Source organism: Cupriavidus sp. IDO, from assembly GCF_000812465.1.
Lineage (GTDB): Bacteria > Pseudomonadota > Gammaproteobacteria > Burkholderiales > Burkholderiaceae > Cupriavidus.
Genome location: NZ_JWMA01000042.1, coordinates 57,359 through 114,429 on the forward strand (window position 1 = coordinate 57,359; position 57,071 = coordinate 114,429).

The following is a 57,071-nucleotide window of genomic DNA, read 5'->3' on the forward strand; positions in this document are numbered from 1 at the left end:
CCCATGTCGCCGGTGCACAGCACGATGGTGCGGAACGGCAGGTCCAGCTTCTTCAGGATGGCTTCGGCGTGGCCGGTCAGTTGCTCCAGCGCTTCGAACGACTGGTCGGCGGGCACCACCTGGACCAGCTCGACCTTGTCGAACTGGTGCTGGCGGATCATGCCGCGCGTGTCCTTGCCATACGAGCCGGCCTCGGAACGGAAGCACGGCGTATGCGCGACGAAGCGCAGCGGCAGCTTGTCGCCGGCCACGATGGCGTCGCGCACGATGTTGGTCAGCGGTACTTCCGCGGTCGGGATCAGGTAAAAGTTCTCGGTACGCTCGCCGTCCTCGCCGCCGACCTTGCGCGGCACCTTGAACAGGTCTTCCTCGAACTTGGGCAGCTGGCCGGTACCGCGCATGGAAGCGGCATTGACGATGTACGGCACATACATCTCGGTGTAGCCATGCTCTTGCGTATGGGTGTCCAGCATCAGCTGCACCAGCGCACGGTTCATGCGTGCGATGCCGCCGCGCAGCATGGAGAAGCGCGAACCGGTCACCTTGGCCGCAGTGTCGAAGTCCAGGCCGAGCTTTTCGCCCACATCGACGTGATCGCGGACCTCGAAGTCGAACTTGCGCGGCTCGCCGACGCGGCGCACTTCCACGTTCTGGGTTTCGTCATTGCCCACCGGCACGGATTCGTGTGGCAGGTTCGGGATGGACAGCATGGTGTCCGACAACTGCGCCTGAATCTCTTCCAGGCGTGCCGCCGATGCCTTGAGCGCGTCGCCAATGCCGCCCACTTCCGCCATCACGGCCGAGGCGTCTTCGCCCTTGCCCTTGAGCATGCCGATCTGCTTGGACAGGCTGTTGCGGCGGGCCTGCAGCTCCTCGGTCTGCGTCTGCAGTTGCTTGCGTTCGGTTTCGAGCGCCTGGAAAGCCGCTACGTCGAGTTGGAAGCCACGCGTGGCAAGGCGTTGCGCCACGGCGTCGATGTCTTTGCGGAACAGCTGGATGTCGAGCATGTTGCGGTGTGGGGAGGTGCTGAGCCGGCAACATGCCGGCGGACCCGCCATTTTACTGCACCGGCGGGCCTCCCCGCGACCAAACTGGCGCGCAACGCAGCCTTATTCCCCGCCTTTGCCCTTCGCCTTCTGCTCGCGATGCCAGGCGTCGTCCAGTTCTCGCAGGTGCCGCAGCTTGTCGCCGATCTTCCCCTCCAGCCCGCGCGGCGTGGGCTGGTACCAGCCCTGGGCCTTGAGGTCGTCGGGGAAATAGTGCTCGCCGGCGGCATAGGCTTCCGGCTCGTCATGCGCATACCGGTAGGCGTGCCCGTAGCCCAGTTCCTTCATCAGCTTGGTCGGCGCGTTGCGCAAATGGACCGGCACCGGCCGCGACTTGTCCTTGGCAACGAAGGCCCGCGCCGCGTTATACGCGTTGTAGCCGGCATTGGACTTGGGCGCGATCGCCAGGTAGATCACCGCCTGCGCCAGCGCCAGCTCGCCTTCAGGCGAACCAAGCCGCTCATAGGTTTCCGCCGCGTCCAGGGTGATGCGGGCGGCACGCGGATCGGCCAGGCCGATGTCTTCCCATGCCATGCGCACGATGCGTCGCGCGAGATAGCGCGGGTCGGCGCCGCCGTCGAGCATCCGGCAGAACCAGTACAGCGCGCCGTCCGGGTCCGAGCCGCGCACCGACTTGTGCAGCGCGCTGATCTGGTCGTAGAAAGCGTCGCCGCCCTTGTCGAAGCGGCGCAGGTTCTCCGACAAGGCGCTGCCGAGGAGCGGCGTATCGATCTCCGCCGCACCGGCATTGCGCGCCGCGCGCGCGACGATCTCGATATTGTTCAGCAGCTTGCGGCCGTCGCCATCGGCGGAGCCCACGATCAGCTTCAGCGCCTCGTCCTGCCAGGTCAGCCCGCCCAGCTCTTCGCTTGCGCGCAGCGACAGCTGCGTCAGCTCGGCGTCATCGAGGCTCTTCAGCACATACACGGCCGCGCGCGACAGCAAGGCACCGTTGACCTCGAACGAGGGGTTCTCGGTGGTGGCGCCGATGAAGGTAAACAGGCCGCTTTCCACGTGCGGCAGGAAGGCGTCCTGCTGGCTCTTGTTGAAGCGGTGCACCTCATCGACAAACACCAGCGTGCGCCGCCCATGGGCGCGGTATTGCTCGGCCCGCTCGACCGCTTCGCGAATGTCCTTGACGCCGGACAGCACAGCCGACAGCGCGATGAATTCGGCATCGAAAGCATCCGCCATCAGCCGCGCCAGCGTGGTCTTGCCCACGCCCGGCGGGCCCCACAGGATCATCGAATGCGGCTCGCCGGACTCGAACGCCACGCGCAGCGGCTTGCCCGGCCCCAGCAGGTGCTGCTGGCCGATCACCTCGTCGATATTGCGCGGACGAAGACGCTCGGCGAGCGGTTGCCTGGAACGGTCGGAAGTATCGGAAAACAGCGTGTCCGCCACGGTATTCAAGCCTCGTAATCCCAATCAGTACGGGCGGTGCCGATGTTTGCCGGTCGCGCCCGCGGAACGCCACAGTGTAGACCATCGGCCCCGAGCCTATCGGGCGACGGCCCGAAACCCACCACGTCCTCCACTTCCATCCGGATGCCGATGCGCTGCTCCCGCTCAAGTTCTGCGCCCGCCTGCCGATAGGCAGAAGTGGCCCGGCATGGTCCGGGAATATCAGGCGAGGCACCATCGCCCGCCATGCAGGCCAAAAAGGACGGGGGTCTAATGCTGCGATATCACATCCTGCTGTTCAAGATGAACCGGATGGTCAGCCGCAATAAACTGAGCGGTGTGGAAGAGGTGTCGCTGGCCGGGCAGCTCGCTGAGATGCTGGACACACAAGAGTCTGCCGAGCGCGTCGTGTCCGACCTATTTGATCACGCGAACCCGCAGGTTCGAAGGATTGCACTAAGCGCAATCCGCCGCTCGCGCCAGTTTGCCGCGCCGAGCCTGGCTGCCGCACTGGTGCGCCGCATGGCGGATGCCGAACCGCAGCTGCGACACGATGCCGTGTGGATCGTGCAGGAAAGCAAGATGGACGGGGCCGAACTGCGCGCTGCGCTGCGCCGACTCGCGGGCAAAGTGCAAATGCCCTGGGACGCGGAACGCGCGCGCGCCAACCCGTCGGACCTCACCCTGCAGGCGCAGGTGCGGGCCCGGCAAACGCTGGACAAACTGCTGGAAAAGAGCGCCGCGGAGCGCAACATGGCGCTCGCCACCACGGCGCTTGGCGTAGTGGCCGGGCAGCCTTACGCCGACGGCACCGTGGGGCACGTTCGGCTCGTGCACCGCGCACTTATTCGCCGGCAAGCCGGACGCAAGCTCGACAGCAGCGTGAAGCTCACCTTCCGCAAGGTCGAACCAACGCCCGTCACCGGCAACAAGCGCTTCCTGCTCTAAGAGCTGGCGCCGCCCGTCCGTACGGGTGGTGTCAAACAATAGTGATTCACGTTTATGGCGCGAAATCACATTTCCGTCATCTGGTGCAGCCCTAGGTGGAGGGTCGGGGCAGGCGATGTCAGCCGCGCCGCATCCAGACCACCTTGCCATCCTTGATGCCAAGCGTACGGCGCTGAGGGTTGTAGTCCATGGTGCCGGGAAACTGCTTGCCATCGCGCTCGCCCAGCCGCCAGGCGCAGCCCTGGAGGAGGCCGACGGCCTCGGCTTCGGTCTTCCCGATCAGCGTGTCATCGGCCATCTTGTCTGCCGGGCAGCCTTCCGGCGTGCCGCGGGCACCTTGCGGGCCCGGCACCGGCGCTGGCGCCGACGTCGGCGTATCGGCCGATTGTGCGGCGCAGCCCGCCAGCAGCGCGCTGCCAACCATGATGCAGGCCAGAAGGGGCCGGATACGGCGGCCAGTCCCGGTTCGGATTGCGGTCATGTTGTTCCCCTGAATTTCGTATGCGGATTCTCCGACACATGAAGCGCCGCAGCGTTCAGTTTCTTTGTGCGCCGATCTGAATTCTTTATTTACGGCCGCACGACAGGCCGCTTGCAGGCAACATGGCACGACTTTGATCCGGATGAACCGTTGCAAAAGGTGTGCGTGCTATCTAGGTTCGAGGAGCCAGGCGCACGGCCGTGCCGCCACGCCCCCGGCCGCTGTCGAGCCTGACAGCCGCGCCGAACCGGCGCCAAGCGCGCACTCCGTGGGAGAAACGTATGACCGCAATGATGAAAGCCGCCGTCTTTGTCGCGCCCGGCAGGATCGAACTGGCAGACAAGCCGATTCCTGACGTCGGCCCCAACGATGCGCTGGTGCGCATCACCACCACCACGATCTGCGGCACCGATGTCCACATCCTGAAAGGCGAATACCCGGTCGCCAGGGGGCTGACGGTCGGCCACGAGCCCGTGGGCGTTATCGAGAAGCTCGGCAGCGCCGTGGTCGGCTACCAGGAAGGCCAGCGCGTGATCGCCGGGGCCATCTGCCCCAACTTCAATTCCTATGCCGCGCAGGACGGCGTGGCCTCGCAGGACGGCAGCTACCTGGTGCCGCAAGGCCTGTGCGGTTGCCACGGCTACAAGGCCACCGCAGGCTGGCGTTTCGGCAACCTGATCGACGGCACGCAGGCGGAATACGTGCTGGTGCCCGATGCGCAGGCCAACCTCGCGCCGATTCCGGACGGCCTCACTGACGAGCAGGTACTGATGTGCCCGGACATCATGTCCACCGGCTTCAAGGGGGCGGAGAATGCCAACATCCGCATCGGCGACACGGTCGCGGTATTCGCGCAGGGGCCGATCGGGCTGTGCGCCACGGCCGGCGCGCGGCTTTGCGGCGCCACCACCATCATCGCCATTGACGGCAATGACCACCGCCTCGACATCGCCCGGAAGATGGGGGCGGACGTCACGCTGAATTTCCGTACGTGCGATGTGGTCGACGAAATCATGAAGCTGACCGGCGGGCGCGGCGTGGATGCCTCGATCGAGGCGCTGGGCACGCAATCGACCTTCGAGTCCTCGCTGCGCGTGCTCAAGCCGGGCGGCACGCTGTCCAGCCTGGGCGTCTATTCCAGTGACCTGACGATTCCGCTGTCGGCCTTTGCCGCTGGCCTGGGCGACCACAAGATCAACACCGCCCTGTGCCCGGGGGGCAAGGAACGCATGCGAAGGCTGATCAACGTGATCGAATCCGGCCGCGTCGACCTCGGACTGCTGGTCACGCACAACTACAAGCTGGATGACATCGTGGCGGCCTACGAGTTGTTCGCCAATCAGAGCGACGGCGTGCTGAAGGTGGCGGTCAAGCCGCACTGAGTACGGCCGGTTGTCGCGCGAACGCGCATCGGCCGAGAGAAGCGGGTTTCCGGCCCACCCGAAGGGCTGGCGTAAAGTGTCCGGGCTGCAGCCCTGCGGTCCGCGACTGTTTTCTCACCTGTCCAGATGGAGGCTGCCAACCATGGCCATCACCAACCGCATCCGAAAGAAGAAGCAATATCGCAAAGCCGTACTGAAGCTGCGAGCGGCCATCAAACGTGGCGACGAAGAGGCGATCCGGACCCGGCGCGAGAAACTCAAGGCGTTGCCGGTTCCGCGCCAGCGCTACGCGCACCAGGCGACCGCAGCCTGACCTTGCTCCTGCTGAGCCGGCTGGCCCGGCTCAGCCCTTGGCGCGGTCCACCAGCGTCTTCATGGCGTCCGCCGGCAGCGGACCATGGCAAGTCCGTTCCCCGCCGGCTTCGCTGACAACCAGCCAGACCTGTCCGGGCGATGCAGTGGGATGCATCAGCCAGGCCGGTCCACGCGCGCTGCCGCTGGGCGGAAGATTTTCCAGGACGCCCGTGCTGGTCGATTGCAGCATGACCGCGCAGTCCGTCGCCGGCAACCTGGTTGCCGCCAGGAAGCCCGTATTGCCCAGCACTTCGGGCAGCGCCGTGTCGGATGCGCGCAGGAAGGAATCGACATCGAATTTGCCGCCGCCAGCCGCGCCGGTGGCGCATGCAGCGATGGCCAGCGCAGCGGCGCAGGCGGCAACCGAGCCCGTGGCCCGACGGGCATGTCCGGCCAGGCCGGTTCCAGACGTATCCATGTCGACCCTCATTGCTTCATCACGTCGGCGCCCTTGGGCACCGTGAACCGGAAAGCATCGGCCGGCAGCGCCGGGTTCTTCTGCATGGCCGAAAAGGTCAGCAGCGTGGTGTTGCCGAAGGCGTCGCGCAACTCCATCGCCTCCAGGTTGCCCCCCTTGAAGCCGATGCCGATGCGCTCGAACTGCGTGTCCCTGGCTTTCGGCGTCAGTTCCAGCCACTCCACGCCGTCGCGGGTCGGGCCGTTCTTCACCACGAAGTTCTTCTCCAGGTCATTGCTGCCGAACAGGATGGCGGCCGGGCTCGAACCGAGCGCGCCGTCGAGCTTGCGCTCGGTGACCTGGTTCAGGTCCTTGTCGTAGATATACAGCGTCTGGCCGTCGGCCTGCAGGAGCTGATCGTAAGGCTTGGTGTAGCGCCACGTGAATTTGCCCGGGCGCGAGAACACGAATGTGCCGCTCGATGTGCCAGTCACCTTTAGGGTATCGCCCTGCCCCTTCACCTGCCGTTGCGTGAATTCACCCCTGGCGCTCTTGACGCCCGAGACGAAGCTCTGGAGCTGGTCGGTGGCCGCGGCCAGTGCCATGGGCGCGTGCAGCGCGAACATGGCCAGCGCGGCGCAGGCCGACACGATGAAGCGGTTTCGCATGGTTCAGGTCCTTGCTTGATGGAAGACGTGGCACGCCGCCGCTGATGCCTGTTGCGGCGTAGCGCGACCTGTCCGGTTAGAGTGCGCAGGCGCGCCGGGATTCCGCCCCGCGGCCGCCACCGGGTAACCGCATGTTACCGCTCATCTTGCCGCCGATGTTACCGATACGGCGCTCACTCTTCGTCGCGGGCAGCCCCGGGCTGCACCAGGATGTCGCGGTTGCCGTTGCCCGACATCGCAGACACCAGGCCCGCCTTCTCCATGTCTTCCAGCAGCCGCGCGGCGCGGTTGTAGCCGATACGCAGGTGCCGCTGCACCAGCGAGATCGAGGCGCGCCGGTTCTTCAGCACCACGTCGACCGCCTGGTCATACAGCGGATCGGCCTCGCCGCCTCCGCCGCCGATGCCCGCGCCGCCGCCAAAGCCATCGCCGCCGGCGGCGTCATCGGTCAGGCCGCCTTCGAGAATGCCCTCGATATAGTTGGCCTCGCCGGACTCCTTGAGCTTCTCCACCACGCGGTGCACTTCTTCGTCGGAGACAAAGGCGCCGTGCACGCGAATCGGCAGCCCGGTGCCCGGCGCCAGGTAGAGCATGTCGCCCATGCCCAGCAGCGCTTCTGCGCCCTGCTGGTCGAGGATGGTGCGCGAATCGATCTTGCTGCTGACCTGGAAGGCGATCCGGGTCGGCACGTTGGCCTTGATCAGGCCGGTAATGACATCCACCGACGGACGCTGCGTGGCCAGCACCAGGTGCAGCCCCGCCGCGCGCGCCTTCTGCGCGATCCGAGCGATCAGCTCTTCCACCTTCTTGCCCACCACCATCATCAGGTCGGCCAGCTCGTCGATGACGATCACGATCATCGGCAGTTTGTCGAGCGGCTCCGGCGCATCCGGTGTCAGGCTGAACGGATTGGGGATCTTTTCTTCCCTGGCCGCCGCCTCGTCGATCTTCTTGTTGTAGCCGGCCAGGTTGCGCACGCCCAGCTTGCTCATCAGCTTGTAGCGGCGCTCCATCTCGCCGACCGCCCAGTTGAGCGCGTTGCCGGCCTGCCGCATGTCGGTCACGACCGGGCACAGCAGGTGGGGGATGCCCTCGTAGACACTCATTTCGAGCATCTTCGGATCGATCAGGATCAGGCGGACGCTTTCCGCCTTGGCCTTATACAGCAGCGACAGGATCATGGCGTTGATCCCGACCGACTTGCCCGAGCCGGTGGTGCCGGCCACCATGCAGTGCGGCATCTTGGCGAGGTCCGCCACCATCGGCTTGCCGGCGATGTCCTTGCCCAGCGCCATGGTCAGGTTCGATGCGCTCTCGTTGTAGATCTGCGAACCGAGGATTTCCGACAGGCGCACGGTCTGGCGCTTCGGGTTGGGCAGTTCCAGCCCCATGTAGTTCTTGCCCGGGATGGTCTCCACCACGCGGATCGATACCAGCGACAGCGAACGCGCCAGGTCGCGCGCCAGGTTGACCACCTGGCTGCCCTTGACGCCGGTGGCCGGCTCGATCTCGTAGCGGGTAATGACCGGGCCCGGATAAGCCGCCACCACCTTGACCTCGACACCGAAGTCCTTGAGCTTCTTCTCGATCAGGCGCGAGGTGAATTCCAGCGTCTCGGCGCTGACGGTTTCCTGGTGCGCCGGGATCGGATCGAGCAGCGACAGCGGCGGTAGATCCGAATCCTGGATGTCGGCAAACAGCGGCTGCTGCTTCTCGCGCTCCACTCGCTCGTGCTTGGGCACGGCCTGCGGGCGCACGATCTGCACCGGCGTGGCTTCCTCGATCCGCACCCGCTGCACCTCAACCGTCTCGGTACGCTCGACCTTGGCGGCGGCGCCGATGGCCCGGTCCTGCTTGCTTTCGCGGCGCGCCTTGAAGCCAAGGAACAGCGTCTCGACAAAGCCGCCGATATGCTCGGCAACCGACAGCCACGAGAAATGGAAGAACAGCGACAGCCCGATCGCCAGCAGCAACAGCAGCAGCAGCGTGGCGCCGGTGAAGCCGAGCGCGACCTGCATCCAGCCGCCCAGCAGGTCGCCCAGCACGCCGCCCGGCGCGCGCGGCAGCGCGGCGCGCAGCGGATACATGCGGATCGCCTCCAGGCCCATGCTGGAGAACAGGGTCAGCCCAAAGCCGATCCAGCTGACGGTCACGCCGTGGCGATGCTCCTCGCGCCCGGGCAGCTCGGCCATCAGCGAGCGCCAGCCGCGCCAGCAGCGCCGGATCAGCAGCACCGCCCACCAGTAGGCCGAGAAGCCGAAGATGAAGAACAGCACATCGGCCAGCCAGGCGCCGACGCGCCCGCCGAGGTTGTGGATATCCGCCACCTGGTTGGCATGCGACCAGCCCGGATCGGCCTTGCTGTAGCTCGCGAGCACGCACAGGAAGCCGAGTGTGACCGCCAGGAGCAGGAACCAGCGCACCTCGCCAAGCAGTTTGCCAATGCGCGAAGGCAGCGCAGACGGATCGGTCCGGGTTGTCGTGGTAGCTCTGGCCATGCCTTGAAGGAGTTAGCTTGCAGGTGATCGTGGCGGCCATTTTAACTTGGCAAGGGACTATCGCCGCCATTGGAATTTGCAACAGTGGGCAAATGCGGCTCCTCTTATAATGTCGGTTTCGAGTAATGCCGGTGCGCACCAAGACGCACTGGCCACAGGAACGCATCATGGCAAAACACGCAAAAGTGCTGATTCTCGGATCCGGTCCCGCCGGTTACACCGCCGCTGTCTATGCAGCCCGCGCCAACCTGGAGCCGGTCCTGATCACCGGCCTCGCCCAGGGCGGCCAGCTGATGACCACCACGGACGTCGAGAACTGGCCTGGCGATGCCAAGGGCGTCCAGGGTCCCGAGCTGATGCAGCGCCTGCTGGCCCACGCCGAGGAATTCAAGACCGAAATCATCTTCGATCACATCCACACCGCAAAGCTGGTGGACGAGCACGGCCAGCCGGCCCGGCCCTTCCGCCTGATCGGCGATGCCGGCGAATACACCTGTGACGCCCTGGTCATCGCCACCGGCGCCTCCGCACAGTATCTCGGCCTGCCGTCGGAAGAATCGTTCATGGGCAGGGGCGTGTCGGCCTGCGCCACCTGTGACGGCTTCTTCTACAAGAACCAGGAAGTCGCCGTGGTCGGTGGCGGCAATACCGCGGTGGAAGAGGCGCTGTACCTGTCGCACATCGCCAGCAAGGTCACCGTGATCCACCGCCGCGACACCTTCCGTGCCGAGCCCATCCTGATCGACCGCCTGCTCAAGCGCCAGCAGGAAGGCCGCGTAGAGATCCGCTACAACACCGTGCTGGACGAAGTGCTCGGCGACGACTCCGGCGTGACCGGCATGCAGATCCGCAATTCGCAGACCGGCCAGACCGAGCAGGTCAAGCTGTCGGGCGTGTTCATCGCCATCGGCCACAAGCCCAATACGGACCTGTTCGAGGGCCAGCTGGACATGCACAACGGCTACCTCGTCACCAAGTCCGGACTGGCCGGCGACGCCACCGCCACCAGCATCCCGGGCGTGTTTGCAGCTGGCGACGTGCAGGACCACATTTACCGCCAGGCCATCACCAGCGCCGGCACCGGCTGCATGGCCGCGCTGGACGCCCAGCGTTTCGTCGAAGCCCTGAAGTAACACCCCTCCGGCCCGGCCGTCCTGGCCGGGCCTTGCGGCCCAGCCCTCCCGCTGTGCCCGATCCCCTCTGGATATAATCCTGCCGAGCCACCGGAGATTTCGATGACGCACGGCGCCAGCAAACCCCACCGTCCGACCAAGCGCTTTGGCCTGAACGACCTGTCCGGGCTGCGCGACACCCTCAAGGCAGACACCGAGCGCCGCGAAGCCGAGCGCCTGGCCGCCGAGCAGGCCGCCCAGCGCGCCCGCGAGGAAGCCAACGTCTTCCGCAGCACCGTGGGCCAGGTCAGCCAGTTGCGCGACCGCAACCGCGCCGCGCTACCGCCCAGCAAGCCCGCGCCCGTACCGGTGCAGTCGCAGATGAACGACAAGGCCGTGCTGCAGGCCTCGCTGTCCGACGAGTTCGATGTCGAGAGCCTGCTTGAAACGGATGAGACCCTGTCCTTCCGGCGCCCCGGCATCGGCATGGACGTGATCCGCAAGCTGCGCCGCGGCGAATGGGTGCCGCAGGACAAGGTGGACCTGCACGGCCTTCGCAGCGACGAGGCGCGCGAGGCGCTGGCCGAATTCCTGCGCCGCTCCGTGCGCAACGGCGTGCGCTGCGTGCGCGTGATCCACGGCAAGGGCCTGGGCTCGCCCGACAAGCTGCCCGTGCTCAAGGGCAAGGTGCGCAGCTGGCTGGTGCAGAAGGAGGAGGTCATCGCCTTCGTACAGGCACGCGAGGCCGAAGGCGGCGCCGGCGCCCTGATGGTCCTGCTGCGCCAGCCCCGCGCCTGATGCACCTTCCGCTCGAATTGCTGGTGGGGCGGCTGCCCCTGGTCCTCCATGCGATGGAGGTGATCGGCGTGCTTTCGTTCGCGGTCTCGGGCGTGGTAGACGCCCGCAAGCAGCGCCTGGACGTGGTCGGCACCTTCGTGGTGGCGTTTGCCACGGCATTCGGCGGCGGCACGGTGCGCGACGTGCTGCTGGACCGGCGCCCCTTTTACTGGGTCGACCACGAAGGCTATGTGCTGCTGATCTTCGTGATGTCTTTCGGCGCCTCGTTCGTCTTCCGCGTGGTGAGCCGGGCGGTCTCGGACCGCACCATGATCGTGGCCGATGCGATCGGCCTGGGACTGTTCTCGGTCACGGGCGCCTCGCTGGCCCTGGTGGCCCAGATGACGCCAACCGTAGCCGTCATGATGGGCATCATCTCCGCCGTGTTCGGCGGCGTGGTGCGGGACGTGCTGTGCAATGAAGTGCCGATGATCCTGCGCGACCGCTCGCCCTATGCCACCTGCTCCTTCGTCGGCTGCTGGGTCTACGTGGGCCTGACGTGGATGCAGGCGCAGCAGGAAGTGGCCCTGCTGGCAGGCGCGGTGATCATCGTTGCCATGCGCCTGGTGTCGGTGCAGTACGGCTGGAAGCTGCCGAGCTGAAAACAAAAACGCCGCCTCGCGGGCGGCGCTGCATCAATCTCGCTGTCGAAGCCTCAGACCGCGGCTTCGTCCTGCTCGCCGGTGCGGATGCGGATCACGCGCTCGATCTCGGTGACGAAGATCTTGCCGTCGCCGATCTTGCCGGTGTGCGCAGCCTTGACGATGGCGTCGAGCACGGTGTCCAGCTGGTTCTCCGCGACCACCACTTCGATCTTGATCTTGGGCAGGAAGTCGACCACATACTCGGCGCCACGGTAGAGCTCGGTGTGGCCCTTCTGCCGGCCAAACCCCTTGACTTCGGTCACCGTCAGACCGGTCACGCCGACGTCCGCGAGGGATTCACGCACTTCGTCGAGTTTGAACGGTTTGATGATGGCGGTAATCTGCTTCATGACTGGCCCCTGGTTATAGTCGTTGGTGACGCGCCGCTAACACCTATATCGCCTGCAGCGCGAAAAGATGACGTCTCTCGAGTTGCATTTTACCAGTCATTTGCGCGAATCCCTTGTAGCTCGGGCCGCCGCGCCGCTCGCCGTATGTACGCCAGCGCGCACCCGGGCGAGCCGTTCACACGCCGCACGGCTGTGGATAAGTCTGTGGAAACTTCAGGGAAAAGCTGTGAAGAATCCATGAGACGCCGGCATCACCAGCGCTAACTTTATCCCGGCGGTTGCCCACCTCGATCAGTCCGGCACCTTCTCCAGGTCCTTGAGCCACACCACCGATTCCGAATCACTCGGCGCACGCCAGTCGCCGCGCGGCGACAGTGACCCGCCGGAACCCACCTTGGGCGCGTTGGGGATGCACGACCGCTTGAACTGGCTCGTGCGGAAGAAGCGATCCAGGAAGATGCCGAGATAGCGCTTGATGTCCGCCAGGCCGTACTCGTTGCGCGCCACGTGTGGGCCGTTCGGCCAGTTGCCGCGCTCGCGGTCGCCCCAGGCGTGCAAGGCCAGGAAAGCCACCTTTGAAGGCGCAAAGCCAAAGCGCAGCGTGTAGTACAGGTTGAAGTCCTGCAGCTCGTAAGGGCCGATCGTGCTTTCCGTCTTCTGCTCCGGACCATGACTGGAATCGCCGGGCACCAGCTCCGGGCTGATATCGGTATCGAGCACGCTGATCAGCACATCGGAGCCGCCCTCGCCCACCTGCCCGGTTTCCGCCACCCAGCGCACCAGGTGCGAAATCAGCGTCTTCGGCACGCTCGCGTTCACGTTGTAGTGCGACATGTGGTCGCCCACGCCGTAGGTGCACCAGCCCAGCGCCAGTTCGCTCAGGTCGCCGGTGCCGATCACGATGGCATGGTTGTGATTGGCCAGCCGGAACAGGTGGTTGGTGCGCTCGCCGGCCTGGACGTTCTCGAACGTCACGTCATAGACCTTTTCGCCCGATGCATAGGGATGGCCCAGATCCTTGAGCATCGCCATGCAGCTCGGGCGGATATCGATCTCCCTGGCCGTGCATCCGACCAGCTCCATCAGCTGGCGCGCCTGCTTGAGCGTGCGGTCGCTGGTCGCGAAGCCCGGCATCGTATAGGCCAGGATATTGGCGCGCGGCAGGTTGAGCCGGTCCATGGCCTTGGCGCATACCAGCAGCGCGTGGGTGGAGTCGAGCCCGCCCGACACGCCGATCACGACCTTCCTGATATTGCTGGCCGACAGCCGCTGCACCAGCGCCTGGACCTGGATGTTGTAGACCTCGTTGCAGCGCGCGTCGCGTTGCTTCGGGTCGGCCGGCACGTACGGGAAGCGTGCCACGTTGCGCTCCAGCGGCAGCGGCTTGTCCAGCGCCATGTCAAGCGCGAAGCGGACCACGCGGAACTTGTCGACTTCCGCCTTGTGCCGGCGCACCGAGTGGCCGAAGGTCACCTGGTGCATGCGCTCGCGCGAAAGCCGCTCGACGTCGACATCGGCGCAAAGCAGGTGCGAGGTGTCGGCAAAGCGCTCGGATTCCGCCAGCAGCTCGCCGTTCTCGCAGATCAGCGCCTGCCCGTCCCACGCCAGGTCGGTGGAAGACTCCCCCTTGCCGGCGGACGTGTACAGGTAGGCGGCCAGGCATCGCGCGGACTGCTGGGAGACCAGCTGGTGCCGGTAGCCCGCCTTGCCAACCACGATGTTCGATGCGGACAGGTTGACCAGCACCGTCGCCCCGGCCAGCGCCGCGAATGACGAAGGCGGGATCGGCACCCACACGTCTTCGCAGATTTCCGCGTGGAAGCGGAAGTCCGGGATGTTCTCGATATCGAACAGCAGCCCGGCGCCGAACGGCACGTCCTGCCCGAGCAGCCGGACGGAGTCGGTCGCGGCATTGTCGGCGGCGCTGAACTGGCGTGCCTCGTAGAACTCCCAGTAGTTCGGCAGGTAGGACTTCGGCACCACGCCCTGTACGCGCCCCCGCGCGACAACCACGGCGCAGTTGAACAACTGGTGCTCCACACGCAGCGGCATGCCGACGATCAGTGCCGCCGGAATCCGGCGCGACGCCTCGACAATGGCGGCCAGCGCCTCTTCGCAGGCTTCCAGCAGCGCGCGCTGGTGGAACAGGTCGTCGCAGGTGTAGGCGGAGATCCCGAGCTCCGGGAACGCAACCAGCACGGCGCCCTTCTTCGCCGCCTGCGTCGCCAGCGCAATTGTTTCACTGGCATTGAAGGCCGGGTCGGCTACCCGGCAGACAGGCACGCCCACCGCGACACGCGCAAAGCCGTGGGAATACAGGTTGAAAAAAGGGTTCTTCATATCGGGCCTTGGTTTCCTGACCATGCAGCACGCAGGCGGGCCGCCGGAGGCATCCGCGGATGCGTCGTCGGAGGGTTCTGGTGACGAGATTGCACCATTTTACGACGACCGCAACGCCCTCGCCGGCCGCCGCAGCAATGCCGCATCGTTTCCGGTAGACTCGACCGGACTGGCCGAGGCCGGCAACCACTCAAGACGGGAACAGGTGCAATGCAGTCCGAATCATGCGTGCCCGGCGACGGCAAGCCGGCGCGACAAAGCCGCAAGGCCGCAGGCGATCCTGCACAGGAATACCGTACCGAGATCGTCGCCGACCTGGCCGAGATCGATCCGGCCGCCTGGGATGCGCTCGTGGCCCGCCACCCGGACGCCACGCCTTTCCTGAAGCACGCCTTCCTGCACGCCCTGCACGCCAGTGGCAGCGCCTGCGGCGAGACCGGCTGGAACCCGCGCTACCTGACGTTGTGGGCACCGGGCGCGGGCGGCCAGCCGGAACGGCTCGCGGCAGCCATGCCGCTTTACGCCAAGACGCACTCGTACGGCGAATACGTGTTCGACTGGGCATGGGCCGATGCCTATGCGCGCAACGGCATCGAGTACTACCCCAAATGGCTGGCAGCGATTCCCTTCACGCCGGTGCGTGGCGCACGGCTGCTGGCCGAAGGCGCCCACGTGCGCCGCCTGCTGCTGCAGGTCGCGCTCGCGCTGGCCGCCGAGAGCCAGATGTCGTCGCTGCATATCCTGTTTCCCGATGACACGGAAGCCGACCTGATGCAGCAGGCCGGCATGCTGATGCGGCACGGCGTGCAGTTCCACTGGACCAATGACGGCTACCGCAGCTTCGACGATTTCCTCGCCACGCTGTCGCAGAAGAAGCGCAAGAACATCCGCGCCGAGCGCCGGCAGGTCGCGCAGGCCGGCATCACCTTCCGCCGCCTGCGTGGCGCGGAGATCGACGACGACGCGTGGAAATTCTTCAACCGGTGCTATCGCCAGACCTACCGCGAGCACCATTCCACGCCCTACCTGAACCTGGATTTCTTCCGGCGCATCGGTGCCAGCATGCCGCAGCACCTGCTGCTGGTGATCGCCGAGCGCGCAGGCCAGCGCATCGCCAGCTCACTGGTGGTCTATGACGACGCCCCCGAAGTCAGCACGCTCTATGGCCGCTACTGGGGCGCCCTGGAATACCACGCCTGCCTGCACTTCGAGACTGCGTACTACCAGCCACTGGAGTTCTGCATCGAGCAGGGGATAGGCACCTTCGAAGGCGGCGCGCAGGGCGAGCACAAGTTGGCGCGCGGATTCCTGCCGGTGCCGACGCGCTCGGCCCACTGGCTGGCGCATCCCGCGTTTGCCGATGCTGTGGAGCGCTTCCTCGAGCGGGAACGCCAGGGCATCGACGCCTACCTGGATGAACTGGGCGAACGCAATCCGTTCGCCCGCTCCTGAGGCGGGTCCGCGACTAGCGCCAGATCCGGCGCAGCGTGTTATCGCCGAGCATGTAGTGGTGGAACAGCGCCGCCATCGCATGCAGGCCTATCACGAGATAGAACGCCGTCCCGATCGTCTCGTGGATCTCCTTCAGCAGATCCTTGAGCCCCGGGTCCGTGCCGACCACTGCGGGCAAATCAATGCCCAGCACCGGCAGCGTCAGCAGGTGTCCGCCGGCGTTGACGGTCAGCAGGCCCAATACCGGCTGCGCCAGGATGAAGGCATACAGCACCCAGTGCATCGCTTCGCCGGCCCAGTGCATCCAGCGCGGGCCGGGCTCCGGGGCCGGCGCGCCGCGCACCAGGCGCCAGAGCAGGCGCGGCGCGGCGAGCACCAGCACCAGCATGCCGGCCCATTCATGCACGGACATGGCCAGCGAGCGCGTGGGCGCGCCCTTGGGGAAAAAGCCCTTCAGCTCGATTGCGGCATACGCGGCAGCCACCAGCAGGAACACCGCCCAGTGGAAAAACCTTGCGAGCCGGTCATAGCGGCGGCTTGCCTCCAGCGGAAATGACATGGCTTGCAGAGGCTGTACTCGCTTCATGGGGAATCCTCTTGTTGGGAACGCAATCAGCGTAACGCAACGAACCTGAACGCCAGCTAACTGCGGTCAAGCAGCCGGCAATAAAAAACCCCGCCGCGGCGGGGTTCGTTCAGCGCCGGTTCAGCCGGCGCCGCATGTGCAGCCAAATTACTTCTTGTAGTTCGCCACGCCGTCCGTGATTTCCTTGTGGGCTTCCTCGATGCCGGCCCAGCCGTCCACCTTGACCCACTTTCCGGCTTCGAGTGCCTTGTAATGCTCAAAGAAGTGCTTGATCTGGTCGAGCAGGTTCTGCGGCACGTCCGACAGGCCCTTCATGAAGGCGGTGGCCGGCGACAGCTTGTCCAGCGGCACGGCGATCAGCTTGGCGTCCACGCCCGACTCATCGGTCATCTTCAGCATGCCGAGTGCGCGGCAGCGCACGACGGCGCCGGCCAGGATCGGGAACGGCGAGACCACCAGCACGTCAACCGGATCGCCGTCGCCCGACAGCGTCTGCGGGATGAAGCCATAGTTGGCCGGATAGCGCATGCCGGTACCGATGAAACGGTCCACGAACAGCAGGCCGGTTTCCTTGTCGGCCTCATACTTCACCGGATCGCTCTGGGCGGAGATCTCGATGATGACGTTGAAATCGTTGGGGATGTCCTTGCCCGGGGAGACGAGATTGAAGCTCATGCGGTTCTCCAGATGCCTGCGCTGTGTTGTTGGATGGCGGGCATTATAGCGGTTCAAGCCTGACCGGAGGCTGACAGCGCCAGTGCCTTGCACGCCGCCCGGGGTAGGCGATAATGGCGCATTCTTCAGCCGCCACTGAATTGCTCAGCCCAGTGCTGAGCCGGAGCCACTCATGCACGCCCAGCATTTTGTCGCCAACCGCCTGATCGCGCCCGACAACGGCCTGCGCATCAAGGTATTCGACCCGTCCAACGGCGAACCGTTTGCCGAGATCGCCCGCGGCAACGCCACCGATATCAACGTGGCCGTCCACGCCGCCCGCCAGGCTGCCGACGGCGCCTGGGGCGCGATGGCCCCGTCCGAGCGGGTGCGCCTGCTCAACCGCGTAGCGCTCGCGCTGATCGCCCGCGAGGAAGAACTGACCGCGCTGGAAGCGCGCGACACCGGCAAGCCGCTGCGCCAGGCCCGCGCCGACGCGCGTGCCGTGGCCCGCTACTTCGAGTTTTATGCGGGCGCGGTCGACAAGCTGCACGGCCAGACCATTCCCTACAACCCCGGCTACACCGTGCTGACGCTGCGAGAGCCGCATGGCGTCACCGGCCACATCATCCCGTGGAACTACCCGCTGCAGATCTTCGGGCGCAGCGTCGGCGCGGCGCTGGCCGCCGGCAATGCCTGTGTGGTCAAGCCAGCGGAGGATGCCTGCCTGTCGCTGCTGCGCGTGGCCGAGATCGCCGCCGAGGCCGGCCTGCCCGAAGGCGCGCTCAATATCGTCACCGGCTACGGCCACGAGGCCGGCGCCGCGCTGGCGCGCCATCCCGGCATCAACCATATTTCGTTCACCGGCTCGCCGCAGACCGGCAAGCTGGTATCGCAGCTCGCCGCCGAGAACCACGTGCCGGTCACGCTGGAGCTGGGCGGGAAGTCGCCGCAGGTGATCTTTGCCGATGCCGACCTTGATGCGCTGGTGCCGGTGGTGGTCAACGGCATCGTGCAGAACGCCGGGCAGACCTGCTCGGCCGGCAGCCGCGTGCTGGTGGAGCGCCCCATCTACGATACGCTGCTCGACCGGCTGGCGTCGGTGTTCGAATCGCTGCGCGTCGGGCCGTCGGAACTCGACCTGGAATGCGGCCCGCTGATCAGCCGCAAGCAGCAGCAGCGCGTGTGGGATTTCGTTTCCGACGCGCAGCACGCCGGCATCGCCGTGATGGCGCAAGGCCAGATCATGGCCGAGGCGCCGGAGTCCGGCTATTACCAGGTGCCGATGCTGTTCCGCGACGTGCCGCCGGCGCATCGGCTGGCGCAGGAAGAGGTGTTCGGCCCGCTGCTGGCCGCGATGCCCTTCGACACCGAGGCCGAAGCCGTGGCGCTGGCCAACGGCACGCCCTACGGACTGGTCGCCGGCCTGTGGACGCGCGACGGCGGCCGCCAGTTGCGGCTGGCGCGCAAGCTGCGCGCGGGCCAGGTCTTTATCAACAACTATGGCGCCGGCGGCGGCGTGGAGCTGCCCTTCGGCGGCACCGGCCAGTCGGGCTACGGCCGTGAGAAGGGCTTCGAGGCCCTGTACGGATTCACCACACTGAAAACCATCGCTATTCAACATGGGTAACATCAATTTCCTGTCGGTCGCCTTTGCCATCTTCTTTTTCTGGATGGCGTGGCACGTCAGAAACAAGCGCGCCACCAATCCGTCGGCCATGCCGCGCCTGCAGGTCTTCAAGCGCAAATGGGGCGACACCGTGGGCGACCGCGTGCACTGGTGCCTGTATGTGGCGCTGCCCTTCCTGCTGGCGCTGATGATGGTGGCCAACGCGCTGCGCGGACGGGGACCGTTCGCGCATTGAGTGCGGCTGCACAAATCCAAATACAACGAGGAGACAAGCGATGAGACTGGCCAACAAGGTAGCCGTGGTCACCGGCGGCGGTTCCGGCTTCGGCGAAGGCATCGCCCACACCTTCGCGCGCGAAGGCGCCAGCGTGATGGTGGCCGACCTGCGCGAAGATGCTGCCGAACGCGTGGCCGTGGCCATCCGCGATGCCGGCGGGCAGGCGCGCGCGGTGCGTGCCGATGTGGCGCGCGGCGGGGACGTCGCCGCCATGCGCGACGCCACGCTGGCCGCCTTCGGCGACGTGCACATCGTCGTCAACAATGCCGGCACCACGCACCGCAACAAGCCCATCCTTGAAGTCACGGAAGAAGAATTCGATCGCGTCTACGCGGTCAACGTCAAGAGCATCTACTGGTCGGCGCGCGAATTCATTCCGCATTTCCGCCAGCGCGGCGGCGGCGTGTTCGTCAACATCGCGTCCACCGCCGGCATCCGGCCGCGTCCGGGGCTGGTCTGGTACAACGGCAGCAAGGGCGCGGTGATCACCGCCAGCAAGGCCATGGCGGCGGAACTGGGCAAGGACAATATCCGCGTGAACTGCGTCAATCCCGTAATCGGCGCCACCGGCCTGCTTGAAGAATTCATGGGCATGCCCGACACCCCCGAGAACCGCGCAAAGTTTCTCGCCACCATTCCGATGGGCCGCATGTCGACCCCGCAGGACGTGGCCAATGCCTGCCTGTACCTGGCCTCGGACGAGGCCGCCTTTATCACCGGCACCTGCATCGAAGTCGATGGTGGCCGCTGCGTGTGAGCGGCCGTGGCAGGTCCGTTAGTACCGTAGAGCCGTAGAGCCGTAGAAGCGTCGTAGAAGCGCAAACAATCTCTGGAGACAGCATGACATCGACTGCAGTCAATCCCGGCGTCGGCGACGCCGCTTTCGAAGATGCCACTTACCGCAAGGTGAGCTGGCGGCTGGTGCCTTTCCTGCTGCTGTGCTACGTGGTCGCTTACCTGGACCGCGTCAACGTGGGCTTTGCCAAGCTGCAGATGCTCAATGACCTGAAGTTCAGCGAGACCATCTACGGGCTGGGAGCGGGGATCTTCTTCATCGGCTACTTCCTGTTCGAAGTGCCCAGCAACGTGATCCTGCACAAGGTCGGCGCGCGCATCTGGATCGCGCGCATCATGATCACCTGGGGCTTGATCTCGGCGGCGATGATGTTCGTCACCACGCCGACCATGTTCTATGTGCTGCGCTTCCTGCTGGGGATCGCCGAGGCCGGCTTCTTCCCCGGCATCATCCTGTACCTGACCTACTGGTACCCGGCCAACCGCCGCGGACGCACCACCACCTTCTTCATGACCGCCATCGCCCTGTCGGGCGTGATCGGCGGCCCGCTGTCGGGCTGGGTGATGCAGTCGTTCGACGGCCACAACGGCTGGTCTGGCTGGCAATGGATGTTCCTGCTCGAAGGCATCCCTTCGATCCTGGTCGGGCTGTGGGTGCTGGCCTACCTCGATGACCGCATCTCCCACGCCAAGTGGCTGAGCGCGGACGAGAAGGCCCTGCTCGAGCGCAATATCGCCAGGGAAGACGCGCACAAGGAAGACCCGCCGATCCGCACCGTATTCGCCAGTCCGCGCGTCTGGCTGATGAGCGCCATCTACTTCTGCTTCGTGATGGGCCTGTACGGCGTGAGCTTCTGGCTGCCGACCATCATCAAGCAGACCGGCGTCAAGGGCGCGCTCGACATCGGCTTGCTGACCGCCATTCCCTATGGCTGCGCCGTGGTCGGCATGATCCTGGTGGCTTACAGCGCCGACCGCTCGGGCGAGCGCCGCTGGCACATCGCGATCCCCGCGCTGGCAGGCAGCATCGGGCTGCTGCTGTCGGTGCACTGGCACAGCGATACCACGCTGGCGATGGTTGCGCTGACGCTCGCGACCATCGGCATCCTGACCACGCTGCCGCTGTTCTGGAGCCTGCCGACCGCGTTCCTGGCCGGCACCGGTGCCGCGGCGGGCATCGCGCTGATCAACTCGCTGGGCAATCTCGCCGGCTTTCTCAGCCCCTATGCAGTGGGTTGGCTCAAGGACCTGACGCATAGCACCGATTCTGGCATGTACCTGCTCGCCGTCTGCCTGGTGGTGGGTGCGGCGCTCACGCTGTCGGTGCCGGCTCGCCTCGTCGCCGGCAAGGCATCCTGACGTCACAGGCCATCGCTGGCCAATATTGGCCCTCTCCCGCAACGGGAGAGGGCTGACGCAGCACCTCGGTGGCCACGCGGTCACATCAGCGCCACTTTCCCCGCCACAACGCGCCGTCCTCTTACGCCGATGTAGGACCATCACCGGCATTCCCGCCGGGCGATGGGTCCTAGCATGGAAAAAAGAACCCGGAGTGCCTGCACGGCACCTCCGGACGTTGCCTTTTCCGTCATTCGTCAAGGAGGCTATATGCAGTACCTCCCAGCTTTTGCCCCGACACGTTCGCTGGAACGGATCGAAGCGCGCCTGGCCCGCCGCACACGCACCAAGCGGCTTGTCATCGCACTGAGCGCCGGCGTGGTCGCCCTGCTGGCATTGCTGCCGGCTGCCGGCCAGGCGCAGATGCAGGCTGCGCCGGCCGATTCGCTGGCCCCGGCCCCGGGCTCCGCCATGCCGCCAGCGCCTGCTGCATCGCCGGCTCCTGCACCGGGTGTGGCTCCGACTCCTGTACCTGGCACATTGCCGGCGCCACCGGCTGCCGCGCCGATGCCAATGCCGGCACCTGTGGTCACGGCTCCGGCACAGCCGTCGCCGCCGCTTACCGTGCCGCCACCTCCGCCGCCAACTGATGCCATGGTGCAGAAGACCGCTGGCCCGGTCACCTATGTCTGCGGTGGGGTCGCGGACGACGAGCAGCGTGCGCTGTCAGCGCAGTCCCGCAACTACAACATGGGGCTGCTGTTCACGCAGGGTGCGCGCGGCGAGTACCTGTCGGACGTGACCGTCAAGCTGATGCGTGGCAACCGCGAGGTGGCCAGCTTCGTGGCCGATGGTCCGCGTTGCCTGGTCAGGGCGCCGCAGGGCACCTACAACGTGCGCGCTACCTATGAGGGCCGGACCAAGACGATGGTGGTCAGCACCGGCACGCACAATGCGCAGATGCGCTGGTAGTTGCCGATTCCACTGACCAACCAGTCCGGCACGACAACCGCAGGAAAAAAGGGGCGCCTGAAAGCCGCAGTCACCGGCTTTCAGGCGCCCCTTCTCTTTCCCCTGCCGGTTGCGGCAGCCCGACCTTACTTCGCCGGATCGTCCCCCAGCATCTGCGCCACCGAGCCGGCCGTGCCCGCCGCGCGCTCGCCGATCAGCCGGTGCAGCGTGCCGAGCAGCTCGTCCTCGTTGTAAGGCTTGCCCAGGTAGACGTCGACGCCGATCTCCTGCGCATAGCGGCGATGCTTCTCGGCCGTGCGCGAGGTGATCATCACCAGCGGCATCTTCGCCGTGCGGCTGTCGGCCCTCACATTACGCGTCAGGTCGAAGCCGTCCATGTTGGGCATCTCGATGTCGACCAGCATGGCGTCGGGCATCACGTCCTGCAGCTGCTTGAGCGCATCCACGCCATCGCGTGCCAGCACGACCTGGTAGCCGGCGCGGCTGAGCAGGCGCTGCGTCGCCTTGCGCACCGTCAGCGAATCGTCCACCACCATCACGGTCGGCTGCGTGGTCAGCCCCTGGACCGGCTCGGCCGAGCCGTTGCCGGCAAATTCCGCGACGGCGCCCAGCGCTTGCTGCGGCGCCCGCTCCAGTTGCAGCTGCGCCGGCGCCAGCTCGCCGCGCTCGCGCACGAAGCGCTGCGCCAGCACGACCGGGTTGTAGATCAGCACGATCTCGCCGTCGCCCAGCGTGGTCGCACCGGCAATCCCTTCCAGGCGTGCCAGGTGCGGACCGATGTGCTTGACCACCACTTCCCGGTTGCCTACCACCTCGTCGACGTGCACCGCCACGCGCTCCGCACCGCTGCGCACGATCACCACCGGCGAATACTTGCGGCCGGAAGCCAGCGCCGCGCTTTCCTCGAGCAAGACACCAAAATAGTAGAACGGCACCTCGCCACCGGTGGCCGCCAGGCGGCCCTGGTTGTAGGCATCGAGCAGCGCCTGGCCGCGCAATTGCTGCACCTGGTCGATCATGCCGCTCGGCAAGGCGTACAGGCGGCCGCCCAGCGACACCACCAGCACCTGCGTGATTGCGGTCGTCAGCGGCAGGTGCACGGTGAACGTCGTGCCACGGCCGGTGGTGGTGGACAGCGTGATGCGTCCACCCAGCGCCACCGTCTCGGCACGCACCACGTCCATGCCGACACCGCGGCCGGCCAGCTCCGACACCGAGTCGGCCGTCGAAAAGCCCGGCGTGAAGATCATCTCGGTCAGGCGCGCTTCGCTGGCTTCGTCGTCCTGCGCAAGCAGGTGACGCTCCACCGCGCGCGCGCGGATGCGGGCGAGATCGAGGCCGCCGCCGTCATCGATGAAATGCAGCACGACTTCGTTGCCTTCCTGCTGCACTTCCAGCGTCAGCGAGCCCGCTGCCGCCTTGCCGGCTGCCCGGCGCGCATCGGCCGGCTCGATGCCATGCACTACCGCATTACGGATCAGGTGCTCGATCGGTCCGGCCATGCGGTCCAGCACCGAGCGGTCGACTTCCACCGTGCCGCCCTTGATCAGCAGGCGCACTTCCTTGCCGGTCTCGGCAGCCGACTGGCGCGCCACGCGGTAGAGCCGCTCGGCCAGCGCGTCGAACTGCACCATGCGCGCCTGCATCAGCCCGCGCTGCAATCCGCGCGTGAGCCGTGCCTGCGCGGCAAGGTCGCCGGCGGCGCGGTCAAAGCCGCGGTGCAGGTTCTGCTCGACGGTGGCCACGTCGTTGACCGACTCGGCCATCATCCGCGTCAGTTCCTGGAAGCGCGTGAAACGGTCGAACTCGAGCGGATCGAACTCCTGGTTGTGCTGCGCATCGGCAATGCGCGATGCCATCTGCGACTCGGCCTGGATCTCGATCTCGCGCAGCTGTCCGCGCAAGCGCGCCACGTTGTCGTTCAGTTCGCCCAGGTACGAGCGCATCGCCTCCAGCTCGCTGTCCAGGCGTGCACGGGTCGCGCCGACTTCGCCGGCTTCGTTGATGAGCGTATCGAGGGCACGTGCCTGCACGCGCACCAGCGCACGCTGGCGTTCGCCGGCTTCGGCCGGCGCCGGTGCCAGTTCGGTCGTGACCTGTGCCGGCGCTGCGGGCACCGACAGCGCCGTGCCCGCAGCGGGGGCTTCGGTCCCGGCTGGCTCGCCCGACATGTCCTGCGCCGCTGCATCCGGTGCGTCGGCAAAGCCGTTGACGACATCGGCATCATCGACCGGCAGCAGGCGCCCGGCCTGCAGCGCCTCGGTGTGGGCCAGGATGCGGTCGTACCAAGCGTAGAGCTGGCCGAACAGCTTCGGGCCGACGCGCTGGCCGCGCAGGCTGGCATCGAGCAGCGTTTCCATTTCATGCGCGGCCTGCCCCAGGGCCATCGCCCCGGCCATGCGCGCGCTGCCCTTGAGCGTGTGCAGCGAGCGCAGCACCAGGCCGCCCTGCTGGGCATTCTCCGGCGCGGACTCCCAGGTGCGCACCAGCCGGCCGAGCTCGGGCAGGCTGCCCTGGGCTTCTTCCAGGAAGATGTCGACCAGCGCCTGGTCCAGCGCGGCGGCTTCTTCGATCGGCGGAACCAGATGTGGCCGATGGTGCGTGGGCAGCGGAATGACGACGGCGTCGTGCGGCTCGCTCGCAGGCGTTTCCTGCGCAGCGGCCGGCTCGGCGGTGTTCGCGCCACTCTGGTCGAGGTTGCCGTCGGCAACTGCCGACGGCGCAACCGGCGCGGGCGGCAGCTGGCCAAACAGGCTTGCCACCGAGTCGTCCGGCTCCGCGGGACCCGGCGCCGGCGGCACTGCCACCCGCGGCCGTACCAGCGCGCGCTCGCCGAACTCTGTCAGGCTGCGGCGCAGGCTGGCATCCGCGTCCGGCCAGACGCCGGCGGCGAACTGGTGCAGCATGCCGCGCAGGCGCTCGACCGCCTGTTCCAGCAAGCGGAAGTCGCCGGGGTGCATCGCCACCGGATGCGAACCCAGCTGCAGCAGGAGGCGCTCCAGCGCTTCGGCAATCTCGCGCACCGGCTCCAGGCCTACCGTCGATGCACTGCCCTGCAGCGTATGGGCAACGCGCAGTGCCAGCTCGCTCGGGCAGGGATGGCCTTCGTGGCGCCACTCGGAGATATCGGTGCCGAACTGCCGCAGCAGATCGTCGGCTTCCTGCAGATAGACGTTGTACAGCGGCAGCCCGATGCGAATCGGGCCAATGACCTTGTAGTTGTCGTCGTCGCTCGACAGCCCGCCGGAGAGCCGGAACGGGAGTACGTTGCCGTCGTCCTCGGTGCCGGCGACGTCGGTGCGTGGCTCATCGCCAGGCAGGTCTGCCGCGATTTCCGGCAGCGTGTCGTCCGTCTCCGCAGGCGTCTCAATGGACAAGTCCGCAGGCTGAGGGACATCTGCGGCACCATGATCCGGCGACGCGAAGGCTTCCACCTCGTCAACCGGATCGCGCACCGCCTCGGCAGCGGCGATCAGCGGCGCAATGTCGTGCGGGGTAGCCACATCGCGATGCAGCTGGGCCGCCCATGCCGACAGCTCCGCATGTGCGCGGCGCAGCAGCGCCAGCAGCGCAGGCACCGGCTCGCGCGCCTCGGCGATCCACAGGTTCATCACCTGCTCCACCGCCCAGGCGGCCTCGCCAAAGCGATGCAGGCCGACCATGCGGCTCGATCCCTTGAGCGTATGGAAGGCGCGCCGCACGCGGCTGAGCGTGTCGGCATCGCGCAATGTGTCGAGCCCGGAATTCAGGTCGCTGGCGATGCCGCCGAGCACTTCGTCGGCTTCATCCAGGAAAATCTGCAGCAGCTCGGCATCGACCGCGACGTTGTCACCGGGTGCCGGCGCAGCTTGCGCGGTGGCGCCCGGCTCGGCGACAGCGCCGGCAAGCGGCCCGGCCAGCGCCGCCACCATCCGTTCGCCGGCAGAATCGCCGCCGGCCAGCCAGGTGTTGAACTGCGTCGTGGCTTCGGCAACTTGCCGGCGCAGGGCCGCATCATCGTCGATGGCAGCCTGCTCGGTCACTGCCTGCAAGGCGGCACGCAGGCGCTGCACCTCGGGCGAGTCGGCGGTGGCTCTGCCGCGGATCGCCTCGCTGGCAGCGGCGCGCGCGGCGTCCAGCGGAGTCTGCTCGTGCGATGCGGTGCGGCGGTCGCCGGCGTCCTCGGCGGGCTCGCCGTCGGTGCCACGTGCACGTCCCAGCTCGAGCGCATCGATAAAGGCGTGCACGCAGCCCAGTTCCGCGGCAATGGCAGCCAGTTGTTCGTTGCGCGTGGCGTCATCGGCGCCGCCAGCAAAGCTGCCGAGCCGCTGCATGACCGCCAGCACGGCTGCGCTGGCCGCCTGCTGATCGTCAGCCAGCGAAACAGGCAACGCGCCTGTCGGCTGCAGCGATTCCAGCGTAGCGTGCAGCGCGCCAAAGGCCTGCGCCGCGTCCTTCAGGCCGGAGGCCGCATCCGGACGCGCGGCATTGCGGTCATAGGTATCGAGCCAGGATTCGCCGCTATCGAGCTGGGCGCGCAGTTGCGCCACTGCCTCGGCCCGCAGCGCCTGCGCGCGGGCCTGCCGGACCATCTCGGCCAGCCATGCGGGTGCAGCCGCCGCCGGACTGGACAGGGATTGCGCCAGCTCTTCGCATTGCGTGGCGAATACCGCGGCAGAAGCGTGGCCCGACTTGCCATGAACCCGCCACGGCAATGCCAGCGCACGCGACAGGAACAATGCGATGCCCGCCGCGCCAAGCGCCTCGCCTTCCGCGCGCGCCGCGGCGGCATTGACGGCGGCCTGCGCCAGGCAACGCTGCAGTGCGGGCTGGGCCAGCGGTTGCGCGGCTTCGGCCAGGGCCGCCAGCGCGATTTCCCAGCCGGCCTGGTCGCCGGCTGCGGCGCGGTCAAGCGCGCCGGCAGCCTGCTGCAGGTTGCGGGTGTCGATCGGATCCAGCCAGCCGTAATAGCGCAGCCGGTGGTCGGCCCGCGCCACGGCATGGCCCGGGTCAAGGCGGAAAGCCTGGAGGCAGCGTGCGATCTCGGCGCGCAGTGCACCCAGGGATTCGCCCGATGCTGCGGTCTCGCTTTCATTGCCGGTACAAACCAGCAGGAAGACCGCGTCGTTGAGCAGTGCCTGCGGCACGCGCACCTGCCCTTGCAGGTACTGGCGCAGCAGCAGATGGGCCCGCGCGGCGAAGCGCTTGGCCAGCAGGTCCGACGGCAGCAGGCCATGCGCCAAAGCGCGGAACACCAGTCCCAGCACGAACCACACGCCCCGGTCCGGATGGTCGGTGGCGCGGCGCGCATCCTGCTCGTTGACGCGGACCGCGTCGAGCGCCTCCTGCAGGGGCAGGTAGGCTTCGCGCAGCAGCGATGCATCGCTGCACGGGGTGGGCAGCCGCAGCGACTTCAGCAGTGCGGCTTCGAAACGCTGGCGCGCACGCGTTACGACCGAGGCACTGCGGGCCGGCAGCAGAATGCCCGGCAGCATCTGCACCTCGTCGACCCACAGGTCGGCGGGATGCACGCGCTCTTCACCGAGCAGGGTCAGGACGTCGGCATAGGAGCGGAACAGGCGCAGCGGATCCTCGTCGTCGCCGGCCATCAGGTCATCGACGTACTCGGCAAGCGCCTGCACGCCGGCACGGAAAACCGCCAGCGTGGCAGCACTGGCGGCAACGCTGCCGGTGTCGATGCCTTCCAGCAAGCGGCGCAGTGCCTGGCTGTACGGATCGATGCCCCGCAGGCCGACGATATGCACCGCGCCTGCGGCCTGGTGCAAATGCTGGCCGGCCAGCCGCAGCGAAGTGGTGTCGCGCGCGCCGAGCGCCTCGGGCGCCTGCTGGATTTCGTCGACGTAATGGCCGAGTTCCGCCGCGGCGTCGTCCAGCGCGCTGCGCAGGCTGGGTGCAAGCCACGCCAGCACGGACAGGTCGCGCACGGCGCTGGCCGGCGTGACTGCCGCGTCAGCCGATGCGGGCAAGGCAAGCGGCGATGGCAGCGGATCGCCCGTTGCCTCCTCCGGCGACGTTGACGGGGGGGACGAATGGGCCAGGCCAGCCGTATCGCGCGAAACAGGAAAATTCAAAGACATGACGGCTTCCAGTGCTGCCCTTGCGCAGCGGCCGCCGGCGGGCCGCCACGGCGGCGGGCGCCAGGCTCGTTGAAGGTGCTGCCGATGTGCGCGGAAGCGTTCCCGGACGTCATCCGGACACTCAGCCGATCTTGAATCGCGACACGGAGTTACGCAGCTCTTCGGTCAGCAGCGTCAGCTGGCGCACCGATTGCGCGGTCTGCCGCGTGCCGGAGGTGGTCTGCTCCGTGACCTGGAGAATGCGGTCGATGTGGCGGGCCACGTTCGTGGCCAGATCGGCTTCGTGCGACGTCGACTGCGAAATCTGTTCGATCAGCTCGGCCAGCTGGCGCGACACGCGGCCGATCTCCAGCAGCGCCGAACCGGCGTTGTCCGAGAGCCGCGCGCCTTCCACCACGCCCTGCGTGCTGCGCTCCATGGCGTGCACGGCATCCTGCGTATCGGTCTGGATGGTGCGGATCAGCGCGCCGATCTGCTTGGTTGCCTCGCCGGAGCGCTCTGCCAGCCGCTGCACTTCTTCAGCCACCACCGAGAAGCCGCGCCCCGCTTCGCCGGCGGATGCCGCCTGGATGGCGGCGTTCAGTGCCAGCACGTTGGTCTGCTCGGTAATGTCCGAGATCAGCTCGACGATTTCACCGATCTCCTGCGACGACTCGCCCAGCCGCTTGATCCGCTTGGAAGTGTCCTGGATCTGCTCGCGAATGTCGTTCATGCCCGCGATGGCGTTCTGCACCGCCACCTGGCCCTGCTCCGCGGCGGTCAGCGAGGCGCGCGCCACGTTGGCGGATTCGGCCGCGCCGCGCGACACCTGCGTGATGCGGTCAGCCATGTCCACCACCGATTCGCCAGTCTGGCGGATCTGGCGCGACTGTTCTTCGGTCGTGGCGGCCAGCTGGTTGGAGGTTGCCTGCACCTGGCTCGAGGCCTGCGTCACCTCTCCGGCCGTCAGCTGCACGCGGCCGACCAGTTCGCGCAGTTCTTCCACCGTGTAGTTCACCGAGTCGGCGATGGCGCCGGTGATGTCTTCGGTCACCGTTGCCTGGCGCGTCAGGTCGCCGTCCGCGATGTCCTGCAACTCGTTCATCAGCTGCAGAATGGCCTTCTGGGTCGCGTCGTTGTTGCGCTTTTCATCCATCCGGCGCGCTTCCGCTTCATGCTCGCGCGCCTCGGCTTCCAGCGCGCGCATGCGCGAATCGCGCAGGTACAGCGCCGCCAGGCCCGCCAGGCAGAGCAGCGTCAGCAATGCCGAAACCACGGTCGCACCGAGCGTGACCGGGCGGTAGCGTGCCGACTCCGAGTACGCCTGCTGCAGGGCAGCCAGCTCGCCGCGCAAGGCCTCGTTGTCATTGAAGATCTGCTGCTGCGCGCGCTTGGCGGCAATCAGGCCGGGCAGGTTCTGCAGGATGGTCTGCGTCGTCTTCTGCACCGATTCGAAACGCTGCGAGAGCTGCTCCAGGTAGCCGCGTGTCTCGGTGTCGCTGGCTGCGTTCAGGCGCAGCGCCTCGCTGCCGTTGAGCAGGCCGTCGAGCGTTTCACGGAAGGTGTTGGTGTCCTTGCCGAGCAGGAAAGCGGTCTCGGGGTTGACGCCTTCGCCGGAGAGGAACTCGTTCAGGTTCTTGCCCAGGCGCTGCGTCAGCATCACCAGCTGCGCCGATGCCGCAACCTCACGGGAGTTGGCGCCGGCCTGCAGCTTGATCGCGGCCACCTGTTCGGCCGCTTCCAGCAGTTCCGGGTTGGAGGCGTTGAAGATCTGCAGCGTCTGGCCGACGGTGTTCAGCACCGGCTGCTGCGCCAGCACGTCGGCCGCGCTCTTCTCGGAGCGCTTCCATGAATTCATCGCGGTTTCGAGCAGCGGCGCGGCGGCGCCGGTGGTGGCACGCACATGCTTTTCGGCGCTGCCCGTCTGCAGCGCCTGCAAGTCGGCGGCCAGCGCTTCCTTGGACTGGCGCAGCTGCGTGAAGGCCTGCGCATTGCCCAGCAGCGCCACCGGCACGGCTTTACCAAGACGCTGCGAGTGCATCAGCATATCGCCGGAGATTTCGATCTGCGCCGCGGCGTTGTTGGCGATGCGGTTGTCGAGGTACACCGAACCCAGCAGCGCCACCAGCGACACCACCACCCCTGCCGTCAGCGCGCGCTGCTGCGACGAGAACGGCATGCGCCCGAGCAGGGTGGACAGTTGCTCGAAGGGCGTGCGGCCAAGGCCTTCAGCCCGCCCCGGTGCGGATGCCGCACCACCGGCATCGGCGGCGCCTCCCTCCGTCACCAGGCCCGCGGCCGCCTCGGCGGCCGGCGTCTTGCGTCCCAGGCTGAATTTCTTGAAACCCATAGCACCCTCTGTCCGTTGACTCGTTATTCTGTCCGGCCGTTGCCGGATGGCTGCCGCTGCGATGACCCGCGCGGCGCGCTGTTCTGTTGCCGGTTCGCCCGGCCCGCCCTGGTTCCAGTTGAAACTCGCCGCTGCGGCTACGCGGCCTGCTTGCCCGCCTGCAGGAAGGCCGGTGCATCCAGCAGCCCGCGCACATCCAGCACCTGCCAGTCGCGGCCATCGCGATCGGCAAAGCGCTGTCCCTCCCAATCCGGCGTATTGCCGTTGCGCGCCGGCGCGTCCTGGTGCGGCAGGCTCAGGTCGGCCGCGTGGCGCAGGCCGATCACGCGCGTGGCCATGATGCCGCAGGCGCGCTCGACCTGGCGCGACAGCACCACGATCTTGCTGCCCGGCTGCAGCGGCGTCGGCCCTTCCCCGCAAAACAGGCCGAAATCGATCACGCCCAGCAGGTTGCCGCGCGCGTTCACCAGCCCGGCGTACCAAGGCTGGGTCAGCGGCACCCGGCTGGGCTGGCGCATTTCGAGGACTTCGCCGGTCTCGCCCAATGGCAGCAGCCAGCTGCGCTGCCCGACCTGCAGCGCCAGGTAGCTATCGGCCGCCGGCAGGCTGCGCGCCTCGCGCAGGCGCCGGGCCAGCATGGCCTGGTAGTCCTGCAGGCGGGTCTGGCGGGCGCGAATATCTTGGCGTGGCGCGTTCATGTGGCGTTCCCCGGTGCCGTCGAAGCTCAGTGCCGCGTGGTGCTGCTCAATGCGACAGGGCAGCAATCTTGGTCAGCAGCTCGTCGCCGTTGACCGGCTTGACAATGTAGTCCGATGCGCCCTGGCGCATGCCCCAGATGCGATCGGTATCCAGGCCCTTGCTCGTGCACATGATCACGGGGATGTCCTTGAAGCGGTCGTCGCGCTTGATCGCGCGCGTGGCCTGGTAGCCGTTCTGGCCGGGCATCACCACGTCCATCAGGATCAGGTCGAAGGCCTCGTTCTCCAGGCGCGCAAAGGCCTGGTCGCTGTTGCCCGCCACCGAGACCTTGAAGCCCTTCTTGCCGAGCAGGTCGGACATGAACAGCGCTTCGGTCGGAGAATCGTCGACGATGAGAATCTTGCTGATAGTAGTCATGAGTAATCCTTGAATTCGATCAGGCCGGCAGGGCACCTTCGGGCGCCAGGCGCGGCAGGCACGATTCGACGGCCTGCAGCAGCGCTTCGCGCGTAAAGGGCTTGGCGAGATGGTCCTGCGCGCCCACGAGCCGGCCACGCGAGCGGTCGAACACGCCGTCGCGCGAAGAAAGCATGATCACGGGAATCGCGTGGAAACGCGGACTCTTCTTGATAAGGGAACAGGTCTGGTAGCCGTCGAGGCGCGGCATCAGGATGTCGCAGAAGATCAGGTCCGGGTGCATGTCGCCAACCTTGGCAAGCGCCTCGAAGCCGTCTTCGGCCAGCAGGACCTGGCAACCTGCCTGCGACAGGAAGATTTCCGCCGTGCGGCGGATCGTGCTGGAATCGTCGATGACCAGCACCTTGCGGCGCGCTGGCGCCGGTGCTGCTGCCGACGTGGAAGCCGGCAACACGCTGCCGCCGGCGTTGACCCGCTGAATTTCTTCTAATTGAGCGACCCGCATTTTGTTCCCGCGACCAGCTACCCCATGCGGAGCGCCGGCATGCCCTTGAGAACACCCGAGCGGCGCAGTCCGGCCAAGCCGGCTGCCCCGACGGACCCCCGATATTTCTTGTTTCCCATCAAAGGCCGGACAACTGCCCGGCTAGCGGCGGTGCGTGGTACCCGCACCTGCCTCCGTCCTGTGCCACCCCCGGATGGCAGGATGGACGGAATTCATTTTGCTGCAGAGTGTGACAAGACGCCGTGGGGCCGTCAATCCGGACCGGCCGGACCGCCCTGGCGATTTGTCGCATCGGCGCGACGCGGCCGGATCCTTCACCGCCGGCGCCGATGGCCTTGCAGGCCGCGTCAGATCGCGACCATCTCGAAATCTTCCTTGCGCGCGCCGCATTCCGGGCAGGTCCAGTTGATGGGCACGTCTTCCCATTTGGTCCCCGGGGCGATGCCGTCCTCCGGCGCGCCTGCGGCTTCGTCGTAGATCCAGCCGCAGATCAGGCACATCCAAGTCTTGTATTCCATAACAGCCCTGGTCACTCTCCATTAAAATTCAGCGCAGATGGTACCGAATCGGCGCCTCCGGCGCCAGCCGGGGTTAGCCAGAATCGTGCCAAATCCGCCGTGTTCGCGCACGTTAGCGTAGAAATGCCGTGCAAATGCCGCGAAATTCCTCTGTTTTTCCCGCATGTTTGACGCAAGTTCGCGCCCACCCGAACGCGTTTCCGCAGTTTTTTGATCCCAGGCAAAGCCATGTCTCGTAACCAGCAGCTCTTCGACCGCGCCCAGCAAACCATCCCGGGCGGCGTCAACTCGCCCGTGCGCGCCTTCCGCTCGGTGGGCGGCACGCCGCGCTTCATCACGCGCGCCGAGGGAGCCTATATGTGGGATGCCGATGGCCAGCGCTATATCGACTACATCGGCTCCTGGGGCCCGATGATCGTCGGCCACGCCCACCCGGACGTCGTGCGCGCGGTGCAGGAGACCGCCGCCCACAGCTTCTCGTTCGGCGCCCCGACCGAGGCCGAGATCGTGATGGCCGAGGAAATCTGCAAGCTGGTGCCCTCCATCGAGCAGGTCCGCCTGGTCTCGTCCGGCACCGAGGCCACCATGAGCGCGCTGCGCCTGGCGCGGGGCTTCACCGGCCGGGACCTGATCATCAAGTTCGAAGGCTGCTACCACGGCCACGCCGACAGCCTGCTGGTCAAGGCCGGCTCCGGCCTGCTGACCTTTGCCGACACCACCCAGAACGCGCCCTCCTCGGCCGGCGTGCCGGCCGACGTGACCCGCCACACCATGGTGCTGGAGTACAACAACGTAGAGCAGCTCGAACAGGCATTCGCGAAGCACGCCGGGGAAATTGCCGCCGTGATCGTCGAGCCCGTGGCCGGCAACATGAACCTGGTGCGCGCCAGCGACGCTTTCCTGCAGGCCATGCGCAAGCTGTGCACCCGCGATGGCGCCGTGCTGATCTTCGACGAGGTCATGACCGGGTTCCGCGTGGCGCTGGGCGGCGCACAGTCCCATTACGGCATCACGCCCGACATGACCTGCCTGGGCAAGGTCATCGGCGGAGGCATGCCAGCCGCGGCCTTTGGCGGCCGGCGCGACATCATGGCCAAGCTCGCCCCGCTGGGCGGCGTCTACCAGGCCGGCACGCTGTCGGGCAACCCGCTGGCCGTGGCCGCCGGCCTGGCCACCCTCAAGCTGATCCAGGCGCCGGGCTTCTACGACAAGCTGGCCGCCCAGACCCGCAAGCTCGCCGACGGCCTGTCCGAAGCCGCCCGCGCCGCCGGCGTGCCATTTGCAGCCGACGCCATCGGCGGCATGTTCGGCATCTACTTCCGCGAGGGCGTGCCGGGCAGCTTTGCCGAAGTGACCACGAGCGACACCGCGCGCTTCAATTGTTTCTTCCACGCCATGCTCGACAACGGCGTGTACCTGGCGCCTTCTGCCTTCGAAGCCGGCTTTGTCTCGGCAAAGCATGACGACGCCATCCTGCAGGCCACGCTGGACGCGGCCCGAAAGGCGTTCGCGGCGGACTGAGTGCAGCCCCGTCCGCGTGGCTGCCTCGATGCAGTCGCGCGGAGAAGCAGGGATGCGGCCCGGGGGCGACAGCTGCCGTGCGCTACACTTGAAGCTCGTCCAACCCCGGAGCCTTCGATGCGCGCTTCTCTGCCCCTGTCCTCGCCGACGTCCGTTTTCCGCTGGCTGCTGCTGGCGGTCCTCGCCAGCCTGCTGTCCGCCTGCGGCTACAACGATTTCCAGGCCAAGGACGAGGCGGTCAAGGCAGCCTGGGGCGAAGTGGTCAACCAATACCAGCGCCGCGCCGACCTGATCCCGAATCTGGTCAATACCGTCAAGGGCTACGCCACGCACGAGCGCGAGACGCTCGAAGCCGTGACCAAGGCCCGTGCCGCGGCCACTAGCATCCAGGTGTCGCCGGAGACACTGAACGACCCGGAAGCCTTCAAGCGCTTCCAGCAGGCGCAGGGCGAGCTGTCCGGCGCGCTGTCCCGCTTGCTGGCGGTATCAGAGAACTATCCGCAGCTAAAGGCCGACGCCTCCTTCCGCGATCTGCAGTCGCAGCTGGAAGGCACCGAGAACCGCATCACCGTGGCGCGCCAGCGCTACATTGCCGCGGTGCAGGAGTACAACATCCTGGCCCGCAGCTTCCCGACCAACCTGACCGCAATGGTCTTCAAGTATCCGGTCAAACCTTCGTTCGCGGTGGAGAACGAGAAAGCGATCTCCGCACCGCCAACCGTGAAGTTCTGAGGCCGCAAACATCGTGGGCACGTTCCTGTCATCGTCTGCTTTGCGCGGCTGGCGCCGGGGGCTGGCCGCATTGCTGTGGCTCGCCGCCGTGCTGGCGGCGCCCGCCTTTGCCGCTGACGGCTTCGTTGCGGTGCCGCCGCTCACCCAGCGTGTCACCGACCTGACCGGCACCCTTAACGCCCAGCAACGCAGCGCCCTCGAGAACGTACTGGCGGAATACGAGCAGCAGCGCGGCAGCCAGATCTTCGTGCTGATGCTGCCCACGACCGAGCCCGAGACCATCGACGCCTACAGTATCCGCGTGGCCGACGCCTGGCGCGCCGGGCGCAAGGGCATCGATGACGGCGTGATCGTGCTGATCGCCAAGGACAACCCGCCCGGCCTGCGCAAGATGCGGCTGGAGGTGGGCCGCGGCGTGCAGGGCTCGCTGACCGACGCCATGTCCAAGCGCATCCTGCAGGACGTGATGGCGCCGCACTTCCGGCAGAACGATTTCTACGGCGGGCTGGCGGCGGGCGTCTCGGCCATCCAGGCCACCATCGACAAGGAAGGGCTGGCCGGCCCCCAGCCGCGCAAGGCTGCGCAGTCGTCGTGGACCGACTGGCTGCCAGTATTGTTTCCGCTGGCCATCATCCTGTTCTTCTTCCTGTCTGCGGCGCTGCGCCCGCGCGGCCCGCAGATCGTCACCGGCCCGCGCGGCCGCGACGTGATCGCCGGGGGACTGGGCGGACTTGGCGGCTACGGCATGGGCCAGGACTGGGGCCGCCGCGGTGGCGGCTTCGGTGGCGGTTTCGGCGGTGGCGGCGACTCGGGCGGCGGCTTCAGCGGCGGCGGCGGGGGTGGCTTCGACGGTGGCGGTGCCTCCGGCAACTGGTGACAGCGAGACAGACATGCCATCGATCCGACGCGCCCTGCGCCACCTGGGTACCTCCACCGGCACCGCCCGCCGGTACTTCCCGCCCGCAGCCCAGAAACAACTGCATGACGCCGTCCACGCCGGCGAAGCGCGCCATCGCGGCGAGATCCGCGTGGTGATCGAAGCCAGCCTGCCGGTTGGCCATGCGTGGTCGGGCACGACGCCACGTGCACGCGCGCGTGCGCTGTTTGGCGCGCTGGAGGTCTGGAATACCGAAGACCACACCGGCGTGCTGCTCTATATCAATCTCGCCGATCACGCCGTGGAGATTCTGGCCGACCGCGGCATCGATGCCTGCGTGGGACAGAAGACCTGGCGCGCGGTGTGCGATGAGCTTGCCAGGGGGCTCGCCCGGGATCTCTCGGTCACGCCGGTGCTGGCAGCAGTCGAACGCATCCACGAACTGCTGGCCACGCATTTCCCGTCGGATGGCGGCTACAACCCCAACGAACTGGACGATCGGCCGATCGTGCTTTAGCCGGTCGTCAGCGGGGGCGGCGCGCGCCCATCAGGTACCACACGGCCGCCACCACTTGCAGCGCCACCAGCCCGGCCCATACCGTCAGGTGCGCAGCCTTCGGATAGTGTCCGGCCGTGGCAGGCCACAGATCCAGCACCAGCCCCACGCCAACCTGGCAGGCAAAGGTCGCCAGGAACACCGTCAGCGTCAGCGCCGTCGTCGCCCGGCCGATCAGTGCATCGGGGAAGCTGCGCGCCAGCACCGCGTAGGTCAGGATGCCGCTGGAACCGAACATGCCGTAAGCCGCCCACAGCAGCGCCGGCGGCAGCGGCACCTGCGCCATGATCAGGCCCTGGATCACGATGAAGCCAGTCATGCCGGCGCCGGCGAAGGCGTAGAGGCTCACGCCCATGCGCTCGAGATGTCGCGCCGCCCAACCCGAGCCCACGCAGCCGGCCATCATCGCAAACCCGATCACCGACACCAGCCGTGCAGCCTGGTCCGGCGCGAAGCCGGAAACGTCGCGCATAAAGGCACCGACCCAGAGCGTTTGCACGGCAAGGAAAATGCCCTGGTTCAGCAGCGTCAGCGGCACCACGCGCCAGAAGCGCTCGCTGCCCAGGATCTGGCGCGTGCCGCGCAACTGCTCGGCCAGGCTTTCTTTGCCGGCGCGGGCCTTGTCCGGCACGCCGAACCACAGCAGCACGGCCATGGCCAGCGACACGCCGGCCATGCCGGCGCTGAGCGTGCGCCAGTCGGTCCATGACAGCATCCAGGCCAGCGGCGAACCGACCACCACGGCGCCGAGCCCGCCGATCGCCATCACCACGCCGTTGAGTAAGGGCATACGCGACAACGGGAACCACATCGACAGCGCCTGGATGGCGGCGCCCAGGCAAACCGAAACGCCCACGCCGATCAGCAGCCGCCCGGTCGCCAGCCCGACCATGCCGGGCGCCCATGCAAAGACCAGCGCGCCGGCCACGGCGGCCAGCAGCATGACAGCCTCGGTCCGGCGCGGGCCGTAGCGGTCCAGCAGAATGCCCGCCGGCAGCTGGGCGCAGGCGAAGCCGAGGAAATAGAAGCTGGTCAGCAGGCCGAGATCGCTGGCGCTGAGCCCGAGCTCGCGCGTGAGGTGTGGGGCAAAGCCAAGATTGACGCCCCGGAACACATAGGACACCAGGAAACCCAGCGAAAACACGGCCAGCACGCGCCAGCGCGCGGCAGATGGCGTTGACGAAACCGACGACAGGGACGAACGGGTAGCAGCAGAAGTAGTCATGCCCTAGATTGTCGTCACCAATGTGGTGCAAAGCCAGCGAAACATACCCACGGCAATTGTGAGTAGAATTTGACGACCATGGCCTCCCGCCCCGTCAACCGCCGCCCTCACCTGCCGCCCCTGCAAGCGCTGCGCGCACTCGAGGCCGCGACCCGCTATCGCAGCTTTTCACGTGCGGCCGAGGAGCTGGCGCTCACCCACAGCGCCATCAGCCACCATATCCGCGGCCTGGAAGACCATCTCGGCACCAAGCTGTTCCAGCGCACGGGCAGCCTGATGACCCCCACCAGCGCCGGCGCACGGCTGGCCGAGCAGGTGCGCGGCGCGCTCGACAGCATCGAAAGCGCCCTGCGCGAAGCCGGCAGCAGCGCCGGACCGCCCGTGATCCGGCTGCAGGTGAGCGTGATGGCGGACCTGGCCAATGCATGGCTGATCCGGCGCCTGCCCAGCCTGCATGCCCAGGCACCCGAACTGGATCTGCACCTGCGGCTGCATGCCGAAATCACGCCGCCGGACCCATATAGCGTCGACGTAGGCATCTGGCACCAGCGCATCGACCTGCCCGGTTTCGCGTGCCACAACCTGATCGAGGACCATGTCATCGCCGTGGCCAGCCCCGCCCTGCTGGCCCGCTACCCCGGCTTTACGCTGCCCGACCTGCCACGGCTGCCGATGCTGCGCTTTGCACTGCGGCCATGGCGTGACTGGCTGGAGAGCGCCGGCCTGCCGGGCGCCGAACCCGAGCGCGGCCCGATCTTCCAGGATGCCGGGCTGATGCTCCAGTCAGCCGTGGCCGGGCTGGGCGTTGCCACGGCGCGCGCCCAGCTTGCTCATGACTACCTGGCGAGCGGGCAACTGGTGCAGATTGGCGATACGAAGGTTCGGTCAAGCCTGCATTACTGGGTGACGTGGCGCGAGGGGAATCCGCGGGAGAAGGCGATTCAGCGGTTTTATGCGTGGCTGCAGGAGCAGGTCGTCGACGACGCCTCCAATTGCGCTTCGCCAGGCGAGGCACCCGGTTGACGCGAGGCGTTTCATCGCTGGAATGTTTTTGGCGCGTTTGTTGAGACTAGGAATCATTTTTCCTGCCAAGGGCCTCAAGTCGCTCTTGATTGGCATGACACTACCTGCGCCGGCACACGAAATCGCGCAAATCCCAGGCCTCGCCGCTCTCCAGGTTTCAGAAATGCAACCAATCTGCGCGTCGATGTAAAACTGCGCTGGCGCACGGCACCCTATCCAAACAGATGACTCGTGGCATCTCCCTGGTCCGGGGTTCCCCTTCCAGCAAGGCGCTGCCTACATCTATTGGCGTTCCGTCGCAGTTTGCAAGACCGAAAAGGCTGAGGCATCGGCAGGCAGAGCGCTGTCGGGCCCATGTATCTCCTACATTGCCCTGTATCGGAGATGAAACGAGTCATAAATCTCGACAGGTCGGAATTCGCTCATCCGGCGCCCTTGGGCGTTTGAAATTGCCTCCCCTCGTTGGGGGTGGGATTGACCCGAAGAAATTGCGATTTAGTCACGTCTTGCCCCGGCCCTTCGAGACCTCAAGCCAAACAGGACATCCTTTGGTGCTGCAGCGCAGCACCAACCGCAGCCGTCATGTAACAGATTGGGAACACTTTGATCACGGCCGACCCGCGCATTCACCCCTATCAAACAGCATTTCTTAATGATTTCAGATAGTTAGGCGCACTGGCACGTTCGTCGCACTTATGTCCCGGCAAACAGAAGTGAGACCAGGGGGACGACTGGAACATAAGAGGCATCGCGCAGACAAGCGTGTACCTGAACAACAACAGTTTTCAGTACGACCCCGCACTCCCAGGGCGGGATTCGGGCTGGTGCAGCAAGCGAGGGCCGCGCGGCAGGACAAGGGCCCGCATCGAAAGGACAAGCTGAGCGCGAGTCCTGCCGACAAGAACAGCAAGGTCTTTCAGGAACACGGGCCTCGAACGGGAAACCCGAAGAGGTCCGTGAAACCTGGACCAGGCGTTGCGCGAATGCGCGACGCGTAGAAAGGGATGCGCTGGCGAACGAACAGCTTGCCAGGGCAACCCAAAAAGAATGTGGGGTAAGGTCAGGTCCGCCATGCTGGCGGGGCGACGTACAAGCCGGTCGAACACCCAGGCATCAGCAACTGGCGCAAGACAAGCCAGTATTGATGGTTGCGGTCTGACCGGCCGGTACGCCCACCCCGGCCTGGCGCAGTTGAAGCAACGGCGGACCAGCAGTTTTTGATTTAGGGAGCGTGCCAGACCGGCCAGCCGGTATGGCGCAAGCCTTAGAGCCGCCGAGGAAGGGCCGGTGCAGACCGGATCCGCCCTCGTTAGAAAAATAGATCCGGGGAAATCTTATGACCGCATACGTCAATCGTCCGCTGCTATACGTTTCGCAGCACCACGACGCCATGCTATGCAGGCTCTTTTCACAGCGGGGCTGGAAACTCATCTTCGCCTCGAATGCACGCGACCTCGGAGCGCTGCCCGCGAGTTCGCAGCCACTTGCCGCGTTGCTGGACGTGCATAGCGGGTTCAGCGACGAAGACCTCGAATCGTTCGAGCCCTGGCTCGCCCAGCCCCACATCGGCTGGATCGGCGCGATCACCAGCCGCGACGCGCTGTCCGACGCAGCACGCCGGTTGCTGGGACTGTACTTCGTCGATTACTACACGACACCATTCGACCCGGGCGACCTGGCCCGCTCGCTCGGCCATGCGATGGGCATGGCTCAGCTGCGTCCTGGGGTGGCGCGAGCGACCGCCCAGGGCACTTCCCGTCCCGATGGCATGATCGGCAACTGCTCGGCGATGCAGACGCTGTTTCGGGGTATCGAGAAGGTGTCCCGCTGGGACACCCCGGTTCTGATATCCGGCGAGTCCGGCACCGGCAAAGAACTGGCCGCCCACGCCATCCACCATGCCTCCGCACGAGCACAAAAGCCATTCGTCGCCGTCAACTGCGCAGCCATCCCGCCGACGCTGCTGATGTCGGAGCTGTTCGGCTACGAGCGCGGCGCCTTCACCGGCGCAACCAAGCGAAAGCCTGGCCGCATCGAAATGGCGCAAGGCGGCACGCTGTTCCTTGACGAAATTGGCGACATGCCGCTGGAAAGCCAGACCAGCCTCCTGCGCTTCCTGGAGACCGGGCGCATCGAGCGGCTGGGCGGAACGGAATCGATCAATGTCGACGTCCGCATCATCTCCGCCACGCACGTCGACCTCGACGCCGCCATCGCCGCCGAACGCTTCCGCGGCGACCTGTACCACCGCCTCTGCGTGCTGCGCATCAAGCAGCCGCCGCTGCGGGAACGAAGCAGCGATATCCTGCTGATCGCCGAACATGTTCTCGACGGCGTGCGCAAGCAATCCCCCGACAAGATCCGCGGCTTCTCGCCGATGGCCCTTCGCGCCATCCAGCAGCACACCTGGCCGGGCAACGTGCGCGAACTGATCAACCGCATCCGCCATGCCGCAGCGATGTGCGAGGCAGGTGTCATCCAGCCTGCGGACCTGGAGCTGGCGTCCCCCGTGGAATGCGCACCATCCACCCTGGCCGCCATCCGCGAGGCGGCAGAACAGAACGCAATCATCGAAGCGCTGCAGCGGCATCATGAGCGGCTGATTGACGTGGCAGCTGAGCTCGGGATTTCGCGAGTGACGCTGTTCAGGTTGATGCGGGATTACAAGCTGCAGGTGAAGAAGGGGGATCTGGGGCTGGTTTGCGTGCAGGGCTAGGGCTTCCGCCACCGGTCACGCCGGAGTACAGCCATGCTGAATGCCGAATCCCGCGCTGACAGCGCATCAGGCGGATCCTGGCGCCAGGGCCTCCGGCAGCGCCTGCCCGGCACGCAGACGCTTGCCAGGCTGTTCCGCTTTGGCGTCTCGGGCATCGTCGCAACGGGCATCCACGTGGCCGTGGCCACGCCATTGATCTATCTGCTCCATGCATCGCAGGTGAGTGCCAATGGCGTGGCGTTCGTCATTGCGAATATCGGCTCGTACTTGCTGAATACGCTGTGGAGTTTCGGCGCAACCCCCGGGCGCGACAGCTACCTGCGCTTTCTCTTGGTATCACTGCTGGGATTGCTGCTCACGCTCGGCATTTCAAGAACTACCGACATGCTCGGAGCGGGCTACTGGGCAGGACTTGCCTGCATCCTGTCAGTGGTGCCTCCGGTCACGTTCGTGCTGCACCGGTCGTGGACGTATCGATAACTGCTGTCTGCTGGCCAGTGGGCCCGCCTTCCGGAGAAGATCACCATGTCCGTTGCAACCGAAAACGCTGCGGTGTGCGCCCGCGGCACTGGCACCGTAATCGGTTGGTTCACGGCCGAACGCGTGCAACTCTATGCGGCCGCCCTGCTCATCATCGAATGTGCACTTACGGCGGCGTGGTGGTACTGCCGTTGGATGCAACAAGACTCTACTATCCCAACGATTGGCTGGGACTTCGCCGTCTTTTGGAGTGCTTCCAGTCTCGCTCAGTTGCACGGTCCGGCTGCCGCATATGACTGGGAGCTGCTCCGTGCCGCGGAGATTCCGCTCCTCCAGAATACATTCGGGCCCTTCGCCTATCCCCCGACCTATCTTTTTGTGATCTACCCGATCGCTGCGATGTCGTTCGGGCTGGCGTTGCTACTTGTCTCGGCCATTGGTGTCGCACTCTATCTGTACATCGTAAGGGCGGCCCTTGGCGGTTTGCACAGCCGCTGGCTCATTCCGGCCCTCGCGTTTCCTGGGATTTGGGCAGCACTTCTTGCCGGACAAAACTCTTTATTCACTGCATCGGCTTGCGGTGCTGCACTACTACTGATACGCCGGAACGCCGTGGCGTCGGGCGCTTGCATTGCATTGCTGTGCGTAAAGCCGCAATTCGGTGTTCTTTTTCCGCTTTTGTTGCTTTGCGAGCGCCGCTGGGCGGCAATCGCCAGCGCTGCGGGATTCTCCACGCTCTTCGCAGCCATCGTTGGCCTGTCGTTCGGCATCGAAATATTCCCTGCCTTCGCACGCAGCATGGCCATGTTCCGCGAAGCAGTGGCAGAGCATGGCGATTACGCCTTGCGCGGCGCGCCCACTGTGTTCGCCGTGCTGCGGACCGCCGGCGTAAGCGTCGCGCACTCATATGTCATCCATGCCGTCGTCGCGGCCGCCGCCGCGGGCGTGTGCGCCTGGCTATGGTCGACCAGGCCGCGGCTCGCACTCAGTGCCTCGGCTCTTGCCGTCGGGACGCTGATCGTACAGCCTTACATGATCTACTACGACCTGGCATGGCTGGCTATTCCGATCGCGCTGTTGTCTGTCGACATGGCGCTTAACGGTAGCACACGGCTGGAGAAGCTCATCGTCGTCATTGCCTGGCTGATTCCGGCACATGGACTGCTCGTGGTACTCACGCAATCGATGATGCAGGTGGCGCCGCTGGTACTTCTCGCTCTGCTGGGCATTATCGCCCACCGCCATCTCAGAGCGCGCCGCGACGGCCGTCCAGGGAATGCCGCCGCCGCGGCCTGACGCAATCAGTTGCGCTTGCCGGCAACCAGAGAGATGATCCGGCCATTGCCAGCTGCCCGGCCCTGCGGCCGGCGCTCCTGGTAGCGTCGCTTGACGAGGTAGATCGGCCGGCCCTTCGATTCGTCATAGATACGGCCGATGTACTCGCCCACCACACCAAGCCCAATCAGCTGCACACCGCCAAAGAACAGAAGCAGCGAAAGCACCGACGCATAGCCCGGCACATCAACACCCAGGATCATCGTTCGGACGACGATATACATGCCATAGCAGAACGCCAGCATGGCGATGAACGAGCCCAGGTACGTCCAACTGCGCAGCGGCAACGTGCTGAAGCTGGTAATGCCTTCCAGCGCCAGGTTCCACAGCCGCCAGCCCGAGAATTTGGATTCGCCGGCGCAACGCGACTCGCGCTCGTACGGGACGATCACGGTACTGAAGCCCACCCAGGCGAACAGGCCCTTCATGAAGCGATGCCGCTCGGGCAATTGCTTCAGCGCATTCACCACAATGCGGTCCATTAGCCGGAAGTCACCCACGTTCTCGGGGATCTTCAAGTCCGATAGACAGTTGTGCACGCGGTAGTAGGCCGCCGCGGTCACCCGCTTCAGGAGCGAGTCGCTGGCCCGGCTGGCACGCTGCGCCAGCACCACTTCGGCACCCTCCCGCCACTTCTCGACAAGGGTGGGAATTAGCTCCGGCGGATCCTGCAGGTCAGCGTCGATCGGGATCACAGCGTCTCCGAACGCCTCGTCGATGCCGGCGGTCAGCGCGGCTTCCTTTCCGAAGTTGCGCGTCAGGTCAATCACGCGGACCCGACCGTCACTCCGCGCCACGCCGACGAGCTTGGCGAGCGTATCGTCAGCGCTGCCATCATTGACGCAAACAATTTCAAAGCGTGTGGCCGGGATCGACTCCAGGATCGGCACGACGCGTGCAAAGAACGCATGCAGTGCATCGCCTTCGTTGTAGAGCGGCACCACCAGCGACAGCAGCTGGGTTTCGTCATAGTCGGCCATGATCTGATTCCTCCCCGGCACGCGATGCCGCGCGCTCTATCATCAGGCATCGGTCGATGCCTTGCCTGTTCTTTCCATCCGGATTCGCCAGACTCCAAGTGCCAGCGCGAGCATCAGCCCGAGCGGCGTCAGCTGCAACCCCATCCCCGTGCTCATCAGCTGGCCCCACAGCGGCAGCAGCCACAGCAGTACCAGCAGTTCTCGCTCGCCCCGTAGCCAGCCCGTGCGATAGCCGTGAGCACCCAGCCAGGCAAGCGCAACCCCGAGAAACACGAGATCGTAGTCGTACAGATAGGGTGGCACCAGCAAGCCGGCTGAGGCGAGTACCGCCGCGCGCAGCGCGAAACTGCAGAGCCAGGACCAGGCATAGACCACCGAAGCCAGCGCTACCACAGCCACAATGCCGTGGATCATGTAGGGCAACACTGCGCCGCCCGATAGCATCTTTACTGCGGCGAACACTGTTGGCATGCGCGCCAGTAGCGCGGCACCCTTCTCCACCGATTCGCGTGCCAGGTCGGCATTGCGCAGAAACGCGGCAAAGGGCTCGGGGCCGAACGCAAGCAGCGATACCGCCGCCAGCGCCAGCGATGTGGCAATCATGGCGCCAAGGGTGCGCCAGGCGCGGGCACAAAGCAACGCAACCGGAATCAGCAACGCCAGGTGAGGTTTCACTGTCACCAAGCCCATCAGCACGCCCGCGAGTGCCGGACGCGTGCGCAGGCAAGTCAGAGCGAGTCCTGCGAGACCTGCCAGCCACAAGTCATTCTGGCCAGTTGCAAGCGTTACGGCGATGCCGGGGAATGCTAGCGCGGCCATCCGGGCGCTGGGCCACGGCAGCGTGCGCGACATTGCCCAGGCATACCAGCCTGCCCCGCCTACCAGGAAAACCAGTGTCGCCAGGCCGTAGGGCAGCAACCCGAGCACCAGCAAGAGCAGCAGGAATGTGGGCGGATACAGCCAAGGCAGCACACCGTCGCCGATCGCCAATCCGGGCACGGCCGCCAACTCCACCTGCCGCAACATCGCGAAGTCGTAGGGGGCCACCCCCCCATTGAAAAGTGCCAGTTTCGCCGCACTCCAAAAGACAACGAAGTCTCCGCCCGGCGCAAACACCCCTGGCACTTTGAGCACGCAGGCACGGAATGTCCAGATGCCGAAGTACAGCGCATAGCACGCCAGCGCCACGCGCGAATACAGTCGCAGCCGGCCGATGTCCAGCCAGTGCCTATCCGGCGCGTCGTACAGCGGCCGGCGTTCGGCAATCTGCACGGTGGCCATCACCTACTCACCGCGGTAGGCACCACGGACAGCACAGCCCGAGCTGCCACTCGCCGGACAGCCACGATCACGAGCAGCGCAGATACTACCGGACCGATCTGCGGCATGCCCATCAGCGGATTAGCGTTCTCGAAGAGTGGCAAAAACCAGGCCACCAGCAGCAATGTCCGTTCCCGGCCAGACAAGCCATGGCGGATACCGTCGCCGACCAGGCCAGCAATGGCTATCCCCATCCAGGTCAATTCATAGTGGCGCACATAGGGCGTGGCAAGCAGTGCCGCTGCAGTCAGCACTGCGGCGCGCAACGGCGCCTCGCGCGTGCGGGACCATACATAGGCTACCGATGCGGCCGCTACCAGCGTCGCCATGCCCTGGATAGCGTAAGCGGCCGCCGTGCCCAGCCCCGCCAGCCGTGCGGCCGCCAGGACAGACGGCATGCCATACCAACCATGCGGCGTGCCGTCCAGGAGATTCTCTCGGGCCCATGCCGTGCTGTGCAGGAATGCCGGGATCGTCTCCCAACCGCATACCGCCACACTGACGCCTGCGAATAGCACCACCGTCCACACGGCGCTGAGCAGCGTTCGCACATGTCGCCCCGCAATCAGTGCCACCGGCATCAGCAACGCGAGCTGCGGCTTGATGGCCAGCAAACCGATCAGTACGCCGGCAACGATTGGGCGCCTGCCCAGCAGGCACACTGCGCCTGCAGCCAGGGCGGCCGTCAGCATCGAATTCTGGCCCAGCACGGCCGAAATGATGACTGCCGGAGAGCCGAGGATCGGCAGCCACAGGCCGCGGCGGAACACTGTTCCCGCCCCCAGCAGATCGCCAACGGCTCGCAAATAGATATAGACGGTTCCGACCACGAACAGCAAATAGCTGAATACAACCGGCAATAGGGCGAACGGCAGTGCCATGAGCAGGAATGTCGGCGGATACAGCCACGGCAGCACGATGCCGCTGTTGGCACTCAGCGGCCCAAAGGCCGACATGACTTCGAAGTGCTTGGCGACGTCATAGGCATGCACCGGGCCCTCGCTCAGCGCCAGGTACGACGCGCTCCAGAACACGGCAAAGTCAGTGCCGGGACGACTGACATTGCCATCGGTGAAGCCTTTGCTATGCCAGCCCCAAGCCGCCATCAGGAGCCCGAACAGGATCAGCACGACAGCACTGTAGGTCCGCACACGGTCCAGGTTCAGCCATGTGCGGCTAGTTCCCCCGCCCTGTCTTTCCTTGCTCTGCGGCATGAATTCCTGATCCATGGAAAGCCCCCGTTCCCTTATGTGTGCCGGCGGTGCCCGCCAAATTTCTCCGACACCGGCAACGCCTGATCTTGGCTAAGTCTTGTTTCGCCGGCCCGTTAACGCAAGGCATGTCACTCGCCGGCACGGGTGCGTACGCGGCACAAAGCGCTTCCACAATTGCTGGTGTTTCCATCTTGAATCACGGCCCTCCCTCTCCGCTGAAGGCGCCTGCACACAAGGAATTCCGGGCTGTCGCCATATTCTGGCGTGGTCGCCAGCATGGGATGCGCAGGCCGCCAACGTTTCTGCCATGAAACGTCGGGCTTGCGATCGGGCGGCTCGTCCATCTGTCTCTCCACTACGCCGGCGCGCCATGTCCCATTGCCAATGCCAACCCGCGCGCGGTGTCGCTTGCACCGGATGGCTGTGGCCGTCTCATGCTTATGGATGAACGTGCGTCTGGTCCGGACCGTGGTGCGCAGAGGCCACTCCAATCTGGCCTAGTACTTTAGTCGCGTCATCCAAATTGACTTGCGCGGCATGCGTTTCCGGCGGGCAACGACGCAGGGTCAAAACGCTGATTTCAACCTGCATGGTGTGCAGCCAACAGTCCGCAGCTCGCCGCAAAGCCTTGTGGCACAAGGATTCCAGCGTGCCTGGCCCACGGTTTGCCTATACCGGCCATGCGGCGCCACCACCAGGAATGCCGCGACTGCCAGCACAGCGATTGCTGGCAGCAGACAGACCTGAACACGGGGAGCCGCACCATGCCAGCTGCACGCCAGCCCGCGATACCGCACCGGAACACCGGTCATGCAGCCACCGCCCGCAGCGGCGGCTGCATGCCGCTCCGCAGCGTGATTCCAGCGGGCCATGGGCAGCACGCCGCAAGGTGCATGCATATGTCGGCGGAGCGCCGGCTCCAGGCACGCTGCCCGCGAGGGGCGCGTGCCGGAGCCGGCCGCTGGCCGTTCCACGCCTGCGCCATCTGCGCCCCGCCCCGCTTCCGCTTCCGCTTTACCCACCACTGAAACTGCATTTCTCTGTTTGGAGCGCAGTCGCGCTCTTCCCAACTAAAGGGAGATTGTCATGCAACGCCTGACCCACACCATGAAGCAGTTCGTCCGCGATGAAGACGGCGTCACCGCCATCGAGTATGGCCTGATCGCCGCGCTGATCGCTGTTGTGATCATTGCCACTGTGCGAGTCGTTGGTACGAATCTCAGCACAGTCTTCAGCTACATCGGTGCCCAGCTCGCGTAGCCGGCCACAACCGTGGCGTGGGCAGCCATGCGGCCCACGCCACCAGCCGACTCCCAATGCGTCCACGACGCCCCGAACCAGGAGAAAGACATGCATACCCTCATCGCCCAGTTGAAGGCATTTCAACGTGACGAAGATGGCGTTACTGCCATCGAGTATGGCTTGATTGCGGCGCTGATCGCCGTTGTGATCATTGCCACGGTGCAAACCGTGGGCACTAACCTGAGCACCATATACAGCTATATCGGCGCGTCCCTAGCCTGATCGAGCCATTCGCGCAAGGTGCTGCGCGGATGTCCGCTCGGCATCCGTGCCGAATACCTGTGACAGCCCAAACCCGGAGACCGCCATGCCCTGCCACATTGCAAGTTGGACCACCGCGACGCGACAACGGCGTGACGAAACTCAAGTACGCACCATCTGGGGCGTCGATCACGAAGATGATCAGCAGCGCGGCGAGTGCGCTGGGCAGAAATGTCCTGAGTCCAAGCAACCGATTGCGATAGTGACACCCTGACAAGAGGCAGCGCCAACCCTTAACGAACCGAGCCCATTATGTCCGCCACCTCGAACCTCTCGCCCTTCCTCGGCCCGGTCGCCATCGCAATCGTGCTGACAGCCGCAGCTATCGACCTGCACCGCAGGCGCATCCCGAACTGGCTGACGTTCGGCGCCTGGATGCTCGCCCTGCCCGTGCAAATAGCAATCCATGGCGCGCCTGGCGGCACAGCGGACTGGGCGCTCGGGTGGCTCACCGGCTTCGGCATCTTCCTGCCCTTCTACGTGCTGGGCGGCATGGCCGCCGGCGACGTAAAGCTGATGGCCGCCACCGGCGCGTGGCTGGGCGCCACGATGGCTTTCCAGATTGCCCTGACGACGTTCCTGCTGGGTGGCGCCTGGGCAATCGTGCTGGTGCTGAAGTCTCGCCAGCAGGGGCAGCTGGTACGCAACATCGGTGGAATTCTGCGCACGGGCGAAAACGGCCCCTCCGTCGGATCCATCCCCTACGGCGTGGCGATCGCCGCCGGCACCCTGGCCACGTTGTTCGCCGGCAAATGACACAGACAACACACCCGCGCCCGCGAACGGCGGATGCATTGACGAACACGCAATCGAGCGAACAGGGGACGGCAATGATCGAGCACCACGACACAGGCCATGCACCGCGGCTTCTCGAGCCAGTCGCGTTGCCCGCCAGGAGCGCGCACGCCGACCATGGCGCGCCGCCGCCCTGGCATGTGCTGCCACGGACCATCGCCGACACCGGGCTCGATATCCAGCTGCTGCTGAACCTGCTGCTGAAGGCCGCCTATCTGCACCGTAACGTCACGCTCGCGATACTGACCGATGCCATGAAGCTGCCGGCTGTCGTGGTGAATGAGATCGCAGGCGTGGCCGTCCGTGAGCGGCTGCTGGAAGTGGCGCACCGCGGCGCCAACGACCTGGATGTACGGTTCCGGCTCACCGATGCGGGCTACAGCCGCGCCGCCGAGGCCTCGGCGCGTTGCAGTTATGCCGGTGCGGCGCCGGTCACGCTCGATGCCTACCTTGACGCCGTGCAGCGCCACTCGGTAGGCCGTATCACGGTAAACAAGGCCGACGTCGCTGCCGCATTTCATGACCTAGTGATCCCGGTGCAGCTGCTTGACGCCATCGGCATGGCGCTCAATACCTGCCGCGCGCTGATGATCTACGGGCCGCCCGGCAGCGGCAAGACCTACCTGGCACAGCGCCTCGGCATGTTGCTGCCCGGCGCGGTGCCCGTGCCGCATGCCATCACGGTGGCGGGCGAGATCATCCAGGTGTTCGATCCACTGGTACATGTTCCATTCGATGACAGCGAAGCCTCGCTCGCGCGCCGCTCACTGGATCGCCGCTGGATCATTTGCCACCGGCCGGTGGTGCTGACGGGTGGCGAGCTGACGTTGTCGATGCTGGACCTGCGCTATGACAGCACGTCTGGCTTCTACCAGGCACCCCCGCACATGAAGGCCAACAACGGCATCTACATCGTCGACGACCTGGGCCGGCAGCTGGTTGGCGTGGCCGAACTGCTGAACCGCTGGATCGTGCCGCTGGACCGTGGCGTCGACATGTTCACCCTCAAGACGGGCGTGCGCTTTTCCGTGCCGTTCGATGTCTGGCCGGTGTTCTCGACGAACCTGGAACCGAGCGCCCTCAGCGACGACGCCTTCCTGCGCCGGCTGGGCAGCAAGCTCTACGTGGGCCCGCTGTCGGTGGACGACTACCGCGAGGTGTTCCAGCGCACGGCGACTGAATTTGGTCTTTCCGGCCCGGAAGCCGCGTTCAGTTTCCTGCTGGAGAGCCTGCACTTCTCTAGCGGTACGCCGCTGCTTGCCTGCATTCCCCGTGACCTGATACGGCTGGTGGCCTCGCACGTCCGCTACCACGGCCATTCGCCGCACGTGACCGAGGCGGCCCTGGAGCAAGCCTGGCGGAGCTACTACGGGCTGCAATCCACGCCAGATGCCCCGCCACCACCCGACAACGAACATCGCTGGCCGGACGGCCATCGCGCCGCGGGCTGAGCCCGAGTACTACGACACACGGACAACGCAGGGAGAGTCATCATGAAAAACACGCGCGCAATCCTGATGTTGCTGATTGCCCTGGTCGCCGGCGCGGCGGCCGTGGTATCGGCGTCCCGATGGCTGGTCCAGCAGTCGTCCAGCTCGGTCAGGCAGGTGGTGGTGGCAGCCAATGACCTGAACCTCGGGCAGCCTCTGAACGGCAGCCAGCTCAGGCTGGTCAGCTGGCCGGCCGGCAGCGTGCCGCCGGGCGCATTCGAGGATATGAAGACACTCGAAGGCCGCGTGGTCCGCACCAGCCTGCAGCGTGGCGAGCCCGTCCTCGACGCCAAGCTGGCGCCGGTGGGAACCAAGGGCGGGCTGTCCGCGGTGATCAACGACGGCAAGCGCGCCATTACGGTTCGCGTGAACGATGTGGTGGGCGTGGCCGGCTTCGCACTGCCGGGCAACTATGTCGACGTGATCGTCAATACGAATGAAGAATCCAAGAGCACGCAGAACGGCAGCATCTCGAAGATCGTGCTCGAGAAGATCCTCGTGCTCGCTGTTGCGCAGCAGGTCAGCCGCGACGACACCCAGCCCAAGGTGGTCAACGCGGTGACGCTGGAGGTGACGCCCGACCAGGCCGAGAAGCTGGACGTGGCGCGCAGCGTGGGGACGCTCTCGCTGGTGCTGCGCAACCAGATGGACGTGGCCGATATCAACACCGGCGGCGCCACCAAGGGCACGCTCCTTGGCAAGGCACCCGAAGCGCCGGCGGTCAAGATCGTCACCCAGACCGCAACGCGCACCGTCGTGAAGACCCGCACGATTGCAGCAGCGCCAGCGCACTCCGGCAACTGCGTCGGCGTGCTGACAGGTGTCCAGGGTAGCGTCGAGTGCTTCTGATGGCGTCCGGCAGGGCGTTCAACGAATCCTGATCTGCATCACAGCCTCTCCGGGGGGAGATCCAAAATGAAACAGAAAAGAACTCAAGCAGCCGGCGGCGTGCGAACCATTGTTCTTGCCGCAATCCTCTGCGCTCCGCTTGCCGCGGCGGCGCAGGTTGCCGTAGAGGCAGGGAACGTCGCCAAGGCCACGACGCCGGCAGCCGCCGCCAGGGGACCCGCGGGGCCAATGCAGATGACTATCAGCATGACGCCCGTGCCGGCAGCGCCGACAGCGGCTTCGGAAGGGCGAGGGCCGAACTGTACCGGCGCCATCCGCAACGAGACCAGCGTGGTAGTCCCGGTCGGCAAGTCGCAGCTGATTCCATTGCCCGAGCCGGTGCGCTTCCGAACGCTGGGCAACCCTACCGTGGCGAAGGTCAACACAGTCTCGCAGCAGACACTTTTGTTGTTGGGTATCAGCGTGGGCACCACTAACATGATCGTGCAGGGCCGCAGCGGCGCCTGCAGCATCATTAACGTGGTGGTCAATGCGGATGCCGGCGGACTGCAGACTTCTCTCAGCCAGCTGCTGCCTGGGGAACCCGGCATCCGCGTGATGACTGCCGCCGACAACTTGGTGCTGACCGGCAGCGTCACCAACGCGCAGGCCGCGCAGCAGGCTATGGAAATCGCTCAGGCATACGCAAGCGCAGCCCAGAGCGACATCGACAAGAAGGGGGACGGCACCAAGAAGGCCTCGGTGCTGAACATGCTCTCGGTGGACACGCCACAACAGGTGATGCTGGAAGTGAAGGTGGCCGAGGTCTCCAAGACACTGCTGAACCAACTCGGTTCGGCGGTGAACATTCAGGGCGGCTTCGGCTCCTGGAGCGGCGGGCTGATGACCTCGCTGCTGACCGGCGCGTCGGCGGCGATCTTCGGCAACAAGGCCAATAACAAGCCCTTCCAGTTTGCTGTCGATGCACAGAAGAACGACAGCCTGGTCAAGGTCCTGGCCGAGCCGAACCTGGTCACCATCAGCGGCCAGGAAGCCAGCTTCCTGGCCGGCGGCAAGATCTACATTCCGGTGGCGCAAAGCAACGCGCTGGGCGGCGCCTCGACCATCACGCTGCAGGAAGAAGAGTTCGGCGTGGGTCTGAAGTTCACGCCCACGGTTCTGGCCAACGGCCGCATCCACCTGAAGGTATCGCCGGAAGTTTCGGAGCTGTCGCCGACCGGTGCCACCGTGAGCGGCAGCAGCCTGACGGGCCAGACAATCCTGCCGCTGATCACCACCCGCCGCGCTTCCACTACGGTGCAGATGCGCGATGGCGAGAGCTTCGCCATCGGCGGCCTGCTGCAAGACACCGCCCGCGGCTCGCTGAAGGCGCTCCCTGGCGCTGGCGAGGTACCGGTGCTGGGCACGCTGTTCCGCAGCACATCGTTCCAGCAGGACCTGACCGAGCTGGTGTTCATCATTACGCCGCGCCTGGTCAAGCCGATGGAGACCAACAACTATCCGTTGCCGACCGACAGCTTCACCACGCCAAACCCGCTGTCGCTCTACTTCATGGGCAATATGGAAGGAAACGGCAAGCGCAGCCCGCTGCCCGAACCGGCTCCCTCGCAACCGGCCGCGCCGGCTGCAGCACCTGCCGCACCGCCGTCGGCCCCGCGCAGCGAAACTACGACCGGCACATCGGTCTCGGTCGTGCCGTCGGGCAAGCCCCTCGACGAGCCCCCGGTGGCGACGCCTGTCGCGCTGTCGGCGCCGATCGCTGCCAACCTTCCGAATCCGTCTCGGGCGCCCACACGCGACACGGCGGCTGCGGCCCCCGCAGACGACAGCGCTGCGCGCGTCGCCCGCATCGAAGCCACCGCCGCCCGCCTCGCTCAGGCACGGACCGCCGGCAGCGGCAACCGCAATACGTCGGGCGGCAACTGATCCGCCGCGCCAACAGGAGAACGACCATGAGCAAGAAACTGATGCTTCCGCGCGGCGTTGCCGCCCTGATGCTCGGCAGCCTGTCCTGCCTGGGGCTGTCGGCCTGCATGACTTCCACGCCGGTCTGGGATCAACACCGGGGCGAGGCGCTCGCCACGATCACCCAGCTGCAGATCATCAATCCCGATGCGCCGGCCGGCCTGCCCACCGTCACCGGCACGGACGGCAAGACCGCGGTTGCCGCCATGAGGAACTTCGACCGATCGCTGGTTCGGCTTCAGCAGGGCGGTGGCAGCTCTGGCGGCTTCGGCGTCGACTTCGGCGCTGGTGGCTACGGCGGTGTCGGCATGGGGGGCGGCGGCAGCTCGCGCTAAGGCAACCGCTGGGGAGTGCCGTCATGTCCAGATCCACGTTTCTCGGCACCGGCCCGGCGGTTTGCAGCTAATGCACCAGGACCAACATCATCACATCCGACCCGAACATCGCGAGGGCACCATGCTCAAAATCCTGATCGCATCCGAAGACCCTGAACGGTTGGCCGAGATCAGCCGGCTGAGCGCTGTCGTCGGAAATTTCCAGACCATGTCCTTGCAGGAAGGCTTGGCGCGATTCCCTTACCATGCCAGCCGGCTGCGCATGGCCGACCTGCTCGTCCTGGAACTCTCTGACATCGGACCTTCACAGATGCAGGCCATCGAAACGCTGCGGCAGCAGCACTCTGACCTGCCTTGCATCCTGATCGCGCAGGCTCCCGGCCCCGATGTGCTGATCAAGGCGATGCGAGCCGGAATTCGTGACGTGTTGTCGTGGCCGCTGGACAAAGGCCAGCTGGCCGAGGCGCTGAGGCGGGTGGAAGCCACGTATGTGCCGCGCGCACACGAAATTGCGCAGGTCATTTCATTGGTCTCGTGCAAGGGTGGCGCGGGCACCAGCTTCGTCGCCGCCAACCTTGGCGATGCGCTGGCCCGGCACCTTGGCAAGCGCGTGCTGGTGGTAGACCTGAACCGAAACTTTGGCGACCTGACCTACGTGGTGAGCGATAAGCCCCCACCCTCCACGCTCTCCGACATCTGCAGCCAGATCGACCGCATGGATGCCGCCTTTCTCGATGCCTGCCTGGTGCACGTCGACAACGGCTTCGACATGCTCGCGGGTGCCCCCGACCCGATCAAGGCCAGCCAGATCCAGAAAGACAAGCTGGAGTGGATCCTGTCGGTCATGCAGCCGAACTACGACTTTGTGATCTTCGACATTGGCCAGAACCTCGACCCGCTGTCCATCGGCATGCTGGACCACAGCGATCGCATCTGCGTGGTGACCGAACCCGCCATCGCGTTCGGGCGGCCCGGCCGGCGCCTCCTGGATATCCTGCGCGCGTTGCACTACCCCGCCGACAAGATCCGCATCGTGCTGAACCGCACCGGGCGCAAGAACGAATTGCCGCGCAGCACGATAGAAGAGGTTTTCGGCATGAAGGTAGCGTACACGCTGCCAGACGATCCTTCCGCCGTGGATGAGGCCGTGAGCCATGGCGAGCCCGTGGCCAAGCTAAGCAAGCGCAGCGCCATTGCACGCGCGCTGCAGGCCATGGCCACGCAGCTCTCGGTGGCGCCAGAGGCCGATCGCCGCAGCCGCCAGGAGCCCGTGTCCGCATTGCGCAGGCTGATGCTGCGCGCCAGAAGCGCCTGATGGCATCCGGCCCGATCCTGCCTGAACAGAGTCCGAAAAAGAGGAGTACATCATGTCAATCCGCGAACAGCTGGCAAATGCCGGGCCGGCATTCACCGCCAATGGTCATAGCGCAATCCAGTTCGGCATATCGACGGCCGCCACGTCACCGGGCTACCACACGCTCAAGCGCAATGTGCACGAGGCTGTACTGGACCGCGTGGAACTGGAGCGGCTGGCACGCTTCCCGCAAGAGCAGGTGAGGAAAGAGATTGCCACGCTCGTGAACCTGATCGTCGACGAAGAGAAGGTCCTGCTCAACGACAATGAGCGCCGGCAACTGATCGTGGAGATCTACGACGAGATGTTCGGCTTCGGCCCGCTGGAGCCGCTGCTGCAGGACCCCACCGTCTCCGACATTCTGGTCAACACGGCACGGCAGACCTATGTGGAGCGGCGCGGCAAGCTCGAACTGACGGATGTCGTGTTCTACGACGATGCCCACCTGATGAAGGTGATTGAGAAGATCGTCTCGCGCGTGGGACGCCGCATCGACGAGACCAGCCCCATGGTGGATGCACGCCTGCCCGACGGCTCCCGCGTCAATGCAATCATCCCGCCCTCGGCTATCGACGGGCCCCTGCTGTCTATTCGCCGCTTCGCCGTGAACCCGCTGCAGGTGGCTGACCTGGTCATGCTAAAGAGCCTGACGCAGCCGATGGCGCAACTGCTGCAGGCGCTGGCACATGCGAAGGTGAATGTATTGGTGTCAGGCGGCACCGGCAGCGGCAAGACCACGCTGCTCAACATCCTGTCTGGCTTCATCCCTGAAGACGAGCGCGTGGTCACCATCGAAGATGCGGCCGAACTGCAGTTGCGCCAGCCCCACGTCTTGCGGCTGGAAACGCGGCCGCCGAATATCGAAGGCAAAGGCGAGATCACGCAACGCGCGCTGGTGCGCAATGCGCTGCGGATGCGCCCGGACCGCATCATCCTGGGCGAAGTGCGCGGCGGCGAGGCACTCGACATGCTCAACGCAATGAATACCGGGCACGAGGGCTCGCTGACGACCATCCACGCGAACACGGCGCGCGACGCGCTGACGCGCCTGGAGAACATGATCAGCATGGCGGGTCTCACCATGCCGGCCAAGGCCATGCGGCAGCAGATCGCCTCGGCCATCACTGTAATCGTGCAGGCTGCGCGCCTGACCGACGGGCGCCGCAAGATCATCAGCATCCACGAAATCACCGGCATGGAGGGAGACATCATCAACATGCAGGAGATCTTCACGTTCCAGCGCACCGGCGTGGAAAAAGACGGTACGGTGCGTGGCCACTTCCGTGCCACCGGTGTGTACCCGAAGTTTGCCGAACGACTGCGCGTGTTCGGCGTCGGGTTGCCGGACGAAACCTATGATCCTGCGCGGCGCTTTGAAGTTTGAACCGCCACTGAGCCGGCACACGACAACCGCTCCCGGGGGAGACGCACATGAGCACGATCTTCTATGCCTTCGGCATCCTGCTGTTCGCGGCTGTGGTGCTTTGTGTCGAGGGCATTTACCTGTGGTGGAATAACTACCACGGCCCGGCAGCGAAGCGGATTGACGCAAGGCTGCGGGCGCTCTCGGCTGGCGGACAGGTCAGCGCCGAGCAACTGTCGATTCTCAAGAAGCGATTGCTGAGCGACTCGCCGCGTCTGCAGAAACTGCTCATGAGCATGCCGCGTATCGGCGCGCTGGACCGCTGGCTGGAGCAGTCGGGTAGCACCTGGTCCGTGGCGCAGCTGCTGGGCTACTGCGGGCTGGTGGTGCTTTGCACGGTGGCGCTGATCCCGCTGCTGCCCGTGCCGCTGTCGCTGATGCTTGCGGGCGCAGCCCTTGTCAGTATCTTGCCGGTCCTTCATGTGATGCGGTTGCGTGCCAAGCGGCTCAAACAGATGGAAGCGCAACTGCCGGACGCCGTCGACATGATCAGCCGCGCGCTGCGTGCCGGCCACTCGTTCTCCGGGGCACTTGGCATGGTTGGCCACGAAATAAAGGCGCCAATCGGTCCGGAGTTCCGCACGACGTTTGAAGAGATCAACTACGGC

Annotated in this window: 50 protein-coding genes (2 of these 50 running past the window's edge); 30 read left to right on the top strand and 20 right to left on the bottom strand. The window is 65.9% G+C overall.

What is annotated here, in order from left to right:
• Together serS and RM96_RS14100 are read right to left on the bottom strand one after the other, a co-directional pair.
• Nucleotides 1-1,007 carry the 5' portion of a serine--tRNA ligase gene (gene serS / locus RM96_RS14095; protein WP_039011339.1) on the bottom strand. The gene continues 298 nt to the left of window position 1, outside the view, so the window shows 1,007 of its 1,305 coding nt (coding positions 1-1,007); it begins with the start codon at nt 1,005-1,007; its stop codon lies off the left edge, out of view.
• A 102-nt stretch (nt 1,008-1,109) separates the two neighbouring features.
• Entirely contained in the window at nt 1,110-2,450 is a 1,341-nt protein-coding gene (locus RM96_RS14100) for a replication-associated recombination protein A (protein WP_052279508.1), read from the bottom strand.
• A gap of 246 nt (nt 2,451-2,696) precedes the next feature.
• Here RM96_RS14100 and RM96_RS14105 point away from each other — a divergent pair, with 246 nt between their 5' ends.
• Nucleotides 2,697-3,398, top strand: coding sequence for a hypothetical protein (locus RM96_RS14105; RefSeq protein ID WP_238587267.1), 702 nt, complete (start codon nt 2,697-2,699; stop codon nt 3,396-3,398).
• Between the two features lie 118 nt (nt 3,399-3,516).
• Here the strand turns inward: RM96_RS14105 and RM96_RS14110 are convergent, their stop codons facing one another.
• A complete protein-coding gene (locus RM96_RS14110) occupies nt 3,517-3,822 on the bottom strand; it encodes a hypothetical protein (RefSeq protein WP_052279509.1) in 306 nt (101 codons plus the stop codon).
• A 338-nt stretch (nt 3,823-4,160) separates the two neighbouring features.
• Here RM96_RS14110 and RM96_RS14115 point away from each other — a divergent pair, with 338 nt between their 5' ends.
• Together RM96_RS14115 and RM96_RS39355 are read left to right on the top strand one after the other, a co-directional pair.
• Nucleotides 4,161-5,261: an NAD(P)-dependent alcohol dehydrogenase gene (locus RM96_RS14115; RefSeq protein ID WP_039011343.1), complete on the top strand. Its 1,101-nt coding sequence runs from the start codon at nt 4,161-4,163 to the stop codon at nt 5,259-5,261.
• A gap of 142 nt (nt 5,262-5,403) precedes the next feature.
• Nucleotides 5,404-5,574, top strand: a complete 171-nt coding sequence (locus RM96_RS39355; protein WP_193752453.1) for a hypothetical protein — start codon at nt 5,404-5,406, stop codon at nt 5,572-5,574.
• Nucleotides 5,575-5,604: 30 nt separating this feature from the next.
• On the opposite strand, the gene RM96_RS14120 is transcribed toward RM96_RS39355, so the two are convergent.
• The 3 genes from RM96_RS14120 to RM96_RS14130 all read right to left on the bottom strand — a co-directional run bounded on the left by RM96_RS14120 (nt 5,605) and on the right by RM96_RS14130 (nt 9,178).
• Nucleotides 5,605-6,033, bottom strand: a complete 429-nt coding sequence (locus RM96_RS14120; protein ID WP_063925985.1) for a hypothetical protein — start codon at nt 6,031-6,033, stop codon at nt 5,605-5,607.
• 8 nt (nt 6,034-6,041) lie between these two features.
• On the bottom strand, nt 6,042-6,680 hold the full coding sequence (gene lolA, locus RM96_RS14125; RefSeq protein WP_039011345.1) for an outer membrane lipoprotein chaperone LolA: 639 nt from the start codon (nt 6,678-6,680) through the stop codon (nt 6,042-6,044).
• A gap of 173 nt (nt 6,681-6,853) precedes the next feature.
• On the bottom strand, nt 6,854-9,178 hold the full coding sequence (locus tag RM96_RS14130) for a DNA translocase FtsK (protein ID WP_039011347.1): 2,325 nt from the start codon (nt 9,176-9,178) through the stop codon (nt 6,854-6,856).
• A gap of 167 nt (nt 9,179-9,345) precedes the next feature.
• On the opposite strand from RM96_RS14130, the gene trxB reads away from it, so the two are divergent.
• From trxB to RM96_RS14145, 3 genes are all read left to right on the top strand, one after another.
• Nucleotides 9,346-10,311, top strand: a complete 966-nt coding sequence (gene trxB, locus RM96_RS14135) for a thioredoxin-disulfide reductase (RefSeq protein ID WP_039011460.1) — start codon at nt 9,346-9,348, stop codon at nt 10,309-10,311.
• Nucleotides 10,312-10,413: 102 nt separating this feature from the next.
• Complete coding sequence (locus tag RM96_RS14140) at nt 10,414-11,088, top strand: Smr/MutS family protein (RefSeq protein ID WP_039011349.1); 675 nt, start codon at nt 10,414-10,416, stop codon at nt 11,086-11,088.
• The gene (locus RM96_RS14145; protein ID WP_039011351.1) at nt 11,088-11,729 is read left to right on the top strand and encodes a trimeric intracellular cation channel family protein; all 642 of its coding nucleotides are present in this window, start codon (nt 11,088-11,090) and stop codon (nt 11,727-11,729) included. Before RM96_RS14140 ends, RM96_RS14145 begins: the two co-directional genes overlap by 1 nt.
• Before the next feature lie 53 nt (nt 11,730-11,782).
• Here the strand turns inward: RM96_RS14145 and glnK are convergent, their stop codons facing one another.
• Together glnK and RM96_RS14155 are read right to left on the bottom strand one after the other, a co-directional pair.
• A complete protein-coding gene (glnK, locus tag RM96_RS14150) occupies nt 11,783-12,121 on the bottom strand; it encodes a P-II family nitrogen regulator (RefSeq protein WP_039011353.1) in 339 nt (112 codons plus the stop codon).
• Nucleotides 12,122-12,412: 291 nt separating this feature from the next.
• Nucleotides 12,413-14,461 carry an NAD(+) synthase gene (locus tag RM96_RS14155; RefSeq protein WP_039011354.1) on the bottom strand — a complete coding sequence of 683 codons (2,049 nt, stop codon included), beginning with the start codon at nt 14,459-14,461 and terminating at the stop codon, nt 12,413-12,415.
• A 210-nt stretch (nt 14,462-14,671) separates the two neighbouring features.
• Here RM96_RS14155 and RM96_RS14160 point away from each other — a divergent pair, with 210 nt between their 5' ends.
• The gene (locus RM96_RS14160; protein ID WP_039011355.1) at nt 14,672-15,913 is read left to right on the top strand and encodes a GNAT family N-acetyltransferase; all 1,242 of its coding nucleotides are present in this window, start codon (nt 14,672-14,674) and stop codon (nt 15,911-15,913) included.
• Between the two features lie 13 nt (nt 15,914-15,926).
• On the opposite strand, the gene RM96_RS14165 is transcribed toward RM96_RS14160, so the two are convergent.
• Both RM96_RS14165 and ppa read right to left on the bottom strand, forming a co-directional pair.
• A complete protein-coding gene (locus RM96_RS14165) occupies nt 15,927-16,499 on the bottom strand; it encodes a cytochrome b (RefSeq protein ID WP_039011356.1) in 573 nt (190 codons plus the stop codon).
• 147 nt (nt 16,500-16,646) lie between these two features.
• Nucleotides 16,647-17,174, bottom strand: coding sequence for an inorganic diphosphatase (ppa, locus tag RM96_RS14170; protein WP_039011358.1), 528 nt, complete (start codon nt 17,172-17,174; stop codon nt 16,647-16,649).
• Nucleotides 17,175-17,346: 172 nt separating this feature from the next.
• On the opposite strand from ppa, the gene RM96_RS14175 reads away from it, so the two are divergent.
• The 5 genes from RM96_RS14175 (at nt 17,347) to RM96_RS14195 (ending at nt 22,165) form a co-directional block, all read left to right on the top strand.
• Nucleotides 17,347-18,783: an aldehyde dehydrogenase family protein gene (locus RM96_RS14175; RefSeq protein WP_039011360.1), complete on the top strand. Its 1,437-nt coding sequence runs from the start codon at nt 17,347-17,349 to the stop codon at nt 18,781-18,783.
• Nucleotides 18,776-19,018, top strand: a complete 243-nt coding sequence (locus RM96_RS14180) for a hypothetical protein (RefSeq protein WP_035859752.1) — start codon at nt 18,776-18,778, stop codon at nt 19,016-19,018. The genes RM96_RS14175 and RM96_RS14180 overlap by 8 nt, the downstream gene beginning before the upstream one ends.
• Before the next feature lie 40 nt (nt 19,019-19,058).
• Nucleotides 19,059-19,817, top strand: a complete 759-nt coding sequence (locus tag RM96_RS14185) for an SDR family oxidoreductase (RefSeq protein WP_039011364.1) — start codon at nt 19,059-19,061, stop codon at nt 19,815-19,817.
• A gap of 83 nt (nt 19,818-19,900) precedes the next feature.
• Nucleotides 19,901-21,214: an MFS transporter gene (locus tag RM96_RS14190; protein ID WP_039011366.1), complete on the top strand. Its 1,314-nt coding sequence runs from the start codon at nt 19,901-19,903 to the stop codon at nt 21,212-21,214.
• A 249-nt stretch (nt 21,215-21,463) separates the two neighbouring features.
• Nucleotides 21,464-22,165, top strand: coding sequence for a hypothetical protein (locus RM96_RS14195; RefSeq protein WP_039011369.1), 702 nt, complete (start codon nt 21,464-21,466; stop codon nt 22,163-22,165).
• Between the two features lie 125 nt (nt 22,166-22,290).
• Here RM96_RS14195 and RM96_RS14200 read toward each other — a convergent pair whose 3' ends face one another.
• The 6 genes from RM96_RS14200 to RM96_RS14225 form a co-directional block, all read right to left on the bottom strand.
• Entirely contained in the window at nt 22,291-28,242 is a 5,952-nt protein-coding gene (locus tag RM96_RS14200; protein ID WP_039011370.1) for a hybrid sensor histidine kinase/response regulator, read from the bottom strand.
• Between the two features lie 121 nt (nt 28,243-28,363).
• The gene (locus RM96_RS14205; RefSeq protein ID WP_039011372.1) at nt 28,364-30,571 is read right to left on the bottom strand and encodes a methyl-accepting chemotaxis protein; all 2,208 of its coding nucleotides are present in this window, start codon (nt 30,569-30,571) and stop codon (nt 28,364-28,366) included.
• Nucleotides 30,572-30,708: 137 nt separating this feature from the next.
• Complete coding sequence (locus RM96_RS14210) at nt 30,709-31,269, bottom strand: chemotaxis protein CheW (RefSeq protein WP_039011462.1); 561 nt, start codon at nt 31,267-31,269, stop codon at nt 30,709-30,711.
• Between the two features lie 46 nt (nt 31,270-31,315).
• The gene (locus RM96_RS14215) at nt 31,316-31,687 is read right to left on the bottom strand and encodes a response regulator (RefSeq protein WP_039011374.1); all 372 of its coding nucleotides are present in this window, start codon (nt 31,685-31,687) and stop codon (nt 31,316-31,318) included.
• A gap of 19 nt (nt 31,688-31,706) precedes the next feature.
• Nucleotides 31,707-32,192, bottom strand: coding sequence for a response regulator (locus RM96_RS14220; protein ID WP_039011377.1), 486 nt, complete (start codon nt 32,190-32,192; stop codon nt 31,707-31,709).
• Nucleotides 32,193-32,539: 347 nt separating this feature from the next.
• Nucleotides 32,540-32,710: a rubredoxin gene (locus tag RM96_RS14225; RefSeq protein ID WP_008644874.1), complete on the bottom strand. Its 171-nt coding sequence runs from the start codon at nt 32,708-32,710 to the stop codon at nt 32,540-32,542.
• A 228-nt stretch (nt 32,711-32,938) separates the two neighbouring features.
• On the opposite strand from RM96_RS14225, the gene hemL reads away from it, so the two are divergent.
• The 4 genes from hemL (at nt 32,939) to RM96_RS14245 (ending at nt 36,357) form a co-directional block, all read left to right on the top strand.
• The gene (gene hemL, locus RM96_RS14230; protein WP_039011380.1) at nt 32,939-34,231 is read left to right on the top strand and encodes a glutamate-1-semialdehyde 2,1-aminomutase; all 1,293 of its coding nucleotides are present in this window, start codon (nt 32,939-32,941) and stop codon (nt 34,229-34,231) included.
• Between the two features lie 117 nt (nt 34,232-34,348).
• On the top strand, nt 34,349-34,963 hold the full coding sequence (locus RM96_RS14235; RefSeq protein WP_039011382.1) for a LemA family protein: 615 nt from the start codon (nt 34,349-34,351) through the stop codon (nt 34,961-34,963).
• 13 nt (nt 34,964-34,976) lie between these two features.
• Nucleotides 34,977-35,840 (top strand): TPM domain-containing protein, encoded by an 864-nt coding sequence (locus RM96_RS14240; RefSeq protein WP_238587270.1) that lies wholly within the window; start codon nt 34,977-34,979, stop codon nt 35,838-35,840.
• Between the two features lie 13 nt (nt 35,841-35,853).
• Nucleotides 35,854-36,357: a TPM domain-containing protein gene (locus tag RM96_RS14245; RefSeq protein WP_039011385.1), complete on the top strand. Its 504-nt coding sequence runs from the start codon at nt 35,854-35,856 to the stop codon at nt 36,355-36,357.
• Nucleotides 36,358-36,364: 7 nt separating this feature from the next.
• Here RM96_RS14245 and RM96_RS14250 read toward each other — a convergent pair whose 3' ends face one another.
• Nucleotides 36,365-37,621, bottom strand: a complete 1,257-nt coding sequence (locus tag RM96_RS14250; RefSeq protein WP_039011386.1) for an MFS transporter — start codon at nt 37,619-37,621, stop codon at nt 36,365-36,367.
• A gap of 78 nt (nt 37,622-37,699) precedes the next feature.
• On the opposite strand from RM96_RS14250, the gene RM96_RS14255 reads away from it, so the two are divergent.
• From RM96_RS14255 to RM96_RS14270, 4 genes are all read left to right on the top strand, one after another.
• Nucleotides 37,700-38,644 (top strand): LysR substrate-binding domain-containing protein, encoded by a 945-nt coding sequence (locus tag RM96_RS14255; RefSeq protein WP_039011388.1) that lies wholly within the window; start codon nt 37,700-37,702, stop codon nt 38,642-38,644.
• A 1,336-nt stretch (nt 38,645-39,980) separates the two neighbouring features.
• On the top strand, nt 39,981-41,360 hold the full coding sequence (locus RM96_RS14260) for a sigma-54 dependent transcriptional regulator (RefSeq protein ID WP_039011390.1): 1,380 nt from the start codon (nt 39,981-39,983) through the stop codon (nt 41,358-41,360).
• A gap of 33 nt (nt 41,361-41,393) precedes the next feature.
• Nucleotides 41,394-41,840: a GtrA family protein gene (locus RM96_RS14265; protein WP_039011392.1), complete on the top strand. Its 447-nt coding sequence runs from the start codon at nt 41,394-41,396 to the stop codon at nt 41,838-41,840.
• 45 nt (nt 41,841-41,885) lie between these two features.
• Nucleotides 41,886-43,136 carry a glycosyltransferase family 87 protein gene (locus RM96_RS14270; protein ID WP_052279506.1) on the top strand — a complete coding sequence of 417 codons (1,251 nt, stop codon included), beginning with the start codon at nt 41,886-41,888 and terminating at the stop codon, nt 43,134-43,136.
• A 5-nt stretch (nt 43,137-43,141) separates the two neighbouring features.
• Here RM96_RS14270 and RM96_RS14275 read toward each other — a convergent pair whose 3' ends face one another.
• From RM96_RS14275 to RM96_RS14285, 3 genes are read right to left on the bottom strand one after another with little or no spacing between them, the layout of a single operon-like run.
• Nucleotides 43,142-44,155, bottom strand: coding sequence for a glycosyltransferase family 2 protein (locus tag RM96_RS14275; RefSeq protein ID WP_039011394.1), 1,014 nt, complete (start codon nt 44,153-44,155; stop codon nt 43,142-43,144).
• Between the two features lie 42 nt (nt 44,156-44,197).
• Entirely contained in the window at nt 44,198-45,436 is a 1,239-nt protein-coding gene (locus RM96_RS14280; protein WP_039011397.1) for a glycosyltransferase family 87 protein, read from the bottom strand.
• The gene (locus tag RM96_RS14285; RefSeq protein ID WP_039011399.1) at nt 45,436-46,704 is read right to left on the bottom strand and encodes a glycosyltransferase family 87 protein; all 1,269 of its coding nucleotides are present in this window, start codon (nt 46,702-46,704) and stop codon (nt 45,436-45,438) included. Before RM96_RS14285 ends, RM96_RS14280 begins: the two co-directional genes overlap by 1 nt.
• A 1,071-nt stretch (nt 46,705-47,775) precedes the next feature.
• On the opposite strand from RM96_RS14285, the gene RM96_RS36545 reads away from it, so the two are divergent.
• From RM96_RS36545 to RM96_RS14330, 10 genes are all read left to right on the top strand, one after another.
• The gene (locus RM96_RS36545; RefSeq protein WP_063925986.1) at nt 47,776-47,949 is read left to right on the top strand and encodes a Flp family type IVb pilin; all 174 of its coding nucleotides are present in this window, start codon (nt 47,776-47,778) and stop codon (nt 47,947-47,949) included.
• Nucleotides 47,950-48,039: 90 nt separating this feature from the next.
• Nucleotides 48,040-48,213 carry a Flp family type IVb pilin gene (locus RM96_RS36550; RefSeq protein WP_063925987.1) on the top strand — a complete coding sequence of 58 codons (174 nt, stop codon included), beginning with the start codon at nt 48,040-48,042 and terminating at the stop codon, nt 48,211-48,213.
• A 291-nt stretch (nt 48,214-48,504) separates the two neighbouring features.
• Nucleotides 48,505-49,008 (top strand): A24 family peptidase, encoded by a 504-nt coding sequence (locus RM96_RS14295; RefSeq protein ID WP_039011403.1) that lies wholly within the window; start codon nt 48,505-48,507, stop codon nt 49,006-49,008.
• 74 nt (nt 49,009-49,082) lie between these two features.
• The gene (locus RM96_RS14300) at nt 49,083-50,498 is read left to right on the top strand and encodes an ATP-binding protein (RefSeq protein WP_039011405.1); all 1,416 of its coding nucleotides are present in this window, start codon (nt 49,083-49,085) and stop codon (nt 50,496-50,498) included.
• Nucleotides 50,499-50,540: 42 nt separating this feature from the next.
• Nucleotides 50,541-51,386, top strand: coding sequence for a Flp pilus assembly protein CpaB (gene cpaB, locus RM96_RS14305; protein WP_039011407.1), 846 nt, complete (start codon nt 50,541-50,543; stop codon nt 51,384-51,386).
• A 66-nt stretch (nt 51,387-51,452) separates the two neighbouring features.
• Nucleotides 51,453-53,312: a type II and III secretion system protein family protein gene (locus RM96_RS14310; protein WP_039011409.1), complete on the top strand. Its 1,860-nt coding sequence runs from the start codon at nt 51,453-51,455 to the stop codon at nt 53,310-53,312.
• A gap of 26 nt (nt 53,313-53,338) precedes the next feature.
• Nucleotides 53,339-53,686, top strand: coding sequence for a hypothetical protein (locus tag RM96_RS14315; protein WP_039011410.1), 348 nt, complete (start codon nt 53,339-53,341; stop codon nt 53,684-53,686).
• A gap of 121 nt (nt 53,687-53,807) precedes the next feature.
• Nucleotides 53,808-55,001 (top strand): AAA family ATPase, encoded by a 1,194-nt coding sequence (locus tag RM96_RS14320; RefSeq protein ID WP_039011465.1) that lies wholly within the window; start codon nt 53,808-53,810, stop codon nt 54,999-55,001.
• A gap of 52 nt (nt 55,002-55,053) precedes the next feature.
• Nucleotides 55,054-56,424, top strand: coding sequence for a CpaF family protein (locus RM96_RS14325; RefSeq protein WP_039011411.1), 1,371 nt, complete (start codon nt 55,054-55,056; stop codon nt 56,422-56,424).
• 47 nt (nt 56,425-56,471) lie between these two features.
• Nucleotides 56,472-57,071, top strand: the 5' portion of a protein-coding gene (locus RM96_RS14330; RefSeq protein ID WP_039011412.1) for a type II secretion system F family protein. It continues 378 nt past the right edge of the window; only the first 600 of its 978 coding nucleotides appear in the window; it begins with the start codon at nt 56,472-56,474; the stop codon falls past the right edge of the window.

Excerpts from the sequence above, each read along its gene's own strand:
- RM96_RS14275 (WP_039011394.1), bottom strand. The coding sequence starts at position 44,155 with ATGGCCGACTATGACGAAACCCAGCTGCTGTCGCTGGTGGTGCCGCTC.
- RM96_RS36550 (WP_063925987.1), top strand. The coding sequence starts at position 48,040 with ATGCATACCCTCATCGCCCAGTTGAAGGCATTTCAACGTGACGAAGAT.
- RM96_RS14140 (WP_039011349.1), top strand. The coding sequence starts at position 10,414 with ATGACGCACGGCGCCAGCAAACCCCACCGTCCGACCAAGCGCTTTGGC.
- glnK (WP_039011353.1), bottom strand. The coding sequence starts at position 12,121 with ATGAAGCAGATTACCGCCATCATCAAACCGTTCAAACTCGACGAAGTG.
- RM96_RS14250 (WP_039011386.1), bottom strand. The coding sequence starts at position 37,621 with ATGACTACTTCTGCTGCTACCCGTTCGTCCCTGTCGTCGGTTTCGTCA.
- RM96_RS14235 (WP_039011382.1), top strand. The coding sequence starts at position 34,349 with ATGCGCGCTTCTCTGCCCCTGTCCTCGCCGACGTCCGTTTTCCGCTGG.
- hemL (WP_039011380.1), top strand. The coding sequence starts at position 32,939 with ATGTCTCGTAACCAGCAGCTCTTCGACCGCGCCCAGCAAACCATCCCG.
- RM96_RS14195 (WP_039011369.1), top strand. The coding sequence starts at position 21,464 with ATGCAGTACCTCCCAGCTTTTGCCCCGACACGTTCGCTGGAACGGATC.
- RM96_RS14180 (WP_035859752.1), top strand. The coding sequence starts at position 18,776 with ATGGGTAACATCAATTTCCTGTCGGTCGCCTTTGCCATCTTCTTTTTC.
- RM96_RS14260 (WP_039011390.1), top strand. The coding sequence starts at position 39,981 with ATGACCGCATACGTCAATCGTCCGCTGCTATACGTTTCGCAGCACCAC.
- RM96_RS14105 (WP_238587267.1), top strand. The coding sequence starts at position 2,697 with ATGCAGGCCAAAAAGGACGGGGGTCTAATGCTGCGATATCACATCCTG.
- RM96_RS14225 (WP_008644874.1), bottom strand. The coding sequence starts at position 32,710 with ATGGAATACAAGACTTGGATGTGCCTGATCTGCGGCTGGATCTACGAC.
- RM96_RS14185 (WP_039011364.1), top strand. The coding sequence starts at position 19,059 with ATGAGACTGGCCAACAAGGTAGCCGTGGTCACCGGCGGCGGTTCCGGC.
- RM96_RS14175 (WP_039011360.1), top strand. The coding sequence starts at position 17,347 with ATGCACGCCCAGCATTTTGTCGCCAACCGCCTGATCGCGCCCGACAAC.
- RM96_RS39355 (WP_193752453.1), top strand. The coding sequence starts at position 5,404 with ATGGCCATCACCAACCGCATCCGAAAGAAGAAGCAATATCGCAAAGCC.
- RM96_RS14155 (WP_039011354.1), bottom strand. The coding sequence starts at position 14,461 with ATGAAGAACCCTTTTTTCAACCTGTATTCCCACGGCTTTGCGCGTGTC.
- RM96_RS14220 (WP_039011377.1), bottom strand. The coding sequence starts at position 32,192 with ATGCGGGTCGCTCAATTAGAAGAAATTCAGCGGGTCAACGCCGGCGGC.
- RM96_RS14145 (WP_039011351.1), top strand. The coding sequence starts at position 11,088 with ATGCACCTTCCGCTCGAATTGCTGGTGGGGCGGCTGCCCCTGGTCCTC.
- cpaB (WP_039011407.1), top strand. The coding sequence starts at position 50,541 with ATGAAAAACACGCGCGCAATCCTGATGTTGCTGATTGCCCTGGTCGCC.
- RM96_RS14300 (WP_039011405.1), top strand. The coding sequence starts at position 49,083 with ATGATCGAGCACCACGACACAGGCCATGCACCGCGGCTTCTCGAGCCA.
- RM96_RS14315 (WP_039011410.1), top strand. The coding sequence starts at position 53,339 with ATGAGCAAGAAACTGATGCTTCCGCGCGGCGTTGCCGCCCTGATGCTC.
- RM96_RS14190 (WP_039011366.1), top strand. The coding sequence starts at position 19,901 with ATGACATCGACTGCAGTCAATCCCGGCGTCGGCGACGCCGCTTTCGAA.
- RM96_RS14310 (WP_039011409.1), top strand. The coding sequence starts at position 51,453 with ATGAAACAGAAAAGAACTCAAGCAGCCGGCGGCGTGCGAACCATTGTT.
- trxB (WP_039011460.1), top strand. The coding sequence starts at position 9,346 with ATGGCAAAACACGCAAAAGTGCTGATTCTCGGATCCGGTCCCGCCGGT.
- RM96_RS14210 (WP_039011462.1), bottom strand. The coding sequence starts at position 31,269 with ATGAACGCGCCACGCCAAGATATTCGCGCCCGCCAGACCCGCCTGCAG.
- RM96_RS14110 (WP_052279509.1), bottom strand. The coding sequence starts at position 3,822 with ATGGTTGGCAGCGCGCTGCTGGCGGGCTGCGCCGCACAATCGGCCGAT.
- RM96_RS14285 (WP_039011399.1), bottom strand. The coding sequence starts at position 46,704 with ATGGATCAGGAATTCATGCCGCAGAGCAAGGAAAGACAGGGCGGGGGA.
- RM96_RS14255 (WP_039011388.1), top strand. The coding sequence starts at position 37,700 with ATGGCCTCCCGCCCCGTCAACCGCCGCCCTCACCTGCCGCCCCTGCAA.
- RM96_RS14160 (WP_039011355.1), top strand. The coding sequence starts at position 14,672 with ATGCAGTCCGAATCATGCGTGCCCGGCGACGGCAAGCCGGCGCGACAA.
- lolA (WP_039011345.1), bottom strand. The coding sequence starts at position 6,680 with ATGCGAAACCGCTTCATCGTGTCGGCCTGCGCCGCGCTGGCCATGTTC.
- RM96_RS14245 (WP_039011385.1), top strand. The coding sequence starts at position 35,854 with ATGCCATCGATCCGACGCGCCCTGCGCCACCTGGGTACCTCCACCGGC.
- RM96_RS14120 (WP_063925985.1), bottom strand. The coding sequence starts at position 6,033 with ATGGATACGTCTGGAACCGGCCTGGCCGGACATGCCCGTCGGGCCACG.
- RM96_RS14205 (WP_039011372.1), bottom strand. The coding sequence starts at position 30,571 with ATGGGTTTCAAGAAATTCAGCCTGGGACGCAAGACGCCGGCCGCCGAG.
- RM96_RS14200 (WP_039011370.1), bottom strand. The coding sequence starts at position 28,242 with ATGTCTTTGAATTTTCCTGTTTCGCGCGATACGGCTGGCCTGGCCCAT.
- RM96_RS14325 (WP_039011411.1), top strand. The coding sequence starts at position 55,054 with ATGTCAATCCGCGAACAGCTGGCAAATGCCGGGCCGGCATTCACCGCC.
- RM96_RS14320 (WP_039011465.1), top strand. The coding sequence starts at position 53,808 with ATGCTCAAAATCCTGATCGCATCCGAAGACCCTGAACGGTTGGCCGAG.
- RM96_RS14215 (WP_039011374.1), bottom strand. The coding sequence starts at position 31,687 with ATGACTACTATCAGCAAGATTCTCATCGTCGACGATTCTCCGACCGAA.
- RM96_RS14295 (WP_039011403.1), top strand. The coding sequence starts at position 48,505 with ATGTCCGCCACCTCGAACCTCTCGCCCTTCCTCGGCCCGGTCGCCATC.
- RM96_RS36545 (WP_063925986.1), top strand. The coding sequence starts at position 47,776 with ATGCAACGCCTGACCCACACCATGAAGCAGTTCGTCCGCGATGAAGAC.
- RM96_RS14280 (WP_039011397.1), bottom strand. The coding sequence starts at position 45,436 with ATGGCCACCGTGCAGATTGCCGAACGCCGGCCGCTGTACGACGCGCCG.
- ppa (WP_039011358.1), bottom strand. The coding sequence starts at position 17,174 with ATGAGCTTCAATCTCGTCTCCCCGGGCAAGGACATCCCCAACGATTTC.
- RM96_RS14165 (WP_039011356.1), bottom strand. The coding sequence starts at position 16,499 with ATGAAGCGAGTACAGCCTCTGCAAGCCATGTCATTTCCGCTGGAGGCA.
- RM96_RS14130 (WP_039011347.1), bottom strand. The coding sequence starts at position 9,178 with ATGGCCAGAGCTACCACGACAACCCGGACCGATCCGTCTGCGCTGCCT.
- RM96_RS14265 (WP_039011392.1), top strand. The coding sequence starts at position 41,394 with ATGCTGAATGCCGAATCCCGCGCTGACAGCGCATCAGGCGGATCCTGG.
- RM96_RS14115 (WP_039011343.1), top strand. The coding sequence starts at position 4,161 with ATGACCGCAATGATGAAAGCCGCCGTCTTTGTCGCGCCCGGCAGGATC.
- RM96_RS14270 (WP_052279506.1), top strand. The coding sequence starts at position 41,886 with ATGTCCGTTGCAACCGAAAACGCTGCGGTGTGCGCCCGCGGCACTGGC.